This is a genomic window from Tranquillimonas rosea (assembly GCF_900111315.1).
Classification (GTDB): Bacteria; Pseudomonadota; Alphaproteobacteria; order Rhodobacterales; family Rhodobacteraceae; genus Tranquillimonas; species Tranquillimonas rosea.
The window spans coordinates 55,588-111,381 of sequence record NZ_FOGU01000009.1 but is presented as its reverse complement, the minus strand read 5'-3'; the positions used below and the strand labels follow the sequence as shown (position 1 = coordinate 111,381).

At 69.5% G+C, this 55,794-nt stretch carries 52 protein-coding genes and 1 riboswitch (2 of these 53 cut by a window edge); of the genes, 34 read left to right on the top strand and 18 right to left on the bottom strand.

Translation table 11 applies throughout. The annotated features are described in order from the left end of the window. The 4 genes from cobI to BMZ25_RS15155 all read left to right on the top strand — a co-directional run. A protein-coding gene (gene cobI / locus BMZ25_RS15170; RefSeq protein WP_092695100.1) for a precorrin-2 C(20)-methyltransferase crosses the window boundary here: on the top strand, positions 1-182 show its 3' portion. It extends 526 nt beyond the left edge of the window; only the last 182 of its 708 coding nucleotides appear in the window; its start codon lies beyond the left edge, outside the window; it ends in the stop codon at positions 180-182. Between the two features lie 11 nt (positions 183-193). Continuing rightward, positions 194-1,978: a precorrin-3B C(17)-methyltransferase gene (gene cobJ / locus BMZ25_RS15165; RefSeq protein WP_177190484.1), complete on the top strand. Its 1,785-nt coding sequence runs from the start codon at positions 194-196 to the stop codon at positions 1,976-1,978. A gap of 29 nt (positions 1,979-2,007) precedes the next feature. Then, on the top strand, positions 2,008-2,772 hold the full coding sequence (gene cobM / locus BMZ25_RS15160; RefSeq protein ID WP_092695096.1) for a precorrin-4 C(11)-methyltransferase: 765 nt from the start codon (positions 2,008-2,010) through the stop codon (positions 2,770-2,772). An 80-nt stretch (positions 2,773-2,852) separates the two neighbouring features. Further along, positions 2,853-3,221, top strand: coding sequence for a hypothetical protein (locus BMZ25_RS15155; RefSeq protein WP_092695094.1), 369 nt, complete (start codon positions 2,853-2,855; stop codon positions 3,219-3,221). On the opposite strand, the gene smc is transcribed toward BMZ25_RS15155, so the two are convergent. Then, the gene (gene smc / locus BMZ25_RS15150; RefSeq protein WP_092695092.1) at positions 3,218-6,673 is read right to left on the bottom strand and encodes a chromosome segregation protein SMC; all 3,456 of its coding nucleotides are present in this window, start codon (positions 6,671-6,673) and stop codon (positions 3,218-3,220) included. The two genes, BMZ25_RS15155 and smc, sit on opposite strands and share 4 nt — an antisense overlap. Positions 6,674-6,856: 183 nt before the next feature. After that, positions 6,857-7,080: riboswitch (cobalamin riboswitch) on the top strand. A 125-nt stretch (positions 7,081-7,205) separates the two neighbouring features. Between smc and BMZ25_RS15145 the strand changes: the two genes are divergently transcribed. The 6 genes from BMZ25_RS15145 to cobO all read left to right on the top strand — a co-directional run bounded on the left by BMZ25_RS15145 (position 7,206) and on the right by cobO (position 14,474). Then, a complete protein-coding gene (locus BMZ25_RS15145) occupies positions 7,206-7,850 on the top strand; it encodes a HupE/UreJ family protein (protein WP_092695090.1) in 645 nt (214 codons plus the stop codon). 85 nt (positions 7,851-7,935) lie between these two features. Continuing rightward, on the top strand, positions 7,936-9,006 hold the full coding sequence (gene cobW / locus BMZ25_RS15140; RefSeq protein ID WP_092695262.1) for a cobalamin biosynthesis protein CobW: 1,071 nt from the start codon (positions 7,936-7,938) through the stop codon (positions 9,004-9,006). Then, positions 9,003-9,470: a GNAT family N-acetyltransferase gene (locus BMZ25_RS15135; protein WP_092695088.1), complete on the top strand. Its 468-nt coding sequence runs from the start codon at positions 9,003-9,005 to the stop codon at positions 9,468-9,470. Before cobW ends, BMZ25_RS15135 begins: the two co-directional genes overlap by 4 nt. Continuing rightward, complete coding sequence (gene cobN / locus BMZ25_RS15130) at positions 9,470-13,213, top strand: cobaltochelatase subunit CobN (RefSeq protein ID WP_092695086.1); 3,744 nt, start codon at positions 9,470-9,472, stop codon at positions 13,211-13,213. The genes BMZ25_RS15135 and cobN overlap by 1 nt, the downstream gene beginning before the upstream one ends. Positions 13,214-13,383: 170 nt before the next feature. Beyond that, a complete protein-coding gene (locus BMZ25_RS21075) occupies positions 13,384-13,869 on the top strand; it encodes a GNAT family N-acetyltransferase (RefSeq protein ID WP_408033443.1) in 486 nt (161 codons plus the stop codon). After that, positions 13,866-14,474: a cob(I)yrinic acid a,c-diamide adenosyltransferase gene (cobO, locus tag BMZ25_RS15120; RefSeq protein ID WP_092695082.1), complete on the top strand. Its 609-nt coding sequence runs from the start codon at positions 13,866-13,868 to the stop codon at positions 14,472-14,474. Before BMZ25_RS21075 ends, cobO begins: the two co-directional genes overlap by 4 nt. Here cobO and trhA read toward each other — a convergent pair. Beyond that, positions 14,471-15,169: a PAQR family membrane homeostasis protein TrhA gene (trhA, locus tag BMZ25_RS15115; RefSeq protein WP_092695081.1), complete on the bottom strand. Its 699-nt coding sequence runs from the start codon at positions 15,167-15,169 to the stop codon at positions 14,471-14,473. The genes cobO and trhA overlap by 4 nt on opposite strands. 146 nt (positions 15,170-15,315) lie before the next feature. Beyond that, the gene (locus tag BMZ25_RS15110; RefSeq protein WP_092695079.1) at positions 15,316-16,356 is read right to left on the bottom strand and encodes an NAD(P)/FAD-dependent oxidoreductase; all 1,041 of its coding nucleotides are present in this window, start codon (positions 16,354-16,356) and stop codon (positions 15,316-15,318) included. Between the two features lie 29 nt (positions 16,357-16,385). Here BMZ25_RS15110 and mnmD point away from each other — a divergent pair, with 29 nt between their 5' ends. Both mnmD and BMZ25_RS15100 read left to right on the top strand, forming a co-directional pair. Then, complete coding sequence (gene mnmD, locus BMZ25_RS15105) at positions 16,386-17,066, top strand: tRNA (5-methylaminomethyl-2-thiouridine)(34)-methyltransferase MnmC2 (protein ID WP_092695260.1); 681 nt, start codon at positions 16,386-16,388, stop codon at positions 17,064-17,066. 12 nt (positions 17,067-17,078) lie between these two features. Further along, entirely contained in the window at positions 17,079-17,945 is an 867-nt protein-coding gene (locus BMZ25_RS15100; protein ID WP_092695077.1) for a DMT family transporter, read from the top strand. 3 nt (positions 17,946-17,948) lie between these two features. On the opposite strand, the gene BMZ25_RS15095 is transcribed toward BMZ25_RS15100, so the two are convergent. After that, complete coding sequence (locus BMZ25_RS15095; protein WP_092695075.1) at positions 17,949-19,943, bottom strand: lytic transglycosylase domain-containing protein; 1,995 nt, start codon at positions 19,941-19,943, stop codon at positions 17,949-17,951. 114 nt (positions 19,944-20,057) lie between these two features. Here BMZ25_RS15095 and dapA point away from each other — a divergent pair, with 114 nt between their 5' ends. The 5 genes from dapA to BMZ25_RS15070 all read left to right on the top strand — a co-directional run bounded on the left by dapA (position 20,058) and on the right by BMZ25_RS15070 (position 25,345). After that, the gene (dapA, locus tag BMZ25_RS15090; RefSeq protein WP_092695073.1) at positions 20,058-20,930 is read left to right on the top strand and encodes a 4-hydroxy-tetrahydrodipicolinate synthase; all 873 of its coding nucleotides are present in this window, start codon (positions 20,058-20,060) and stop codon (positions 20,928-20,930) included. Between the two features lie 64 nt (positions 20,931-20,994). After that, positions 20,995-21,468, top strand: a complete 474-nt coding sequence (gene smpB / locus BMZ25_RS15085; protein ID WP_092695071.1) for an SsrA-binding protein SmpB — start codon at positions 20,995-20,997, stop codon at positions 21,466-21,468. A gap of 77 nt (positions 21,469-21,545) precedes the next feature. After that, positions 21,546-22,397, top strand: coding sequence for a 3-mercaptopyruvate sulfurtransferase (sseA, locus tag BMZ25_RS15080; protein WP_092695258.1), 852 nt, complete (start codon positions 21,546-21,548; stop codon positions 22,395-22,397). Between the two features lie 5 nt (positions 22,398-22,402). Next, positions 22,403-23,587 carry an amino acid aminotransferase gene (locus tag BMZ25_RS15075; RefSeq protein WP_092695069.1) on the top strand — a complete coding sequence of 395 codons (1,185 nt, stop codon included), beginning with the start codon at positions 22,403-22,405 and terminating at the stop codon, positions 23,585-23,587. Positions 23,588-23,722: 135 nt separating this feature from the next. Beyond that, entirely contained in the window at positions 23,723-25,345 is a 1,623-nt protein-coding gene (locus tag BMZ25_RS15070) for a BCCT family transporter (protein ID WP_092695067.1), read from the top strand. A 65-nt stretch (positions 25,346-25,410) separates the two neighbouring features. Here BMZ25_RS15070 and amt read toward each other — a convergent pair whose 3' ends face one another. Next, complete coding sequence (amt, locus tag BMZ25_RS15065) at positions 25,411-26,751, bottom strand: ammonium transporter (RefSeq protein ID WP_092695256.1); 1,341 nt, start codon at positions 26,749-26,751, stop codon at positions 25,411-25,413. Positions 26,752-26,783: 32 nt separating this feature from the next. Next, positions 26,784-27,122, bottom strand: coding sequence for a P-II family nitrogen regulator (locus BMZ25_RS15060; protein ID WP_092695065.1), 339 nt, complete (start codon positions 27,120-27,122; stop codon positions 26,784-26,786). Positions 27,123-27,389: 267 nt separating this feature from the next. Between BMZ25_RS15060 and BMZ25_RS15055 the strand changes: the two genes are divergently transcribed. After that, positions 27,390-29,600, top strand: coding sequence for a transglycosylase domain-containing protein (locus tag BMZ25_RS15055; protein WP_092695063.1), 2,211 nt, complete (start codon positions 27,390-27,392; stop codon positions 29,598-29,600). Positions 29,601-29,621: 21 nt separating this feature from the next. Here the strand turns inward: BMZ25_RS15055 and BMZ25_RS15050 are convergent, their stop codons facing one another. From BMZ25_RS15050 to BMZ25_RS15040, 3 genes are read right to left on the bottom strand one after another with little or no spacing between them, the layout of a single operon-like run. Further along, positions 29,622-30,035, bottom strand: a complete 414-nt coding sequence (locus BMZ25_RS15050) for a hypothetical protein (RefSeq protein WP_092695061.1) — start codon at positions 30,033-30,035, stop codon at positions 29,622-29,624. Beyond that, positions 30,035-30,640, bottom strand: a complete 606-nt coding sequence (locus BMZ25_RS15045) for an MlaC/ttg2D family ABC transporter substrate-binding protein (RefSeq protein ID WP_092695059.1) — start codon at positions 30,638-30,640, stop codon at positions 30,035-30,037. The genes BMZ25_RS15050 and BMZ25_RS15045 overlap by 1 nt, the downstream gene beginning before the upstream one ends. A 4-nt stretch (positions 30,641-30,644) precedes the next feature. Further along, the gene (locus BMZ25_RS15040) at positions 30,645-31,388 is read right to left on the bottom strand and encodes an MlaA family lipoprotein (protein ID WP_177190480.1); all 744 of its coding nucleotides are present in this window, start codon (positions 31,386-31,388) and stop codon (positions 30,645-30,647) included. Between the two features lie 166 nt (positions 31,389-31,554). Here BMZ25_RS15040 and BMZ25_RS15035 point away from each other — a divergent pair, with 166 nt between their 5' ends. The 7 genes from BMZ25_RS15035 (at position 31,555) to BMZ25_RS15005 (ending at position 38,370) form a co-directional block, all read left to right on the top strand. Next, the gene (locus BMZ25_RS15035) at positions 31,555-33,288 is read left to right on the top strand and encodes a type I secretion system permease/ATPase (protein WP_092695055.1); all 1,734 of its coding nucleotides are present in this window, start codon (positions 31,555-31,557) and stop codon (positions 33,286-33,288) included. Beyond that, entirely contained in the window at positions 33,285-34,592 is a 1,308-nt protein-coding gene (locus tag BMZ25_RS15030; protein WP_092695053.1) for an HlyD family type I secretion periplasmic adaptor subunit, read from the top strand. The genes BMZ25_RS15035 and BMZ25_RS15030 overlap by 4 nt, the downstream gene beginning before the upstream one ends. Positions 34,593-34,664: 72 nt before the next feature. Beyond that, entirely contained in the window at positions 34,665-35,129 is a 465-nt protein-coding gene (locus tag BMZ25_RS15025; protein ID WP_092695051.1) for a RidA family protein, read from the top strand. Further along, positions 35,126-35,884, top strand: coding sequence for a glycerophosphodiester phosphodiesterase family protein (locus BMZ25_RS15020; RefSeq protein ID WP_092695049.1), 759 nt, complete (start codon positions 35,126-35,128; stop codon positions 35,882-35,884). Before BMZ25_RS15025 ends, BMZ25_RS15020 begins: the two co-directional genes overlap by 4 nt. Before the next feature lie 52 nt (positions 35,885-35,936). Then, a complete protein-coding gene (locus BMZ25_RS15015) occupies positions 35,937-37,121 on the top strand; it encodes a GNAT family N-acetyltransferase (protein ID WP_092695047.1) in 1,185 nt (394 codons plus the stop codon). Continuing rightward, the gene (locus BMZ25_RS15010) at positions 37,118-37,411 is read left to right on the top strand and encodes a 4a-hydroxytetrahydrobiopterin dehydratase (protein ID WP_092695045.1); all 294 of its coding nucleotides are present in this window, start codon (positions 37,118-37,120) and stop codon (positions 37,409-37,411) included. Before BMZ25_RS15015 ends, BMZ25_RS15010 begins: the two co-directional genes overlap by 4 nt. After that, positions 37,408-38,370, top strand: coding sequence for a mechanosensitive ion channel family protein (locus tag BMZ25_RS15005; protein WP_092695043.1), 963 nt, complete (start codon positions 37,408-37,410; stop codon positions 38,368-38,370). The genes BMZ25_RS15010 and BMZ25_RS15005 overlap by 4 nt, the downstream gene beginning before the upstream one ends. Before the next feature lie 42 nt (positions 38,371-38,412). Here BMZ25_RS15005 and BMZ25_RS15000 read toward each other — a convergent pair whose 3' ends face one another. Continuing rightward, positions 38,413-38,901, bottom strand: a complete 489-nt coding sequence (locus tag BMZ25_RS15000) for a peroxiredoxin (protein WP_092695041.1) — start codon at positions 38,899-38,901, stop codon at positions 38,413-38,415. 82 nt (positions 38,902-38,983) lie between these two features. Between BMZ25_RS15000 and BMZ25_RS14995 the strand changes: the two genes are divergently transcribed. Then, on the top strand, positions 38,984-40,198 hold the full coding sequence (locus tag BMZ25_RS14995) for an NAD(P)/FAD-dependent oxidoreductase (RefSeq protein ID WP_092695039.1): 1,215 nt from the start codon (positions 38,984-38,986) through the stop codon (positions 40,196-40,198). Then, the gene (gene rsmD, locus BMZ25_RS14990) at positions 40,195-40,758 is read left to right on the top strand and encodes a 16S rRNA (guanine(966)-N(2))-methyltransferase RsmD (protein WP_092695037.1); all 564 of its coding nucleotides are present in this window, start codon (positions 40,195-40,197) and stop codon (positions 40,756-40,758) included. Before BMZ25_RS14995 ends, rsmD begins: the two co-directional genes overlap by 4 nt. A 6-nt stretch (positions 40,759-40,764) precedes the next feature. Here rsmD and map read toward each other — a convergent pair whose 3' ends face one another. Next, on the bottom strand, positions 40,765-41,580 hold the full coding sequence (gene map / locus BMZ25_RS14985) for a type I methionyl aminopeptidase (protein ID WP_092695035.1): 816 nt from the start codon (positions 41,578-41,580) through the stop codon (positions 40,765-40,767). A 39-nt stretch (positions 41,581-41,619) separates the two neighbouring features. Further along, positions 41,620-42,378: a DNA/RNA nuclease SfsA gene (sfsA, locus tag BMZ25_RS14980; RefSeq protein WP_092695033.1), complete on the bottom strand. Its 759-nt coding sequence runs from the start codon at positions 42,376-42,378 to the stop codon at positions 41,620-41,622. 80 nt (positions 42,379-42,458) lie between these two features. Between sfsA and BMZ25_RS14975 the strand changes: the two genes are divergently transcribed. The 3 genes from BMZ25_RS14975 (at position 42,459) to BMZ25_RS14965 (ending at position 45,086) form a co-directional block, all read left to right on the top strand. Further along, positions 42,459-43,190, top strand: a complete 732-nt coding sequence (locus BMZ25_RS14975; protein WP_092695031.1) for a competence/damage-inducible protein A — start codon at positions 42,459-42,461, stop codon at positions 43,188-43,190. Further along, positions 43,187-43,897, top strand: coding sequence for a GNAT family N-acetyltransferase (locus BMZ25_RS14970; protein ID WP_235859892.1), 711 nt, complete (start codon positions 43,187-43,189; stop codon positions 43,895-43,897). Before BMZ25_RS14975 ends, BMZ25_RS14970 begins: the two co-directional genes overlap by 4 nt. A gap of 241 nt (positions 43,898-44,138) precedes the next feature. After that, positions 44,139-45,086 (top strand): OmpA family protein, encoded by a 948-nt coding sequence (locus BMZ25_RS14965; RefSeq protein ID WP_177190479.1) that lies wholly within the window; start codon positions 44,139-44,141, stop codon positions 45,084-45,086. 60 nt (positions 45,087-45,146) lie between these two features. Here the strand turns inward: BMZ25_RS14965 and BMZ25_RS14960 are convergent, their stop codons facing one another. Then, on the bottom strand, positions 45,147-46,052 hold the full coding sequence (locus BMZ25_RS14960; protein ID WP_092695027.1) for a LysR family transcriptional regulator: 906 nt from the start codon (positions 46,050-46,052) through the stop codon (positions 45,147-45,149). Positions 46,053-46,230: 178 nt separating this feature from the next. Then, entirely contained in the window at positions 46,231-48,252 is a 2,022-nt protein-coding gene (locus tag BMZ25_RS14955) for an NADPH-dependent 2,4-dienoyl-CoA reductase (protein ID WP_092695025.1), read from the bottom strand. A 137-nt stretch (positions 48,253-48,389) separates the two neighbouring features. Between BMZ25_RS14955 and BMZ25_RS14950 the strand changes: the two genes are divergently transcribed. Then, a complete protein-coding gene (locus tag BMZ25_RS14950) occupies positions 48,390-49,208 on the top strand; it encodes a GNAT family N-acetyltransferase (RefSeq protein ID WP_092695023.1) in 819 nt (272 codons plus the stop codon). A gap of 2 nt (positions 49,209-49,210) precedes the next feature. Here BMZ25_RS14950 and BMZ25_RS14945 read toward each other — a convergent pair whose 3' ends face one another. The 3 genes from BMZ25_RS14945 to ilvD are packed head-to-tail and all read right to left on the bottom strand — an operon-like array spanning position 49,211 to position 52,203. Further along, complete coding sequence (locus BMZ25_RS14945; protein ID WP_328586867.1) at positions 49,211-49,588, bottom strand: hypothetical protein; 378 nt, start codon at positions 49,586-49,588, stop codon at positions 49,211-49,213. Positions 49,589-49,608: 20 nt separating this feature from the next. After that, on the bottom strand, positions 49,609-50,382 hold the full coding sequence (locus tag BMZ25_RS14940) for a DUF6478 family protein (protein WP_235859891.1): 774 nt from the start codon (positions 50,380-50,382) through the stop codon (positions 49,609-49,611). Positions 50,383-50,439: 57 nt separating this feature from the next. Then, complete coding sequence (gene ilvD / locus BMZ25_RS14935) at positions 50,440-52,203, bottom strand: dihydroxy-acid dehydratase (RefSeq protein WP_092695017.1); 1,764 nt, start codon at positions 52,201-52,203, stop codon at positions 50,440-50,442. A 131-nt stretch (positions 52,204-52,334) separates the two neighbouring features. On the opposite strand from ilvD, the gene BMZ25_RS14930 reads away from it, so the two are divergent. The 3 genes from BMZ25_RS14930 to BMZ25_RS14920 all read left to right on the top strand — a co-directional run bounded on the left by BMZ25_RS14930 (position 52,335) and on the right by BMZ25_RS14920 (position 55,561). Beyond that, positions 52,335-53,222, top strand: a complete 888-nt coding sequence (locus BMZ25_RS14930; RefSeq protein WP_092695015.1) for a CPBP family intramembrane glutamic endopeptidase — start codon at positions 52,335-52,337, stop codon at positions 53,220-53,222. Between the two features lie 64 nt (positions 53,223-53,286). After that, a complete protein-coding gene (accD, locus tag BMZ25_RS14925; RefSeq protein ID WP_092695014.1) occupies positions 53,287-54,261 on the top strand; it encodes an acetyl-CoA carboxylase, carboxyltransferase subunit beta in 975 nt (324 codons plus the stop codon). 25 nt (positions 54,262-54,286) lie between these two features. Further along, positions 54,287-55,561 (top strand): bifunctional folylpolyglutamate synthase/dihydrofolate synthase, encoded by a 1,275-nt coding sequence (locus BMZ25_RS14920; RefSeq protein WP_092695012.1) that lies wholly within the window; start codon positions 54,287-54,289, stop codon positions 55,559-55,561. A 110-nt stretch (positions 55,562-55,671) separates the two neighbouring features. On the opposite strand, the gene zapE is transcribed toward BMZ25_RS14920, so the two are convergent. Beyond that, positions 55,672-55,794, bottom strand: partial view of a cell division protein ZapE gene (zapE, locus tag BMZ25_RS14915; RefSeq protein ID WP_092695010.1) — the 3' portion only. It continues 954 nt past the right edge of the window; only the last 123 of its 1,077 coding nucleotides appear in the window; its start codon lies beyond the right edge, outside the window; the stop codon is at positions 55,672-55,674.

Below are 55,794 nucleotides of genomic sequence, written 5' to 3'. Positions count from 1 at the left end.
TCGGACGCCACCTTCCCAAGATCCGCGCGGTGATCGACGCGCTCGGGCTGACCGACGGCGCCGTCTATGTCGAGCGCGCCACGCTGGGCGACGAGCGGGTGTGCCCGCTGGCCGAGGCGCCCGAGACCGCCCCCTATTTCTCGACGATCCTGGTGATGAAGGAGACCGACCCGTGGCTGTGACCCCGATCGTGATGGCCCTGTCCGCGTCCGGCACCGAGACCGCCCGGCGCGTGGCGGACCTGCTGGCCGCGCCGCTGCATGGCCGCGCGGGGCGGGTGACGGGGGCCGACGCGACGTTCCCCGACGCGCTGGACCATGCCCGGCAGGCCTTCGCCGCAGGCACGCCGATCGTCGGGGTCTGCGCCGCCGGCATCCTGATCCGCGCCGTCGCGCCGCTCTTGGCCGACAAGCGGTCCGAGCCGCCCGTCGTCGCCGTCAGCGAGGACGGATCGGTCGTCGTGCCGCTGCTCGGCGGCCATCGCGGCGCCAACCGCCTGGCCCGCGACATCGCCGCGGCGCTCGGCGCGCGGGCGGCGGTGACGACCGCGGGGGACGTGGCGCTCGGCATCGCGCTGGACGAACCGCCCGCCGGCTGGAGCCTCGCCAATCCCGAGGCCGCGAAGGGCGCGATGGCCGCCCTTCTCGCCGGCGAGGGCGCGCGCATCGACGGCGACGCGGCCGACGCCGCCACGTGGCTCGCCGGGCTGCCCGAGGGCGACGGCGTGCGCCTGACCTGCTCCGAGGCGCCGGTCTCCGGCGGCGACCGGCACCTGGTGTTCCACCCCCGCCGGCACGTGCTGGGCGTGGGCTGCGCCCGCGACTGTCCGCCCGACGAGCTGGCCGCGCTGGTCACCGACACCCTCGCCGCCAGCGGGGTCGCGCCCGGCGCGCTGGCCGGCATCGCCACCGTCGACATCAAGGCCGACGAGGCGGCGGTGCTGGCGCTCTCCACCGCGCTCGACGTGCCCCTGCGGCTCTTCACCCCTGCCGAGCTCGAGGCCGAGATGCCGCGGCTCGAGACGCCCTCGGACGTGGTCTATGCCGAGGTCGGCTGCCACGGCGTCGCCGAGGGCGCGGCGCTGGCCGCCGCCGGCGCCGATGCCGCCCTGCGCACGCCCAAGCGCAAGACCGCCAACGCCACCTGCGCCCTCGCCTGCGCGCCCGCGTCCCTCGCCGAGCCCGCGGGCCGCCCGCGCGGAACGCTGTCGATCGTCGGCATCGGGCCGGGACAGGCCGACTGGCGCACCCCCGAGGCCAGCCGCCTGATCGCCGCCGCGGACGAGCTGGTGGGCTACGGGCTCTATATCGACCTGCTGGGCCCCCTCGCCGCGGGCAAGCCCCGCGCCGACTTCCCCCTCGGCGGCGAGGAGGACCGCTGCCGGCACGCGCTGGAACGCGCCGGCGAGGGCCACAACGTCGCGCTGATCTGTTCGGGCGACGCGGGGATCTACGCGATGGGCGCGCTGGTGTTCGAGCTCTTGGACCGGACCGAGAACGGCGTCTCGGACGCCGCCCGCCGGGTCGAGGTCACCTGCGCCCCCGGCGTCTCGGCGCTGCAGGGCGCGGCGGCGCGGGCGGGGGCGCCGCTGGGCCACGATTTCTGCGCCATCTCGCTGTCCGACCTGCTGACCCCGCGCGACGACATCCTGCGCCGCCTCTCCGCCGCGGCCGAGGGCGACTTCGTCGTCGCGCTCTACAACCCGGTGTCGCGCAAGCGGCGCGAGCTTCTGGGCATCGCCCGCGACACCCTGCTGCGCCACCGCCCCGCGGACACGCCGGTGATGCTGGCGACCTCGCTCGGCCGGCCGGAAGAGCGGATCGTCTACCGCCGGCTCGACGCGCTGAGCGCCGACGAGGTCGACATGCTGACGGTGGTGCTGATCGGCTCGTCCCAGTCACGGCTGCTCGACCGGGGCGAGGGGCAGCGCATGTACACGCCGCGCGGCTACGCGCGAAAGGTCGCGGCCGCAGGCTGACGCGGCCCGTCACCAGGAAAGGAGGGCACATGAAGGTGCATTTCATCGGCGCCGGTCCCGGCGACCCCGAACTTCTCACGCTCAAGGCGCAGCGTCTGATCGCGGGCTGTTCCGTCTGTCTCTATGCCGGATCGCTGGTCCCGGCCGAGGTCGTCGCCCATGCCCCGCCCGGCGCGCGGGTGATGGACACCGCGCCGATGACGCTGGACCAGACCCACGCCGAGATCCTGGCCGCCCGCGACCGGGGCCAGGACGTCGCCCGCGTCCATTCCGGCGACCCCTCGCTCTACGGTGCGATCGCCGAGCAGATCCGCCGGCTCAAGGCCGACGGGATCGACTACGACATCGTGCCCGGCGTGCCCGCCTTTGCCGCCGCCGCCGCCGCGCTGGGGCGCGAGCTGACGGTGCCCGAGGTGGCGCAGTCGGTCGTCCTGACCCGGATGGCGATGAAATCCTCGTCGATGCCCGAGGGCGAGACACTCGAGACCTTCGCGAAAAGCGGCGCGACGCTGGCGATTCACCTGGGCGTCCGCGCCCTGCGCGAGATCGAACGTCAGCTCATCCCCTATTACGGCGAGGACTGCCCCGCGGTCATCGCCTATCGCGTCGGCTGGCCGGACGAGGCGATCCTGTCGGGCACCCTGACGGACATCCGCGAAAAGGCCCGCGCGGCGAAGATCACGCGGACGGCACTGATTCTCGTCGGACCGGCGCTGGCCGAGGGCGTATCGTTTCGCGACTCGGCCCTATACGACCCCAAACACCCCCATCTGTTGCGCCCGCGAACGAGTTGACCGCCGGGCGTCGCAAACGGACTTGAAGGAATCGATGGTTGCCCCATCCTTCGAGATGCGAGTCGGGAGGCACGGGTCACATGACGGATTTTCTTTCCAGGGAACTGCGCGAGGCGCTGCGGGGCGCGGACCCGTCCAATCGCACCAGGCGCACAACGCTCACGGTCCATGCGGGGCGGCACGTGGTGCCGATCCGGCGCCTCTGGCAGCGCGGCCTCGCCGTCGATGCCGACTCGGCGCCGCACCTGCGCGGGCTGGTCGACATCTATGACGGACCGACGCATCTGGGCCAGTGCCTGATCGTCGCCGTCGGCGAAGAGGGCGGAGAGCTGATCTGCGAGTTCAAGCGGGCGTTGTCCCGGCCGGTCGACGCGCCGCCGCGCGACTTCGCCCCGGAGGAGGACGTGCCGCAGCCGATCCTGACGGGACCGACCCGCGCCGGGCTCTAGGCCACCATTGCCTCGGCCCGCCGCAGGTCGACCGACACCAGCTGCGAGACGCCCCTCTCGCCCATCGTGACGCCGAACAGCCGGTCCATCCGCGCCATCGTCACCGCATGGTGCGTGATGATCAGGAACCGCGTGTCGGTGCGACGGGTCATCTCGTCCAGCAGGTCGCAGAATCGGGTCACGTTGGCGTCGTCCAGCGGCGCGTCGACCTCGTCGAGCACACAGATCGGCGCCGGGTTCGCCATGAACACGCCAAAGATCAGCGCCAGCGCGGTCAGCGTCTGCTCGCCGCCCGACAGAAGGCTCAGGGTCGACAGCTTCTTGCCCGGCGGCGAACACAGGATCTCCAGCCCCGCATCCAGCGGATCGTCGGATTCCACCAGTTCCAGCCGCGCGTGGCCGCCGCCGAACAGGTGGGTGAAGAGCTGGGCGAAGTTCTCGTTCACCTGCTCGAACGCCGCCAGCAGCCGCTCGCGGCCCTCCTTGTTCAGCCCGGCGATGCCCTGCCGCAGGGTGGCGATCGCCTCTTCCAGGTCGGTCTTTTCCGCGCTCAGCTGATCGTGCTCGACGCGCACCTCCTCGGCGTCCTCCTCGGCGCGCAGGTTCACCGCGCCCAGCGAATCGCGGGCGCGGCGCAGGCGGGCGATCTCGGCCTCGATCTTGTCGACCGGCGGCAGCGCGTCGGCATCCGCCTCCAGCGCCTCGGCCAGGGCCTCGGGCGTGGTGTCGAGCTCTTCCGAGATCCGCTCCCGCGCGGTCCGCGTCGCCTCGCGGGCGGCCTCGGCGGTGGCCTCGGCGCGGGCACGGGCCTCGCGCGCCTCCCCGGCGGTCGCGGTCGCCTCGCGCTCGCCCTGCGCGGCCGCGCGCAGCGCCTCCTCGGCCGAGGACAGGGCCGCCACGGCGGCATCGCGGCGCTCTTCGGCCTGCGAGATGTCGCGCGCCAGCGTATCGCCCCGTTCGGCCAGTTCCACCGGACGGTCCTGCGCCGCTTCCAGCTGACGCGCTGCCTCGTCCCGGCGGCGCGACAGGTCCGCCAGCCGCTGCCCCGCGCTCTCGCGGCGGCGCTGCCAGCCGGCCAGCTCGCTCTCGACGGTGCGCAGCCGCTTCGATCGGGCCTCGCCGTCGCGGGCCAGCTCGTCATGGGCGGCGCGGGCCGACATCATGGTGATGCGGGCGGCCTCGACGCTGGTCTTGGCCTCTTCCACCCGCTCGCGCAGGTCGTCCAGGTTGTCCAGCTGCCGCTGGGCCATCTCGGCCTCTTCCACGGCGGCGCGGGCGGCCCGTGCCTCTTCCGCGTGGCGGTCGATCGCCGCGCGCTGCGTCTCCAGCTTGCCGGCGGCCATGTCCCGGTCGGCCTCGGCGCGGTTCTGAGCGCGGGTCGTCTCGGTGACACGGGCATCCGCCGCGCGGCGAGCCTCGCGCGCGGTCCTGTCGGCCTCGGTCAGGTCCTTCAGCCGCGCCGACAGGTCGGAATGGGCCTCGGTCGCGCTCTCGACCCGCGCGTCCAGCACCTCGCCCTGCTGCCGCAGCTCGGCCAGCCGGTTCATCTGCTGCAGGCGCAGGGCGGCGGCGCTGGGGGCGTCTTCGGCCCCGGCGCGGAACCCGTCCCAGCGCCACAGGTCGCCCTCTGCGCTGACCAGCCGCTGACCGGGGCGCAGCGCGGCCTGCGACCGGGCGCCATCGGCCCGCGCGACCAGGCCCACATGATCGATGCGCCGCGCCAGCACCTCTGGCACGCGCACCACATCGGACAGCGGCGTGGCGCCCTCGGGCAGCGGTTCGGACGTGCCGTAGGGAGCCAGCCGCGCCCAACCCGACACGCCCTCGGGGCCGATCTCGGGCGCTCGCAGATCGTCGGCCAGCGCCGCGCCCAGCGCCGCCTCGTAACCGGGATCGGCCGCCACGCTGTCGAGGATCTGCGCCTCGTCCGAATCGTCCCGCGCGACCAGCCGCTCCAGCGCGCCGATCTCGGCGGCCAGGGCCTTGGCCTCGCCCTCGGCCTCGGACCGGGCGGCGCGCGCGTCGGCTTCCGAGGCCTGCGCCTCGGACCGCGCGGCATCCGCCTCGGTCAGCGTCTCCTCGGCCCGCTCGGCTAGCTCGACCGCCGCCTCCTGCGCCTCGGCCGCGGTTTCGGCGGCGCGGGTCTTTTCGGCCAGCGTCTCCTCCGCTGCGGCCGCCGCCTCCTCGGCCTGACGCGCGGCGGCGTCGGCCTTGTCGCGGTCACGATGGGCATCGTCCACCCGCCGCCGGGCCGACTGGTGCCGGGCCGACAGCCGCGCCGCGTCCTCGGTCAGCTGGCCCAGGTCCGACTCACGCTGGCCCAGGATGTCCGCCGCCTCGGCCGATCGGTCCGCCGCCTCGGCCACGCGGTCGTCATGCCCCTCGCCCGCCGCCCGAAGTTCCGCCGCCTCGGTCTCGAGCGCGCCGATCGACTCGCCCGCGTCACCGTCCAGCGCGCTCTCCCGCGCGGCGTCCTTGTCGAGCTGCGCGATCCGGCTCTCGAGCGACGCGATCTCGGCCCGCGCCCGCTCGATCTCGGCCTCCAGCCCCTCGCGCTCGACCTGCAGGCGCTGCAGCACGGCGGCGGCGATGGAGTCCTCCTCGCGCAGCGGCGGCAGGGCGCCCTCCGCGGCCTCGCGCGCCGCCTCGGCGTCGCGCACGGCACGCTCGGCGGCGGCGGTCTCGTCCGCGCGGGCCGCCAGCGCGCCCTCCGCGGTGGTCTCGGCCGTCACCGCCTCGCACCAGCGGCGATAGAGCAGCAGCCCCTCGGCGCGACGCAGCTCGCCCCCGATCTCGCGGTACCGCTTCGCCTGCCGCGCCTGCCGGGTCAGCGTCGACAACTGCTGCGCCAGCTGCTCGATCGTGTCCGATACCCGTTCGAGGTTGGTCTCGGCGCCCTTCAGCTTCAGCTCGGCCTCGTGCCGCCGCTGGTAGAGCCCGGCGATCCCCGCGGCATCCTCCAGGATGCGGCGCCGCGCCTTGGGCTTGGCGTTGATCAGCTCGCTGATCTGCCCCTGCCGCACCAGCGCCGGCGACTGCGCCCCGGTCGAGGCGTCGGCGAACAGCATCTGCACGTCGCGCGCCCGCACGTCCTTTGCGTTCACCTTGAAGGCCGAGCCCGCGTCCCGCGTGATCCGCCGCACGATGTCCAGCGTGTCGCTGTCGTTGAACCCGGCGGGCGCCAGCCGCTGGCCGTTGTCGATCGCCAGGGACACCTCGGCAAAGTTCTTCGCCCCCCGCGTCGCGGTCCCGGCAAAGATCACGTCCTCCATGCCGCCGCCGCGCATTGCGGTGGGACGGTTCTCGCCCATCACCCAGCGCAGGGCCTCCAGCAGGTTCGACTTGCCGCAGCCGTTCGGACCGACCACGCCGGTCAGCCCGTCCGCGATCACCAGGTCGGTCGGATCGACGAAGCTCTTGAAGCCGGTCAGTCTGAGGCGGGTGAAGCGCAAGGCCGGGCCCTTTTGCAGGCAATGGCGGGATTGACGCGCAGGATGCCGCCGCGCCGGGCGCGGAGTCAACAACAACCCACCCGATTTAGACGAACCTCGGCGCTTTTCCACAAGATATCGCAGGCGCAGGTCGGCACCGCCCCCGCCGCCGGTGAACCGGCTTGACCCGCCGCCCCCCGGCGCGCATGACTAGGGCCGCACGGTGCCCCGGCGGTCCGCCAAGCGGTCCAGGGGCTGAAATGGGAATGCGGTGCCAGGCGACCCATATCGGGGCCTCACTCCGCAGCCGCCCCCGCGACTGTAAGCGGCGAGCGGGCGTCGAACATGCCACTGGAGCGATCCGGGAAGGCCGACGCCACCGCGACGACCCGCGAAGCCAGGAGACCAGCCGCGCGACGGGTTCCGGAAGGCGCCCGGCCTGAGCAACGGACGGGGTGTTCCGTGAAGGGTCTGCGCACGCGGCACGACGATCCCGGCGCACACCTTCGACGTGACCCCCCTGTCGGACACGAACCGATAAAGGGGACAGACCATGAAGAAACTTCTCACCGCGACATTCGCACTGACCGCGACGCCCGCCCTCGCCCACCACCCGCTGGGCGGCGCCGCGATGACCACCTTCTCCGACGGGCTGCTGTCGGGCGTGGGCCACCCGGTCCTCGGCTTCGACCACCTGTTCTTCGTGGCGCTCACGGGCATCGCGGCGGCGTTCACCGCGCACCGCGCGACCGCGCCGCTGGCCTATCTCGCCGCGATGATCGCCGGGGTGCTGATCGCCACCTTCGGCCCCGCCCTGCCGCTGGCCGAGGCGGTGATCGCGGTCTCGCTTCTGGCGCTCGGCGGCGTCGTGCTATCGGGCCGCGCCCTGTCGACGCCCGCAGCGCTGGCGCTCTTCGCCGGGTTCGGCCTGTTCCACGGCTCGGCCTTCGGCGGCGCCATGGCCACGGCCGAAGCCGGCGCGACGAGCGCCGTCCTGGCGGGCTACCTGATCGCCCTCGCGGCGGTGCAGTACGCCATCGCCCTCGCCGCCGGTCTGGTCGCCACCCGCTTCTGGAACGCCACCGACGCCGCGGCCCTGCAACCCCGGCTCGCCGGCGCCATCGTGGCCGGCATGGGCCTGTTCCTGACGCTCGAGACCGTCGAAGGCGCCGCCGTCTCGGCACTCGGCTGGGGCTGACGCGCCGCCCGCATCCGACACCGGGGCCGTCCGTCCGCGCGGGCGGCCCCCTTTCATGAAGATTCCGCGCAGACAGGTGCCCGACATGCCCGCCAAGATCCCCGCAACCATCGTCACCGGCTTCCTCGGCTCCGGCAAGACGACGCTGATCCGCCACCTTCTCGGGCAGGCCGACGGCCGCCGGATCGCGCTCATCATCAACGAGTTCGGCGATCTCGGCGTCGACGGCGGCATCCTCAAGGGCTGCGGCATCGAGAACTGCGACGACGACGACGTGATGGAGCTGTCGAACGGCTGCATCTGCTGCACCGTGGCCGAGGATTTCGTGCCGACAATGCAGAAGCTCCTCGCGCGCGAGGACAAGCCCGACCACATCGTGATCGAGACGAGCGGCCTCGCCCTGCCGCAGCCGCTGGTCCGCGCGTTCAACTGGCCCGACATCGCCTCGAAGGTCACCGTCGACGGCGTCGTCGCGATGGTCGACGGCAAGGCGCTGTCCGAGGGCCGCTTCGCCCACGACGAATCCAGCGTCGACGCCCAGCGCGCGATGGACGACAACCTCGACCACGAGACCCCGCTGAGCGAGCTGTTCGAAGACCAGGTCGCCTGCGCCGACATGATCGTGGTGAACAAGTCCGACCTTCTCGAAAAGGCCGAGCTGGACCAGATTCTGCACCGGCTCCGCGATGACAGCCGCGAGGGCGTGCAGGTCGTCAACGCCGCGATGGGCCAGCTGCCGCTCGACATCGTGCTGGGCCTCGGCGCCGGTGCCGAATTCAGCCTCGAGGGCCGCGACGAGGTGCATCACCACCACCATCACGACGACGAGGACGGCGCGGACGGCGACGGTCACCACCACCATCACGATCACGACGATTTCGAGAGCTTCGTCGTCACCCGCCCCGAGATCACCGATCAGGGCGCCTTCGCCGAGCAGGTGGCCGAGACGATCCGCACCCACGACATCCTGCGGCTCAAGGGCTTCGCCGCCGTCGCGGGCAAGCCGATGCGCCTGACGCTCCAGGCCGTCGGCCCGCGCATCGAATCCTATTTCGACCGCCCCATCGCCAATGACGAACCGCGCGAGACGCGCCTCGTGGTGATCGGCCAGGCCGGTCTCGACCGCGCCGCGATCGAGAAGGCGCTGTCGGCATGACGGCGACCCTCGTCGCGCCCGCGATCCATGTCTGCGACCCGCTCTCGCCCGAGGGCCGCGCGCTGATCGACGCCAGCCAGGCCGCCCTGAACGAGATCGACCCGCCGGAAGAGAACTTCTCGGTCTCCGCCGAAGAGCTCGCCGTGCCCGGCGTCACCTTCCTCGCCGCCCGCGTCGACGGCCGCCCCGCGGGCTGCGTCGCGCTGGTCGCCCGCGGCGGCTACGGCGAGATCAAGCGCTTCTACGTCGATCCCGCGCTGCGCGGCCGCGGCGTCGGCCGGGCGCTGATGGACGCCGCCGAGGACCGCGCCCGCCGGCAGGGCCTGCCCTGCCTCCGGCTCGAGACGAGCGTGCGGATGGACGCCGCGCGCGCCGTCTACGAACGACGCGGCTATGCCGAATGCCCCGCCTTCGGCGGCTATCCCGACATCCCCTCGAACCTGTTCCTGGAAAAGCGTCTCTGATGCATCTCCTCGCCGCAACGCCCGGCGCCATCGACGACGGCAGCGATGCCGTCGATCCCGGCCAGACGCCGTCCGATGTCGTGTTCCTCTCCGCCGCCGACACCGAACTCGCCGCCCTCTCCGAGGCCCGCGCCGAGATGGAGGCGCCGCCGGGCCTGCGGCTCACCAACCTGGGCTACCTGCGCCACCCGATGTCGGTGGACCTGCACCTCGAGAATTGCGCCTCGAAGTCCCGGCTGGTGGTCGCGCGCTGCCTCGGCGGGGCGGGGTACTGGCGGTATTTCGTAGGCCAGTTTGTGCACGTCCTGTGCACGCGCGGTGTACACCTTGTGCTCCTGCCCGGCGACGACCAGCCGGACCCGGAACTGCGCGAATTCTCCAACGTGTCCGACGCCGACTACGACGCGCTCTGGGCCTACATGGTCGAGGGCGGCCCCGAGAACGCGGCCGGTTTTCTCAAGTATTGCAAGGCCTTGCTCGACGATGCCCCCCGCCCCGCGCCGGCCCGCCCGCTGCTGCGCGCCGGCCTCTACTGGCCCGGCGCCGGCCTCGTCGACCTGCCCGACATCCGCCGCCACTGGACCCCCGACGCCCCCGTAATCCCCCTGATATTCTACCGCGCCCTCGTCCAGGGCGCCGGCCTCAACCCCTTGAACAGGCTGACGAAATCCCTGCTGCGCCGTGGCCTCAACCCGCTGCCCGTGTTCGTCGCCTCGCTCAAGGATCCGCTCTCGGCCGCCACGCTCGAGCACCTCTTCACCCAGGCCCCGCCCTCGGTCATCCTCAACTGCACCGCCTTCGCCACCGGCACCCCGCACGAAGGCGCCGACACCACCCCCAACCCCCTCGCCACGCCCGCCGCCGACGCCGCCCCGGTCTTCCAGGTCGTCCTCGCCGGCACCTCCGAGGAAACCTGGGCCGAGGGCCTGACCGGCCTCTCCGCCCGCGACATCGCCATGAACGTCGCCCTCCCCGAGGTCGACGGCCGCGTCCTCTCGCGCGCCATCTCGTTCAAGGGAGAGGCCTTTTTCGACCCGGCGACTGAGTGCCCCGTCGCCGCCTATCGCGCCGTGGGCGACCGGGTCGACTTCGTCGCCGACCTCGCCGCCAACTGGGCCCGATTGCGCCACACGCCTGCGCCGCAGCGCCGGGTCGCGCTGGTCCTCGCGAACTATCCCAACAAGGACGGCCGCCTCGCCAACGGTGTCGGCCTCGACACCCCCGCCGCGACGGTCGACACGCTCGCGACCCTCCGCGGCGCCGGCTACGACATCACGGACGCGCCCGCCGACAGCGCCGCGCTGATGGAGCGGCTCACCTCCGGGCCGACGAACTGGCTCACCGACCGGGCCGACCGCGCCGGCGGCGAAGGCCTGCCGCTCGACACCTACCTCGCGCATTACAAGGCCCTCCCCTTGGAGGTCCGGCAGAGGATCGAGGACCGCTGGGGACAGCCGCAGGACGATCCCTTCTTCTGCCTGGAAATATCCCCGCCGGAGGCGGATCCGGCGGGCCCGCCCGCGCAGGGGTTCAAGCTGTCGATCCACCGCTTCGGCAACGCCGTCGTCGGCCTGCAACCCGCGCGCGGCTACAATGTCGACCCGACCGAGACCTACCATGCGCCGGATCTCGTCCCACCGCACAACTATCTCGCCTTCTACATCTGGCTGCGGCACCACTGGGGGGCGCAGGCGGTGGTCCACATGGGCAAGCACGGCAACCTGGAATGGCTTCCGGGCAAGGCTCTGGCGCTGAGCAGCGAGTGCCTGCCCGAAGCGGTGCTCGGGCCCATGCCGCACGTCTATCCCTTCATCGTCAACGACCCGGGCGAGGGCACGCAGGCCAAGCGGCGGGCACAGGCGGTGATCGTCGATCACCTGACCCCGCCCCTGACCCGGGCCGAGACCTACGGCCCGCTGCGCGATCTCGAGGCGCTGGTTGACGAATATTACGAGGCGGCGGGGCTCGACCCCCGGCGGATCGACCATCTGCGGCGCGAGATCCTGTCGCTGACCTCGGCAACCGGGCTCGACGCGGATGCGGGCCTCGCCGGCGACGACGAAGAGGCGGACCTGGCCAAGCTCGACGCCTATCTCTGCGAGTTGAAGGAGGCGCAGATCCGCGACGGGCTGCACGTCTTCGGCACTTCGCCCGCGGGCCGGCTGGAACGGGACCTGACCCAGGCGCTGATCCGCGTGCCCCGGCGCGACGGCAAGGGCGGCGACGCCTCGATCCTTCGCGCGCTGGCCGCGGATTTCGGGCTGCCGTTCGACCCGCTCGATTGCGACATGGCCGCGCCCTGGAGTGGCCGCCGCCCCGACGCGCTGGCCCTCTTGGAGGGCGCATGGCGCAGCCACGGCGACACGGTCGAGCGGTTGGAAGACCTCGCGGCGCGACTGCTGGACGGCATCGCGACAGCCCCCGGCCCGGCCAGCGCCGCGGTCCTGGCCGAGGCGACGGAAAACGTCCGCCCCGCCGTCGTCGCCTGCGGTCCTGGCGAGCGCGACGGGCTGCTCGCCGTGCTCGACGGCCGCTTCCTACCGCCGGGCCCGTCGGGGGCGCCGACGCGCGGGCGGCTCGACGTGCTGCCCACAGGCCGAAACTTCTATTCCGTCGACAGCCGCGCGGTGCCCACGCCGACGGCCTGGGCGCTGGGGTGGAAATCGGCTGACCTCCTGATCGAGAAGCACCTGCAGGATCACGGTGACTGGCCGCGCGCGATGCTGGTCACCGCCTGGGGCACGGCGAACATGCGCACGGGCGGCGACGACATCGCCCAGGCGCTGGCGCTGATGGGGGTGCGGCCGCAATGGGACGAGGCCCGCCGCCGCGTGACCGGCTTCGAGATCATCCCGCACACCGCGCTCGGCCGGCCCCGCGTGGACGTGACCCTGCGGGTCTCGGGCTTCTTCCGCGACGCCTTCCCCCAACAGATGGACCTGATCGACAGCGCCGCCCGCGCGGTGATGGAGTTGGACGAGCCCGACGACGCCAATCCCGCCGCCGCCCGCGCCCGGACCGAGGGCACGGAGGGGCGCTTCCGGGTCTTCGGATCGAAACCGGGCGCCTATGGCGCGGGGCTGCAGGCGCTGATCGACGAGCGCGCCTGGGACGACACGGCGGATCTCGCCGAGGCGTACCTGACCTGGGGCAGCTATGCCTATGGCGGCGGCACTGAGGGCGCCCCGGCCCGCGACGCCTTCGCGGCGCGTCTGGGCGAGACCGAGGCGATCGTCCAGAACCAGGACAACCGCGAGCACGACCTGCTGGATTCCGACGATTACTACCAGTTCGAGGGCGGCGCGGCGGCAGCGGTGCGCAGCCTGCAGGGCCGCGACCGGCCGATCTATCACAACGACCATTCCCGCCCCGAACGGCCCGTGATCCGCACGCTGGAGGACGAGATCGGCCGGGTCGTCCGCAGCCGCGTTGTGAACCCGAAGTGGATCGAGGGCGTGAAGCGCCACGGCTACAAGGGCGCGTTCGAGATCGCGGCGACCGTGGATTACCTCTTTGCCTTCGCTGCCACCACGGGGGCGGTCCGGGGCCACCACTTCGATCTCGTCCATGCGGCCTTTCTCGACGATGACGACACCCGCGCGTTCCTTGCCGAGGCGAACCCCGCCGCGCTGCGCGAGATCGCGGAGCGTTTGGAGGAGGCGATCGACCGCGAGCTTTGGCAGCCCCGGTCGAACCGCGCGCGCGAGCGGCTGGCCGCCCTTCGGGCCGGAGCGGTGACCTGATGGCGCGCCTGCGGCGCACGCGACCACTCGAGGGGGCTCTGCCCCCGCCCGGCGGCCTGCCGGCCGCCGGACTCCCCCGGGATATTTCGGGACAGGAGAACCCTAAGGAGATTGCCCGTTCCCGTCAGGGATCACTCTGGCTACAGTCCCGGAAAGACCAGGGAGCCCGCGTGTCCGAACCGCACCCACGCCGCCTTTCCGCCGAGGACCCCGCCATACCCGGAGTCCTGCTGCTGTTGCGCACCGCGTTCGCCTACATGGAGGGGCGTATCGACCCGCCCTCGTCACTGACACGGTTGACCGGGGTGGGCGTCTCGCGGCACGCGGCGCAGGGCATGGTCTGGGTCGTCGAGGATGCCGGCCGCCCGGTCGCCTGCCTGTTCGGGATGCCGCAGCCCGAGGCGCTCTATCTCGGCAAGCTGGCCGTGGCCGCGCCCCATCGCGGATTGGGTCTGTCGCGCCGGCTGATCGACGCGGCGGCGGACGAGGCGCGGCGGCTGGGGCTGCCGGCGCTGGAGCTGGAGAGCCGCATCGAGCTGACCGAGACCCACGCCGCGCTGGCTGCGCTGGGATTTGCCAAGGTGGCCGAAACCGCGCACCAGGGCTTCGACCGCCCGACAAGCATCACCATGAGACGACCCGCGGAGTACCGATGACAGACGACACCGAGCGCCACGCCGCGAAGATGGCCAAGAAGAAGGCCGCCCGCGACAAGATCATGGCAACCAAGACCGACGAGAAGGGGCTGATCGCCGTCCATACCGGCAAGGGCAAGGGCAAGAGCACCGCCGCCTTCGGGATGATCTTTCGCTGCATCGCCCACGGCATGCCCTGTGCCGTGGTCCAGTTCATCAAGGGTGGCATGTCGACGGGCGAGCGCGACCTGATCCTCGAGCGGTTCCAGGACATCTGCCAGTTCCACACGATGGGCGAGGGCTTTACCTGGGAGACCCAGGACCGGTCGCGCGACACCGAGATGGCGCAGGCGGCCTGGGCGCGTGCCAAGGAGCTGATCCGGGATCCCGCGAACCGGATGGTGCTTCTGGATGAAGTGAACATCGCCCTGCGCTACGAGTATCTCGATATCGCCGAGGTCGTATCCTTTCTCGTCGAGGAGAAGCCGGAGATGACCCACGTTGTGCTGACCGGGCGCAACGCCCATCCCGACCTGATCGAGATCGCGGACCTCGTGACCGAGATGGAGCTGGTGAAGCATCCGTTCCGGTCCGGCGTGAAAGCGCAGATCGGCGTCGAGTTCTAGGGGGCGGTCAGCGCCATCGCCTCGAGCGCGGCTGCGTCCAGCGGCAGCATCCTGAGTTCGAGCAGGATCGCGGTGTAGATCAGCGCGCTCGCCGCCAAAACGAAGACGTGCCAGATGGTCGTGTGGAACGGCAGCGCCTCCCACAGGAAGAAGGCGACGCCGATCGTGTAAAGCGCCCCGGCGGTGACCAGCAGGGCCGTCGCGGCGGGCGAGAGCGCGCCGAGGACTTCGCCGCCCAGCACCGCGCCAGCCCAACCCATCCCGAGGTAGAGCCCCAGCCCGAGCCAGCGCAGCCGGTCGGGGGCCAGCACCTTGAGCGACGTGCCCCCGAGCGCCACGGTCCAGAGGCCGGCGAGAAAATGCGTCGCGGTGCCGCCGGACAGGGCGACGAAGGGCGTGTAGCTGCCGGCGATCTTGAGGTAGATCGCCGAATGGTCGAGGCGGCGCAGAACCCCGCTCCAGGCGCCCGGCCGCGCCATGTTGTAGAGCGCGGAACAGACGAGCATCGCTAGCAGGCATGCCCCGTAGATCGAGATGGCAGTGATCGTGGCCCAGTCGCCGCCCAGGGACACCGACATCACGATCAGGATGGGCACCGCGACCAGCACGACGGCGATGCCGGCGAGGTGCACGATGGCATCCGACCAGTATTCGGCGCGGCTGGGCGCGAGGCGTTGGGCGCGGGGCAGTTTCATGTGAAAAAGATAAACCCCTCGGGGCGCTTCACAAAGCGTTCCGCCCCGTCGCGCCGCGCAACGTGATGGTTCCCTTGCCGAAACTAGCGCTGGGGTGGTGCGGCATGCCTTTCGGCTCGCGCGTCGCGATAGCGCCGTCGGGGGCGCTATCGGAGCGAGGCCTCGACGCGGAAGTCGGCGGGGATGGAATCGCGGCCCTCCAGCAGCAGGTCGGCCAAGACCTCGGCCACCTTCGGGGCCATGCCGAAGCCGATCTTGAAGCCGCCGTTGGCGACGTAGTGGCCGGGGCGGCCGGGCCAGGGGCCGAGCATGGGTGCCCGGCTGCGGGCGCGCGGTCGGAGGCCGGCCCAGCGGCGCAGGACAGGCGCGGCGGCGAGATCGGGCGCCGCGGCGCGGGCGCGCGCCAGAACGTCGTCGAGCGCGGTATCGGTCGCCGCGGGGTCGGTGAAGTCGCGCTCGCTGGTCGACCCGATCGCGACGGTGCCGTCGGCGTGAGGCACGATGTGCAGGCCATCGGCGAAAAGCTGCGGGCGGTCGGGACAGGACAGCCCGAGCAGCGCCGCCTGCCCCTTGACCGCGACGCCGACATCCTGGCCGAGGGCCGCGGACAGGTCGCGCAGGCCCGTGGCACCTGTCGCCCAGACGACCCGGCCCTCGTCGCGCCCCTTGGTCGCGATTTCGCCCCCCGCTGCCGTGATCGCCGCCGCCAGGGCCGCGGTCGCCTGCGCCGGATGCAGGCGGGCGGTCAGCGTGTCGTGCACGGCGAGGCCAGTGGCCGAGGTGACGGTCCAGCCGGTGTCGTGCACCGGCACGACGCACCAGGTTGCCCGGCCCTGCCACAGATCGGCGGCCTGATCCGCACGGTCGCGCGCCAGATCGACGGCGCGCAGGTCGGCCAGCGGCTGCACCCGGCCCGACCGGGCATAGCCGGGGTCGCGGCCGCCAGTTTCAGCCACGCCCCGCCAGAACCCCTCGGCGGCGATCAGGCTGTCGAACTGGAAGGCCTTCTTGGGATTCCAGCGCTCGGGCGTATGCGGGGCGAGCGCGCCCACGATGCCGCCCGAGGCGCCGGCGCCGGGACCGTGGGGGTCGATCACCCGCACCGAGGCGCCGCGCGACAGGCAGGCCCACGCCACCGACAGGCCAAAGATCCCGGCGCCGCGCACTGTCACGTCCCGTGTTGCCATTCCGTCAGTCGCCCCCCATGGTCGCGGCCATGGGACTAGGGCAAATCGAGCGGGCTGGCCAGACGGCCGGGATAGAATGGCGTGACGGCGTTCCCGTCTCGACCCTGTTCGGGGACCCGTATTTCTCGCTGAGCGACGGCCTGGCCGAGACGCGGCATGTCTTTCTGGACGGAAACGACCTGCCGGGGCGGTTCCGGGACGGGTTTCACATCGCCGAGTTGGGCTTCGGGACGGGCCTGAACATCCTGGCCGCCGCCGCGCTCTGGGCCGACAGCGGGCAGTCCGGAACGCTGACCGTCACCTCGTTCGAGGCCTACCCGATGAGCGTGGACGACATGGCACGGGCGCATGCGGCGTTCGACCTGCCGCCGCTGGCCGCCGACCTACGGGCCGCCTGGGCCGGGGGGGCGCGGGACATCGCGCTCGGCCCCGTGCGGCTGCGGGTGATCGAGGGGAATGCGCGAGCGACCCTTCCAGCCTGGGACGGCGCGGCCGACGCCTGGTTCCTCGACGGTTTCGCACCGGCGCGAAACCCGGACCTGTGGGCGGCCGACCTGCTGGCCGAGGTCGGGCGGCACACGCGACCTGGCGGCACATGCGCGACCTACACCGCCGCCGGGCATGTCCGCCGCGCCCTGGCCGCGGCGGGGTTCGAGGTGACGCGAGCGCCGGGACACGGCCGCAAGCGCCACATGACCCGAGGCAGATGACAGGGCTGAGACATGCGCAACGACACGCGGCTGGGCATCATGCTGATGGTGCTGACCACCTTCATCTTTGCCGCGCAGGACGGGATCTCGCGCCATCTGGCCGGCGAATACAACACGCTGATGGTGGTGATGATCCGCTACTGGTTCTTCGCGGCCTTCGTGGTGACGGTGGCGTCGCGGCAGGCCGGGGGAGTGCGGGCCGCCGCCGCGACCGCGCAGCCCGTGGTGCAGGGGCTGCGGAGCCTGATCCTGGTGATCGAGGTCTGCGTGATGATCGTGGGCTTCGTCTATCTCGGGCTGGTGGCCAGTCATGCCGTCTTTGCCGCCTATCCGCTGCTGATCGCGGCGCTGTCCGGGCCTGTTCTGGGCGAATATGTCGGCTGGCGGCGCTGGACGGCGATCGCGGTGGGGTTCCTGGGGGTGCTGGTCGTGCTCCGCCCGGGGGTGGCGGTGTTCTCTCCGGCAGCGCTGATCCCGCTGGCCGCGGCGCTGATGTTCGCGCTCTACGGGCTGTTGAACCGCTTCGTCGCCCGAAAGGACGATGCGGCGACGACGTTCTTCTGGACGGGAACAGTCGGGGCCGTGGCGATCACGCCCGTGGGCCTGCTGACATGGGAGGCGATGAGCCTGCCGGATTGGGGCTGGATGGCGATACTCTGCGTGACGGGGGCGCTCGGCCACTACACCCTGATCAAGACCTACGAGGTCGCCGAGGCCGGCAGCGTGCAGCCCTTCGCCTATTTCCAGCTGGTCTTCGCGTCGACGATCGGGGTCGTGGTGTTCGGCGAGACGATCGAGGCGCCGGTCGCGATCGGCGCGGCGATCATCGTGGCCGCCGGGCTGTTCACGCTGTTCCGCAGCCGTGCGACAGCGCGCTGACGGTCAACGGCCCTTCAGTTCTTCGGTCAGGCGGATCGGCCCGGTCTCTCCGGTCAGGCGCGCGCGATAGACGGGGATCGATTCGGCCACCCGCATGACGTAGTTGCGCGTCTCCGAGAACGGGATCGCCTCGATCCAGTCGATCACGTCGATGGCGGGGCTGCGGGGATCGCCCCGCTCTTCCATCCAGCGCAGTGGCCGGCCCGGCCCGGCATTGTAGCCCGAGGAGACCAGCACGACGTTCTCGCCGAACCGCCGGATCAGTCCGGCGAGATAGGCGCTGCCGAGCGTCGCGTTGTAGGACGGGTCCGAAAACAGCCGCTGCCGCGAGTACGAGACGTTCAGCGCGCGGGCCACGTCCTGTGCCGTGCCCGGCATCAGCTGCATCAGTCCGCTGGCGCCGACGCCGCTGGCGACGCCGGGATCGAACTCGCTCTCCCGACGGGCGATGGACAGCGCGAGTTCACGCGACACAGGCAGGTCGGCCACGCCGAGCTCCACCACCGGGAAATAGGGACGCGGCAGGGTGAGACCCTGGCGCGCGGCCTCTTTCGCCACCAGCAGCGCGATATGCGGCTCCCCCAGCGACAGCGCGACATCGGTGAGGCTTCCAAGCTCGGTCTCGTCGAGGCTTTCGCCCAGATGCACCATGAAGCGCTCGGCCAGGTCGCGCTCGCCCGCAGCCTGAAGCAGCAGCGCGGCCTCGAGCACGGTGGACCCGGCGAAATCGCTTTCCTCGACCGGCGGATAGATCTGATCGCCCACCAGTTCGGGGTCGAGGGGGATGCCCGCCCGCTCGGCGGCAAGCAGACCGTAGAAGCTGGTCTGATACTCGGCCCCGAAGGCGTAGGCCTCGGCGGCGCCGTCGTCATCGCCCTGCGCTTCGAGCGCCCGGCCCAGCCAGTATCCCGCACGGCCCAGGCTGATCGGCGTCTCGACGGCCGAGCGGAAGCGGCGGAAATGGCGTTCGGCGGCCGCCGCGTCGTCGCGGAAGCGCAGCGCGACATAACCCGCCAGCCATTCCAGCGCCGCGAAGTCGGATCCGTCCCGGCTGAGCCAGTGGGTGCCGGCCAGGGCATAGGCGGTGTCGTGGGCCCCCTCGCGCATCTTTTCCCGCGCGAGGTCGAGCCGTGCCCCGGACCAGATGTCGGGCCGGCCGAGCGTCTCGGCGCTGACGCTGCGTTCCAGGATCAGCTGGATCGCCTCGTCGTCGCGCCCCTTGTCGATCCGCCACCGGAACCGTTCGTAGGCGAGGCCGGGATGCGTCTGCAGCCGGCCCGGCACCGCCTCGATCAGCGTGTCGACGTTGCCCGCCTCGGCCCGCAGCGCGCGGCGGGCCCGCGCCAGCGCACGCCAGCCGTCGTCGTCCAGCCGCTCGATCGCGCGCTCGGCCGCCGGCCAGTAACCGTTCCAGAGCGCCATGTCCGCGCGCTCTTCGTCGAACGCGTCCAGCATGTCGGGATAAAGGTTCAGCAGCGCCGCCTCGGCCGTGCGGCTGAGCGGCAGGCTGTGCCAGGCCAGCACCGCCTGCGCCTGCGCGTCACCGGTGCGGCCGGTGTCGATATAGGCCCGCACGAGCGCGACGGTGCCGTGGCCCGTGGCCGGCTGTTCGGGGCCGAAGAACTCGATCACGTCCTCGGACCGACCGGCCCAGGGTACGCCATCCTCGTTGACCCGGCGCAGATAGGGCAGCCCCGGCCAGTCGGGATAGCGGCGCAGGAAGGTCAGTGCCTCGTCGAAGTTTCCCTGGTTCGCGCGCAGCCGGTGCCATTCGACGATCGCGCGGCCGATCGGGCCCGCCTCGTCCCCGGCCCAGCCCGCGTCGAGCCACGCGCCACGCCGCACCTCGTCCATCGCCTCGGACAACGCGGTCGCCGGCGCCGCGCCGACCTCGGGCGCGGGCATGTTGGCGGCTGCCGCGACAGGCTGAAAAAGGCCCGTGGCCGCCGCGAAGATCAGAGTTCCGAAGATCCGCATGAGCGAAGCGTATCTCACCATTTTCACGGCACCATTCACAAACTTGGCAACGCTGGCCGGGGGCTATAGGGTCCGCCGCGCAAAGCAAGGGGCAGTTTGCCCGGACTGAAATCAAGACAAAAAGGACGACGCGTGATGTTCAAGGGCTCAATGCCGGCGCTGGTGACCCCATTCAAGGACGGCGAGCTGGACATCAAGACGCTCAAGAACCTTGTCGAGTGGCATATCGATCAGGGCAGCCACGGAATCGTGCCCGTCGGCACGACCGGCGAGTCGCCCACGCTCAGCCACGAAGAGCACGATCTGGTCGTCGAGGAAGTCGTCCGCGCCGTGAACGGCCGAGTCCCCGTCATCGCGGGCTCCGGCTCGAATTCCACGCGCGAGGGCATCCGCCTGATCCGCCACGCCGAAGAGGCGGGCGCCGATGGCGCGCTTGTGGTGACGCCGTATTACAACAAGCCAACGCAAGACGGTCTGATCGCGCATTACACGGCGATGCACGACGCCTGCAATCTGCCGATCATCATCTACAACATCCCGCCGCGTTCGGTCGTCGACATGACGCCGGACACGATGGGGGTGCTGGCCCGGCTGCCGCGAATCGTCGGCGTCAAGGACGCGACGGCCGACATCAGCCGCGTCAGCAAGCAGCGCCTCACCTGCGGCCCCGATTTCATCCAGCTCTCGGCCGAGGACGCGACCGCGCTCGGCTTCAACGCCCATGGCGGGGTCGGCTGCATCTCGGTCACCGCCAACGTGGCGCCGAAGCTGTGCTCGCAGCTGCAGGAGGCGACGCTGAACGGCGACTTCCGCAAGGCGCTCGAGATCCAGGACAAGCTGATGCCGCTGCACATGGCGGTGTTCACCGAGCCGGGCCTTGTCGGGGTGAAATATGCGATGTCGCTGCTGGGGTTGTGCACCGACGAGGTGCGCCTGCCGCTGACGCCGCTGTCGGACGGGACGCGAATTCTCGTCAAGGACGCGATGAAGCACGCCGGTCTGCTGTAATCCGGCACGACGCCCCGCCGCGCGTTTGCTTGAAGCGGCGGGGCGCTGCGTCTATCTGAGGCGGATGGCCAAGGACACGCAGAACAAGAACTACAAGGTGATCTCGGAGAACCGGCGCGCCCGGCACGACTACGCGATCCAGGACGACCTGGAATGCGGCATCGTGCTGACCGGTTCTGAGGTGAAGAGCCTGCGTCAGCGGTCGGCCAACATCGCCGAATCCTACGCCTCCGTCGAGAACGGCGAGCTTTGGCTGGTTAACAGCTATATCGCGCCCTACGAGCCCGCTATGTTCGGGCACGAGGACCGGCGCCGGCGCAAGCTTCTGGCCAACAAGAAGGAACTGGCGAAGCTGTGGAACGAGACGCAGCGCAAGGGCATGACGCTTGTCCCGCTGGTGCTGTACTTCAACCATCGCGGCACGGCCAAGGTGAAGATCGGCATTGCCAAGGGCAAACGGGCGCCCGACAAGCGCGCGACCGAAGCCAAGCGCGACTGGCAGCGGCAGAAGCGGCGGCTGCTGAAACAGGAGCACTGAACGGCGGCTCGGCGCTTGCCATGCCGCGGACCGGGCTTTAGGCAAGGTGTCTGAAGCAAAGGCGAGGAGATGCGATGCTGCCGGAGGATCCGACCACGCTGGTCTCGACCGATTGGCTGTCGCAGCACCTTAACGATCCCGATCTTCGGATCATCGACGGAAGCTGGTACCTGCCCGACGCCGGCCGTGATCCGCGCGTGGAATACGAGGCCGCGCACATTCCCGGCGCCCGCTTCGTCGATCTGGACGAACTGTCCGACAATCGCTCGGACCTGCCTCACATGGCCCCGCCCCCCGAGAAGTTCATGAGCCGCATGCGCGCGCTGGGGATCGGCGACGGTCACCAGGTCGTCATCTACGACGGTGCAGGCATGTTCTCGGCTGCGCGGTTCTGGTGGCTGTTCCGGCTGATGGGCAAGACGGACGTCGCGGTGCTGGACGGCGGATTGCCGAAATGGCGGGCCGAGGATCGCCCGGTCGAGGACCTGCCCCCGGTCGTGCGCGACCGCCACATGACCGCCGTGCGTCAGAATCACCTCGTCCGCGACGTCACCCAGGTCGCCGCCGCGGCCAAGCTGGGCGAGCCGCAGATCGTCGACGCCCGCTCGCCCGCCCGCTTCCGCGGCGACGAGCCCGAGCCGCGCCCCGGCATGCGGGCCGGACACATCCCCGGCTCGGCCAACCTGCACTACGCCGTCCTTCTGAACGGGGACGGCACGATGAAATCCCCCGACGACCTGCGCGCCGCGTTCAAGACGGCCGGCATCGACCTTGAACGGCCGGTCGTCACGACCTGTGGCTCGGGCGTCACGGCCGCGATCCTGAGCCTCGCGCTGGAACGTCTCGGCCACCGCGACCACGCGCTCTACGACGGGTCCTGGTCCGAGTGGGGCATGTATTCCGACCTCGAGGTCGCTACCGGAGACTGATCATCATGCTGAACGACCTGCCAGAACAGGCGCCCGACAAGATCCTCATGCTGATGCAGATGTATCGCGAGGATCCGCGCGAGCAGAAGATCGACCTGGGCGTTGGCGTCTATCGCGATGCCGAGGGAAAGACGCCGGTGATGCGCGCGGTGAAGGCGGCAGAAGAGCGCATCTGGAAGACGCAGGAGACCAAGGCCTATACCGGGCTGGCCGGCGATCCGGCCTATGCCGCCGCGCTGTCGCGGATGATCCTGGGCGAGGCCCATGACGAGGGCCGCATCGCCGCGGTCGCGACGCCGGGCGGCACCGGCGCGATCCGGCAGGCGTTCGAGATGATCGGCCGCGCGTCGCCCGAGGCGACGATCTGGCTGTCGGCGCCCACCTGGCCGAACCATCCCTCGATCCTCAAGCACCTGGGCCGGCCGATGGCCGAGTACCGCTATTTCGACGCCAAGACCGGGCTGGTCGATTTCGACGGCATGATGGCCGACCTCGCCGGCATCAAGGAAGGCGATGTCGTCCTGCTGCACGGCTGCTGCCACAACCCGACCGGCGCGAACCTGTCGCTGGAGCAATGGCAGCAGGTGGCCGACCACCTGAAGGCCAAGGGCGCGCTGGCGATGATCGACATCGCCTACCAGGGCTTCGGCGACGGGCTCGACGCGGATGCCGCCGGGACGCGGCTGATTGTCAAAACACTGCCCGAGGTGCTGGTCGCGGCGAGCTGCTCGAAGAACTTCGGCATCTATCGCGAGCGGACCGGTCTTCTGATGGCGATCGGCGAGGGCCCGGACGCCAAGAAGAAGGCGCAGGGCACGCTGAACTACCTCAACCGCCAGAACTTCTCGTTCCCGCCGGACCACGGCGCGCGAATCGTCACGACGATCCTTGACGACGAGGCGTTGAAGGCGGACTGGATGGCCGAGCTCGAGGACGTGCGCAACGGCATGCTCGCGCTGCGGCAGCAGCTGGCCGACGAGCTGCGCCAGCGGTCGAACTCGGACCGGTTCGACTTCATCGCGCGTCACCGGGGCATGTTCTCGCGCCTCGGCGCCACGCCCGAGCAGGTCGATCACATGCGCGACGAGAACGGCATCTACATGGTGGGCGACAGCCGCATCAACATTGCCGGGCTCAACGCGAACACGGTGCCGATCCTCGCGCAGGCGCTGGTGGACGCCGGAGTCTGATTCCGCCTCACACTGCCGAACGAATGGGCCCGCGCAGGACGACCTGCGCGGGATTGTCGCGTTTTTGTCGTGTTTCGCCTCGCCGCGTTCTCTCGCCCGGCTAGGTGACATCGGGTCACCGCAAGGAGATCCGAAATGGAGAAGCTCGCTAAGCGCCTCGGCCTCAGGACAGATCCCACCATCTTCTTCGTCTCGGCGGGGTTCATGGTTGTCTTTGTCATCGCACTGGTCGTGGCCCCCGGCCCGATCGGCGACGCCTTCGCCGCCGGCCGCGCCTGGATCACCGCCAAGCTGGGATGGTTCTTCATCCTGGGCGTGAGCGGCTGGTTCCTGTTCCTGCTGTGGGCGGCAATGTCGTCCCACGGCAACATCCGACTTGGCGGCCAGGACGCCAAACCCGACTTTTCGAACATTTCATGGTTCACCATGCTGTTCGCCGGCGGCATCGGCACCGTGCTGATGTTCTGGGGTGTGGCGGAACCGATTTCTCACTTTTCCGATCCGCCGTTCGACACGGTGGAACCCTACTCCGTGGCCGCGGCCGAGGACGGCATCGGCATCGCAGTCTATCACCTCGGATTGCACACCTGGACGATCTTCGCGCTGCCGGGGCTCGCCTTTGCCTATTTCATCTATCGCTACGACCTGCCGGTCCGGGTGTCTTCGGTGTTCTACCCGATGCTGGGCGAAGGCATCCACGGCCCCATCGGCAAGACGATCGACATCTTTGCAGTGCTCGGGACGCTCTTCGGTGTCGCCGTGTCTCTCGGGCTCGGGTCGTCGCAAATTGCGGCGGGCCTCGACGAGTTGTTGGGCACGGGCACGGGCGTCCTTGTCCAGGTCTGCATCCTCGCCGTCCTCACAGCGGTCGCCGTGGGGTCTATCGTGGCCGGGCTCGACAGCGGCGTTAAGCTCTTGTCGAACATCAATATCGGCTTGGCGGTACTGCTGATGATCTTCGTGCTGATCTTCGGCTCGACGCTGTTCCTGCTGCGCGGGATCGTGCAGACGGCCGGCATCTATGCCGAGATGCTGCCGCAGATGGCCTTCTGGAACGACCTGCTCGCTGACTACAAGGGCAGCGGCGATGACGGCTGGGGCTGGCAAGCGGACTGGACGGTGTTCTACTGGACCTGGACGGTGACGTGGTCGCCCTTCATCGGCCTGTTCGTGGCGCGGATCTCGCGCGGGCGCACGATCCGGGAATTCGTGCTTGGTGTCCTGTTCGCACCCAGCATGTTCACGTTGGTCTGGTTCGCCATCTTCGGCTGGTCCGCGATGGAGATCGACGGCATCGGAGCCGAGGCCCGCAACGCGCTTGGCGACCAGGCGGGACAGATCTCGGAGGCGGTGTCGAACAGCATTCCGCTCGCGATGTTCGCCTTCTTCGAGAACTTCCCGATGACCACCTTCGTGCAGGGCTTTGCGGTGGTGATCGTGGCGATCTTCTTCGCCACCTCGTCCGACTCGGCGTCACTGGTGGTGGACATGCTGTGCACCGGCAACGCCGAGCCGGGCCCTACACGTCAGCGGGTCTTCTGGGGGGTGGCCGAAGGGCTTGTGGCGGCGATGCTGATCGTGCTGGCGGGCGACGCCGGCCTGACGGCGCTGCAGCAGGTCATCACCGTCATCGGCTTGCCGATCTTCATCCTCGTCTGCGGCATGGCGGTGTCCCTGGCGATGGGCTTCAACTCCGAGACGGTCGACAAGGTCACGGTCGCCGATGCCCCGGATGTCGAGGAACTGACGCGCGACTGAACGAAAAAGGGCCCGGGCGCGCGATCCGCGCCCGGGCCCCTCAGGCTGACACTAGGGAGGAGACGTCAGCCTTTGGTGAAGTCCGGATAGGCCTCCATGCCAAGCTCGGTCACGTCGAGCCCCGCGACTTCGGCCTCTTCGCTCACCCGCAGGCCCATCAGGCCCTTCAGGATGATCCAGACGACCAGGCTCACCACGAAGACGAACACACCGATGGCGAGGAAGCCGATGATCTGCGTCACGAAGCTCGTGCCCGAGGTATAGACCGGGACGACCAGCGTACCCCAGAAGCCGGCGATCAGGTGGACCGGAATGGCACCGACGACGTCGTCGATCTTCATCTTGTCCAGCATCGGCACGGTCAGCACCACGATCACGCCACCGACGGCACCGATCCAGAGCGCACCGAACAGGGTCGGGTCGAGCGGACCGGCGGTGATCGACACCAGGCCGGCCAGCGCACCGTTCAGGACCATGGTGAGGTCGACCTTGCCGTACATGACCTGCGTCAGGATCAGCGCAGCGACGGCACCGGCGGCGGCGGCCATGTTGGTGTTGGCGAAGATGCGGCTCACGTCGGTGATGTCACCGACGGTGCCCGCGGCCAGCTGCGACCCGCCGTTGAAGCCGAACCAGCCGATCCACAGGATGAAGGTACCCAGCGTGGCGAGGGCCAGGTTCGAGCCGGGGAAGGGATGCACCTTGCCGTCGGGAAGGAACTTGCCCATCCGCGGCCCGAGGACGATCGCACCCGCCAGCGCGGCAAAGCCACCCGCCGCGTGCACCAGGGTCGAACCGGCGAAGTCGGAGAAGCCCATCTCGGACAGCCAACCGCCGCCCCACTGCCAGGACGCTTCGATCGGATAGATGAAGCCCGTCAGGATCACGACGAAGATCAGGAACGGCCACAGCTTGATCCGCTCGGCCAGGGTGCCCGACACGATCGAGGCGGTGGTGGCGCAGAACATCAGCTGGAAGAAGAAGTCCGAGCCGACCGACGCATAGTCGAGCGCGGCGTCTCCGGCACCCAGGCCGACAGGTTCGAGCACGGTGGGCGCGATCAGGATGCCGAGATAGCCGGGGATGATCCAGCCGTCGCCGGGATACATCAGGTTGAACCCGACGAACCAGTACATGATCGACGCGATCGAGAAGAGGGCGATGTTCTTGGTCAGCTGGGTCGTCACGTTCTTTGAGCGGACGAGGCCTGCCTCGAGCATGGCGAAACCGGCAGCCATCCAGAAGACGAGGAAGCCGCCCACCAGGAACAGCAGCGTCGTCATGATGTAGGGGCCGATCTCGTCGAAGCCCGGCGCCGCTGCGGCGCCCTCGGCGGCCTCCTGCGCCAGGGCCCCGGTCGGCAGAGCCGCCAGGGCGAGGAGTGGGAGGTACTTCATTGGTTTCATCGTCATCATTTCCTTTTGGCGGGAGGCTCTGATCAGATCGCGTCTTCGTTCGTCTCGCCGGTGCGCACGCGGGTGGCGCTTTCGACGTCGAGGACGAAGATCTTGCCGTCGCCGATTTTCTCGGTCTTCGCGGTGGTAGCGATCGTCGAGACGACCTGGTCGGCCATCGAGGCGGACACGACGATCTCGAGCTTGACCTTCGGAACGAAATTCACAGCGTATTCGGCGCCGCGATAGATTTCGGTGTGACCGGATTGGGAGCCGAACCCCTTGATCTCCGTCACCATCATGCCGCGCACGCCGATGGAGGTCAGAGCTTCTCGAACCTCCTCCAGCTTGAACGGCTTGATCGCTGCAATGATGAGTTTCACGTCTATCCCCTTCCATTGCCCGGAGGGCTGCCACCCCCCGCGGTTTTCTCACGCCCGCAGAAAGCCGAGACTCGGGCCCGTCTCACAAGGCGCGAGGGCGCTGCCGGCGCCATCGAAGCGGGCATCAATGCACATTTTTTGCACAAACTGGGCGGGATGCTTATTTTTTAGCCGCTCAATTAACCGTGCGGCTCGCGCCCGGCCGCCCTGACATTTGCAGGAACGTTCTGTATTCTCCGCCCCGAGCAGTCAGCATAAGGAAGCGGCATGAACCGTTCCGGCCGAGGCAAGCCGCCCCTCACCGCGCCCAAGCGCCAGAAGAAGGCGCCGGCGAAACAGGCGCCGCAGCACAGCAGAAAGAGAACCCGCAAGTCGGCCCCCCGCCGTCGGCGCGGGCCGATCGGTCTGTTGCTGGCCCCGTTCCGCTGGATCGCGTCGCTCGCCTGGCGCCTGGCATGGCGCGGCGCCGTCGTCGTGGCGCTGATCATCGGCGTGGCGGTGTTCTATGTCTACACGACCCTGCCGCCCGTCAGCTCGATGCTGGACGGACGCTCACGCGGGTCCGTCACCTTCCTCGACCGCGACGGCGAGGTATTCGCCTGGCGCGGCGAGCAGTTCGGCGGCCAGATCACGGCCGAGACCGTCTCTCCGCACCTGCGCAACGCCGTCGTCGCCACCGAGGACCGCCGATTCTACATGCATCCCGGCGTCGATCCCGTCGGTATCGCCAGCGCGATCCGCATCAACCTGCGCGAAGGGCGCGGCCCCCTGTCGGGGCACGGCGGCTCGACCATCACGCAGCAGACGGCCAAGCTTCTTTGCCTCGGGCGCCCCTACGAAAAAGAGGAATGGGAGAGCGAGGCCGCCTACGAGGCCGATTGCCGCGAGACGTCGCTCTGGCGCAAGGCCAAGGAAGCGATCTACGCGATGGCGATGGAGGCGAAGTACTCCAAGAACGAGATTCTGACGATCTACCTCAACCGCGCGTATCTGGGCGCGGGCGCCCGTGGCTTCGAGGCGGCGGCGCAGCGCTATTTCGGCACCTCGGCCAGCGATCTGCGGCCGGCCGAGGCGGCGATGCTGGCGGGGCTTCTGAAGGCGCCGACGCGGTATGCACCGACGAACAACATGTCGCTCAGCCGCGACCGGGCGGCGGTGATCGTCAACCTCATGGAAGGCCAGGACTATCTCACCGAGGCCGAGGCCGAGACCGCGCTGGCCCAACCCGCCGAACTGAGCCCGGCGGCGGCGGCCCGTGCCGGCGGCTACTTTGCCGACTGGGTGATGGAACAGGGCCCCAACTTCCTGACCAGCGACACCACCGAGGACGTGACGATCCGCACGACCTTCGATCCGGGCATCCAGAAGTCCGCGGAAGACGCGCTGCGCCATGTGTTCGACACGAAGGTTCGCGAAGGCTCGGACGCGCAGGCGGCGATCGTCGTGATGTCGGCCGACGGGGCCGTGCGCGCGATGGTCGGCGGGCGTCAGTTCACGGGCGTGGCCGGGCAGTTCAACCGTGCTGTCATGGCGAAGCGCCAGACAGGCTCGGCGTTCAAGCCCTTCGTCTATGCCACCGCGCTGGAACTTGGCTTCAACGCCAACTCGACGGTCGAGGACTCGCCGCTGACGCTCAACGTGCCCGGCTCGGGCACGTGGTCGCCCAAGAACTACACCCGCAACTACCGTGGCACGATCACCCTGACCGAAGCGCTGACCCACTCGGTCAACACCGCCGCCGTGCGGGTGAGCGAGGCCGTGGGCCGCGACAATGTCCGCAAGGTCGCGGCGGATTTCGGCATCCAGAGCGATCTCGACTCGGGCCCCGCCATCGCGCTCGGCACCTCCGAATCGACGCTGATCGAGATGACGGGCGCCTATGCCGGCATCCTCAACGGCGGCTCGTCGGTCGAGCCCTACGGCATGATCGAGCTTCGGCTGGCGGGCGACCGCACGGCGCTGATCGGTCAGGAGGGCGGCATGGGAGAGCGCGTGATCTCGCAGAACGCCGCGCAGCAGCTCGTCTACATGATGAACCAGGTTGTCGAGCGCGGCACCGGACAGCGCGCCAAGCTGGAGGGACGGCAGGCCGCCGGCAAGACCGGCACCACCCAGGCGGCCCGTGACGCGTGGTTCCTGGGCTTCACCGCCGACTACGTCGCTGGCATCTGGATGGGCTACGACGACAACACGCCGCTGACCGGCGTCACCGGCGGCGGACTGCCGGCCGAGATCTGGCACGAGACGATGTTGCGGGTGCACGAGAACCTGCCCGCCTCGCCGCTGCCGATGGCCCGCCCGCCCGAAGCGCCGGCGCAGGTCGCGGATTCCCGCGGGGCGACCGCGGATTCGCGCAATGCCGCCGGTCAGGGTCAGGCCGCGCAGCGCCAGCAGCCCCGTCAGGCCCAGCCGCAGGGCGGGCAGAGCCTGGGTGAGCGCGTGGTACGCGAGCTGTTCGGATTGTTCGGAGGAAACTGACGGCAGGCCAAGGGGCCGTCGTCACTCTTCCTCGATGATGCCGATATCCTCGGCGCGGGTCACGGTGCCCTGCGCCGGGGCGCTTTCGCAGGCGTCGTACTTGAAGGCATAGCCGTCCCAGACCATGATCAGCCCGCCCTCGGGCGCGCGCATCAGCATCGCCCGGTCGGTCCAGCTGTCGTCGCCGCTTTCGCACTGCATGTCATAGAGCACCGCCTCCATGTCGCGCACGTTGACGGGCCGCGTCATGTCGCAGCGGGCCTCGACGCCGGTAAAGACGTTGTCCTCGACCGTGACGACCTCGCCCTCTCCAGCCGCGCCGTTGCAATCCTCGGTCGGGCCGGGACGGTAGCGTCCGTCGAAATCGGTCAACTCCTGCGCCGCCGCCGGTAGGGCGACCAGCGCCGTCACCGCTATCGCCGCCGCCCTGCGCATCAGCCGGCCCGGCGCAGGTCGGCGGTCAGGGCCGCGATGTCGCCGCGGTTGCGGTCCAGCATGGCGCCGATCTCGGTCCGCTCGGATTTCAGCAGGCTCACCCCCTCGACCAGCATGTCGAAGAAGCGGGGGCTGCCCGACCGGTCCGAGACCAGGAAGGTCACGTCGAACGGCGCCTCGCCCCGCAGGTCCGCGGACGAGCGCACCTCGTAGAAGCTCTTGACCGGGCGTGCCGACTGCACGGTGATCTTGCCGCCCACGAACTCGCGGAAACGGGCGCCGTATTTCCGAGCGATATAGCCCTGGAACGCCTCGGTGAAGGCGCTCATCTGCGCGGCCGAGGCGCTGCGCGCCGGCGGGCCCAGCGTGCTGCGTGCGATGGTGGGCACGTCGGCGTAGCGGACGAAGATGCGCTCGAACTGGTCGTACATGGCCGACTCGGAGCGGCCGGAATTGATGACGCCGTTGATCTCGTTCACGAGGTTGCCGACCAGCGTCGCCGCCTGCTGCGTGCTCAGGGCCCGGGCCGCCGCCGGGATCATGGGCGCCAGTCCAAGGGCGGCCAGGCCGGTGATGAAGGCGCGGCGCGTCAGCGGTCGGGTCATCGGCTCACTCTCCGTAAAGATCTTCGTAGGGGTCAATATACGCATCCTCGACCGGCGATGCACCAAGCTCGAACGCGCGGTTCTGCAGGTAGGCGGAGCGGGCCTGTGCATAGGGATCGGCGCTGTCGTAGAGCACGGAATCGTAGGTGTCGCCAAAGCGCAGACGCTCGGCCCCCTCGGCGGCGACCTTGACACCGAACGTATACAGCCGCTCGCGTCGCGGCAGAACCGCCCCCAGCGGGTTGATGACCGTGTCGACGACCATCCCGGCGGTGTCACGCTCGGTCGAGGGGCCAAGCACGGGCAGCACGACATAGGCGCCCTGCGGCGCCCCCCAGGTGTGCAGCGTACGGCCGAAATCGTTGTCGCGCTCTTCGAGCCCCAGCTCGCGCGCGGGGTCGAGAAGCCCGGCCAGACCGATCGTGGAGTTGATGGCGAACCGCCAGCTCATGTGCGCGGCGTCCTCGACCCGTCCCTGGAGCAGGTGGTTGAGCGCGGCGACCGGAGCGTCCAGGTTCGTGCCGGCGTTCGACATCGCGATCAGCACCGGCTCGGGCACATCGGGACCATCGCCGTCGGGTCCGCCGCCGACCAGGCTGTCGAACCGGGTGTTGGCCTGGAAGGTCTGCCGGTTCTTCTCCTCGTAGGGATCGTTCACGGCGTCGCCTTGCGGCGCGGGGGCGCAGGCAGAGACGGTCAGCGACAAGAGCGCCATGGTGACAAGCGGACGCAGCGGCAGGCGCATCATGGCCGATATTCTTTCCTTCGTTTCCCACAGCTTTGCGGGCACACACGAGAACATATACTGACGCGCCATCCGAGCGCAGGTATGCTAGCGCACGATAGGGATGCGGTCCCGTCACCGCAACCGCTCCGCGGCGCCGCGATGCGCCAGAGAAAGGCCGAAACGAAAGATGCAGAACGACACCGCCAAGGGAAGCCGCGAACTGAAGAAGGTCCGCGCGGAAAGCCGACACCTGTTCCTTTTCGTCGGACTTTTCAGTGTCTTCGTGAACCTGCTGATGCTGACCGGCCCGCTCTTCATGCTGCAGGTCTACGATCGCGTGCTGGGAAGCCGCTCCGAGGAGACGCTTCTGGCGCTGTTCGTGCTGATGGCGTTCCTGTTCCTGATGATGGGGATTCTCGATTTCACGCGGGGCCGAATCCTTGCGCGTGTCGGGGCGCGGTTTCAGACGCGGCTGGACCGGCGCGTGTTCTCGGCGATGGTTCGCAAGGCTGCTACGCAACCGGATCGGGGCGCCACGCAGAACAACCTGCGCGATCTCGAAGCGGTGCAGCGCCTATTGTCCTCGCCAGTCTTGACGGCCCTGTTCGACATACCCTGGACGCCCGTTTTTCTGGCCGCGATCGCGATCTTCCATCCCTGGCTCGGCGGGCTGGCCCTGATCGGCGGCAGCATCCTCATCGTCTTTGCCCTGCTGAACCAGATGACGACGCGGCAGCCCGTGCTCGACGCGAATGGCGCGACCATGCAGTCCGAGCGGATGGCCGAGCAGATCCGGGTCGAGGCCGAGATGGTGCGCTCGCTCGGGATGCAGGATGCCAGCTTCTCGCGCTGGCAGAAGGCGCGCGACAGGTCACTGGAGGCGACGATCAAGTCGAGCGACCTTGGCGGCGGATTCACGTCTCTGACCAAGACGTTCCGCCTGTTCCTCCAGTCGGCGATGCTGGGCCTCGGCGCCTATCTCGTGCTGCAGAACGAATTGACGCCGGGCGCGATGATCGCCGCGTCGATCCTGCTGGGCCGGGCACTGGCGCCGATCGACATGGCGCTGGGACAATGGCCGCTCGTCCAGCGGGCGCAGGAGGGGTGGAAGAACCTCGCGCAGCTTCTGTCGGCCGTCGGGGAAGAGCCGCCGCGCACCCCCCTGCCCCGGCCCCGCGCGCAGCTCGACGTGATCCAGGCGACGGTGATCCCCCCGGGCGAGCAGCAGGCAGCGCTGCGGATGATCTCATTCGAGGTCGCGCCGGGCGAGGCGCTCGGCGTGATCGGCCCCTCGGGCGCGGGCAAGTCGACGCTGGCCCGTGCGCTGACCGGCGTATGGCGGCCGGCGGGCGGCAAGATCCGGCTCGATGGCGCGGCGCTGGATCAGTACGAACCGGACGTGCTGGGTCAGCACATCGGCTACCTGCCCCAGCGCGTGCAACTCTTCGACGGCACGATCGCCGAGAACATCGCACGGCTGGCGCTGGAGCCGGACGCCGAAAAGGTCGTCGAGGCGGCGAAGACGGCCGACGCCCACGAGATGATCCTGAAGCTGCCCGACGGCTACGACACGCGCGTCACCGCCGCCGGCGGCCGCCTGTCAGGCGGACAGATCCAGCGGATCGGTCTGGCGCGCGCCATGTACGGCGACCCCGTTCTGCTCGTCCTCGACGAGCCGAACTCGAACCTCGACAACGAGGGGTCCGAGGCGCTGAACAAGGCGATCCGCGCGATGAAGGAAGAGGGCAAGTCGGCGCTCATCATGGCGCACCGGCCCGCCGCGATTCGCGAATGCGAGAAGCTCCTGATGCTCGAGGGCGGGATGCGCCGGGCATTCGGGCCGCGTGACGAGGTGCTGCGCCAGATGGTGTCGAACCACAACGATATCGCCGGCAAGGTCGGCGGCGGAGGCGTTACATGACAGAAGGAACCCGCACCTGGTCGGCCATGCGTTACACGGTGTTCGGCCTGCTCGCACTGGTCGTGCTCGTGGGTGGTTTCGGAACCTGGGCGGCCACGTCCCAGATCTCGGGCGCGGTGATCGCGCCGGGGCAGATCGTCGTCGAGCGGAACCGGCAGATCGTCCAGCACCCCGATGGCGGCGTGGTGGACGAGATCCTCGTGGACGAGGGGGACGAGGTCGAGGCCGGCGAGGTCCTGATCCGTCTCGATCCGACGCTGCTGCGCTCCGAGCTCTCGACGGTCGAGAATCAGTTCTTCGAGGTCCTGGCCCGCGCCGGCCGCCTCGAGGCCGAGCGCGAGGGCGCCGACGAGATCGAGTTCGATCCCCGCCTCGCGGAAGCCGCCGAGAACGTCCCCTCGATCGCCGAACTCATCGAGGGCCAGACCCGCCTGTTCGAGGCGCGGCAGGCCTCGCGCGAGCGCGAGATCGAACAGCTGGGCCAGCGACGGCAGCAGATCGTCAGCCAGATCAACGGGATCGAGTCGCAGCAGGAGTCGCTGGAGGACCAACTGGACCTCATCGACGCCGAGTTGTCCGACCAGCAATCGCTGCTGGACCGGGGGCTGGCTCAATCCAGCCGCGTCCTTTCCCTGCGCCGCGAGGCCGCGCGCCTGGGCGGCGAGGTCGGCGAGTTGACCGCCTCGGCCGCCGAAGCGCGCGAGCGCGCGACGGAAATCGAGATCGAGATCCTCAAGCTCGACACCAGCCAGCGCGAAGAGGCGATCACCACGCTGCGTGACCTCGAGGCCCGCCTGTTCGAGCTGTCCGAGCGGCGCTCGTCGCTCAAGGAGCAACTGGCCCGGATGGAGATCACCGCGCCGGTGAGCGGCATCGTGTACGACATGCAGATCTTCGCCGAGCGCTCGGTGATCCAGGCGGCGGAACCCGTGCTCTACCTCGTGCCGCAGGACCGCCCGCTGGTGATCACGGCGCAGGTGCCGCCGATCCACATCGACCAGGTCTATGTCGGGCAGGAAGTGACCCTGCGCTTCTCGGCGCTGGATGCGCGCACGACGCCCGAACTGTTCGGCGACGTCATGCAGGTCTCGGCCGACGCCTTCGTCGACGAGAACTCGGGCGAGGCCTATTACCGGGCCGAGATCATCCTGCGCGATGACCAGACCGAGCGGCTGCCGGAAGGCGCGACGCTGATTCCGGGCATGCCGGTCGAGACCTTCATCCGGACCGAGGATCGGACCCCCCTCGCCTATCTGGTCAAGCCCTTCACGGACTACTTCGCCAAGGCCTTCCGCGAAACCTGAACGGGCGCCTTTCCGCGGCGCGGCGGCTGCGATAGCGTCGCCGCGACCGCAACCCGCGAAAGGACCTACCCGATGGCCGGAACGATCGACGCCCGCCTTGCCGAGCTTGGCATCACCCTGCCCGACGCGCCGGCCCCCGCCGCGAATTACGTGCCCTACGCCATCGTCGGCGACATGGTTCACGTCTCAGGCCAAGTCAGCCAGGGGCCTGACGGCCTGATCCTCGGCAAGCTGGGGCAGGACATGGACGTCGCCGCCGGGGCAGACGCCGCCCGCGCCTGCGCGATGAGCCTTCTCGCCCAGGTCCGCGCGGCCTGCGGCGGCGACCTCGACAGGCTGGTGCGGGTGGTCAAGCTGACCGGGTTCGTCAATTCGACGCCGGACTTTACGGACCAGCCCAAGGTGATCAACGGCGCCTCCGACTTCATGGGCGAGGCCCTGGGCGAGACCGGGCGGCATGCCAGGTCGGCCGTCGGCGTCGCTGCCCTGCCGATGGGTGTGGCGGTCGAGATCGAGGGCATCTTCCAGATCAAATGATCCTCGCGCCCGCGTTCCTGACCCGGCCCATCGCGCACCGCGCCCTGCATGGGCCGGGGCGGCCCGAGAACAGCCGCGCGGCCGTCGCCGCCGCGGTCGATCACGGCTATGGCATCGAGATTGACGTACAGCTCAGCCGGGATGGTTCCGCGATGGTCTTTCACGACGACACGCTCGACCGCCTGACGCCCGAGACCGGCGCGATCCGTCAGCGCGACGCGGCCGCGCTGACGCGCATCCCGCTGAAGGGCAGTGACGAGACAATCCCGATGCTGGCCGACCTCCTGGACCTCGTCGCGGGCCGCGTCCCACTGCTGATCGAGGTGAAGGACCAGGATGGCGCCCTCGGCCCCGACGTCGGCGCGCTGGAGCGCGCGGTGGCCGAGACCGTAGCGGGGTACGACGGGCCCCTGGCGGTGATGTCCTTCAACCCGCACGCCATCGCGGCGATGGCCCGGTTGCTGCCGGATGTGCCACGTGGGCTGACGACCTGCAGCTTCGCGGCGGGCGACTGGCCGCTGGACTCCGAGCGCCGCGCACAGCTGGCCACCATCCCCGATTACGACCGCGTCGGCGCGTCGTTCATCAGCCACGAGCACCGCGACCTGTCGAATCCCCGCCTGCCCGAGCTGAGGCGGCAGGGCGCGGGGCTGCTCTGCTGGACGATCCGGTCGGTCGAGGAAGAGGCCGTGGCCCGGCAGGTCGCCGACAACGTGACCTTCGAGGGCTATCTACCATCGTTTTCCACGTCTTGACGGCGGACCGTGCAGGGCCATGTCGCGGCGTGATCCCGCAAGGCAGTCTGCAATGACCGAGACACAGGTGGAAATCGAGGCGCTCGCCTCGCTGGGCGATGTCGCGGCGGCGGACTGGGACGCCTGCGCGTGTCCCGAGGCGGCGGATGGCGGCCGGCCCGAGGATCCGTTCACGACCCACCGCTTCCTCAAGGCGCTGGAAGACAGCGGCTCGGTCGGGACCGGCACGGGCTGGCAGCCCCGCTATCTCGTCGCGCGGGCGGACGGTCAGGTGATCGCCTGCGCGCCGCTCTATGCCAAGGGTCACAGCCAGGGCGAGTACATCTTCGACTTCGCCTGGGCGCATGCCTACGAGCGGGCCGGCGGGCGCTATTATCCGAAACTGCAGATGGCCGTGCCGTTCACGCCCGCCACGGGCCGCCGTTTCCTGACGCGGCCCGGATGGGAGGAAACGGGCGCCGCGGCGCTGGTCCAGGGCGCGGTCCAGGTCGCCGCGGACAACCGGCTGAGCAGCCTGCACATCACCTTCTGCACCGAGCACGAAGCCGGGATGGGCGAGCGCATGGGCCTGCTGCGCCGCTACACGCAGCAGTATCACTGGTACAATCGCGGCTATGCCGATTTCGACGCGTTCCTCGGCGACCTGTCGTCGCGCAAGCGAAAGAACATCCGCAAGGAACGCCGCACCGCGCAAGAATTCGGCGGCGACATCGTTCAACTGACAGGAGACGATCTGACGCCCGCTCACTGGGACGCGTTCTGGCGGTTCTACCAGGATACCGGCGCCCGCAAGTGGGGCACGCCCTACCTGACGCGGGATTTCTTCGACATCGCCCACGAAACGATGCGCGACGACATCCTTCTGGCGCTCGCAATGGACGATGGACGGCCGATCGCGGGGGCGCTGAACTTCATCGGGCGCGACGTGCTGTATGGCCGCTACTGGGGCTGCGTCGAGGACCATCCCTGCCTGCATTTCGAGCTGTGCTATTATCAGGCCATCGATTTCGCCATCGCCCACGGGCAGAGCCGCGTCGAGGCCGGAGCGCAGGGGGAACACAAGCTCGCGCGCGGGTATTTACCCGTGACGACACATTCGCTGCACTGGATCGCGGACGAGGGCTTTGCCCAGGCGGTTCAGCAATTTCTCACCGCCGAGCGGGCCGCCGTTGACGAGGATATCGAGATCCTCACCAGCTATGGCCCGTTCAAGAAGACCAGATCGGAGGACGAATGACCGAGAAACTCAGCGACGCAGAGCGCGACGGAGAGCTGAAGGAGCTGCTCTCGAATGGATGGTCGATGGTCGAGGATCGTGACGCGATCGCCAAGACCTTCGAGTTCAAGAACTTCGTCGAGGCGTTCGGTTTCATGTCGCGCTGCGCGCTCCATGCCGAAAAGCTCGATCACCATCCCGAATGGTTCAACGTCTTCAAGACCGTGAAGGTGACGTTGTCGACGCATGACGTCGGCGGCCTGTCGCCGCTGGACGTGAAGCTCGCCAAGAAGATGGACGCGCTTGCATGAACCTCTTCGGCGTCGACCTGAACGCGTTGATGTCGACCGAGATCGTCGCTGGCACCAGTGTCAGCGACATCCTCACAGTCGAATTCCTGGCAATGCTCCTGGGCAACGTGGTGGCCGCGATCCTCATCCTGATCGCAGGCTACATCATCGGCGGCTGGATCAAGCGGCGCATCCGCCGGGTCGCCGAGCGGCACGAGACGCTGGACACCACGCTGTTCAACTTCCTCGGCAACCTCGCGCGGTATGCCGTTCTGGTGTTCGCGTTCCTCTTCGTGCTCAACACCTTCGGCATCCGGACGACCTCTCTCGTCGCCGTCATCGGTGCTGCCGGCCTGGCCGTGGGCCTGGCCTTGCAGGGCACCCTGTCGAACATCGCGGCGGGCGTGATGATCATCTTCTTCCGCCCGATCAAGACCGGCGACTTCGTCGAGGTGAACGGTCAGATGGGAACCGTGAAGGAGGTGTCGCTGAACTTCACCGAGCTGGCGACCATCGGCAACGTGCAGGTGATCATCCCCAACTCAGAGGTCTGGGGAAACACCATCGTCAACTATTCGAGCTATCCCAAGCGGCGGGCCGAGTGGACGTTCGGCGTCGGTTACGGGTCGAACCTGGCCACCGCCGAGAAGGTGATCCACGACACTATCATGGCCGACGAGCGCAGCCTCACCGAGCCCGACGAGCCGTTCATCAAGGTGAACAACCTCAACGACTCGTCCGTGGATTTCCTGGTGCGGGTCTGGTGCACCGCCGACGACTATTTCGCCTATCAGGCGGACATGAAGCGGGCGGTGAAAGAGGCGCTCGACAACGCCGACGTGACCATCCCCTTCCCCACGCGCACACTCGTGATGGAGGGCGACGACCGTGAGACCGCGGCCGCGGGCCGACCGGGCGCCAGCAGCCGCCGGCACGACGACGGCGTCCGCGCGGACGAAGAGATCACCGACGAAGCGTAGAGCTGGCCGAGGGGCACGGACCCGCGCCCCTCGGCCACGATCTCACAGCGTTTCGAGCAGCGACTCGCCGGCCGACACGTCGCAGACGCCGGGATTATCCTCTTCGCGAAGCGTCTTCACGACGCCGTCCTCGACGACCATCGCATACCGCTTGGAGCGGTCGATGAGGCCCACGGGCGGTGCGGTGAAATCCATGCCGATCGCCTTGGTGAACGCGCTTTCCGCGTCACCGAGCAGCGTGATGCCCGCGTCCGTGGCGCCGGTCTCCTTGCCCCAGGCGGCCAGCACGAACGGATCGTTGACCGACACGCAGATGATCTCGTCCACGCCCTTTTCCGCGAAGGCATCGCTGGTGCGGACGAAGCTCGGCACGTGGGCCGTGGTGCAGGTGCCGGTGAACGCGCCCGGAAGGCCGAAGATCACGACCTTGCGTCCCTTCAGCTTGTCGCCCAGGTCGACCTGCTCGGGCCCCTCGGCGCTCATGCCCACCAATGTCGCACCGGGCAGCGTCTGCCCTTCCTCGATCGCCATATTTCGTCCCTCTCGTACTTTGATCCGGTTCGCCCGCGGGATATAGACCGCAAAGGGCGGCCGGACCAGCAGGAGGACGCGCGTGACTGACATCGTGGTGATCGGAGCGGGGCAGGCAGGGGCCTCTTTGGTGGCAAAGCTGCGCACCGAGGGCTTCGATGGTAACATCACCCTGATCGGCGCCGAGGACGTTCCACCCTATCAGCGGCCGCCATTGTCCAAGGCCTATCTCCTTGGCGAGATGGAGGAATCCCGGCTCTACCTGCGGCCGCACAGCTTCTACGACGACAAGAGGATCACACTGAAGCTCGGCGCTTCGGTTGAAGCCATCGACACCGATGCGCGGACGGTCGCGCTCGAGACGGGCGAGACGGTGCCCTACGACCAGCTGGCATTGACGACCGGCTCGACCCCGCGGCGCCTGCCGGACGAGATCGGCGGCGGCCTGAAGGGCGTCTACGAGATGCGCACCCTGCGGGACGCCGACGGCATGGCGCCCGACTTTGCCGAGGGCAAGCGGGCGCTGATCGTCGGCGGCGGTTATATCGGGCTCGAAGCGGCGGCGGTCGCCGCCAAGCGCGGCGTCCAAGTCACGCTGGTCGAGACGGCGGACCGCATCCTGCAACGCGTGGCCTGCCCCGAGACCTCGGACTTCTTCCGCAAGCTGCACCACGGGCACGGCGTCGAGATCCGCGAAGGCACCGGGCTTGCGCGACTGACCGGCACCGACGGCGTGCTGACGGGCGCGGTGCTGTCCGACGGGCAGGAACTGGAGCTCGACTTCGCGATCGTCGGGATCGGCATCGCGCCGGCCACGACGCTTGCCGAAGCGTCGGGGCTGGAGGTCGACAACGGGATCCGCGTGGACGCGCAGGGCCGGACCTCGGCGCCGGGCGTCTGGGCCGCCGGCGACTGCGCCTCGTTCCCCCGACGGGGTCAGTGGATCCGGCTGGAATCCGTCCAGAACGCCATCGACCAGGCCGAGGCCGTCGCCGCGAACATGTTGGGCGCCGGGACGGACTATGATCCGAAACCGTGGTTCTGGTCCGACCAGTACGACGTGAAGCTGCAGATCGCCGGCCTCAACGTCGGATACGACCGCGTCGTGGTCCGACCCGGCGAGGGGGGCAGCGTCAGTCACTGGTACTATGCCGGCGACACGCTGCTGGCGGTGGACGCGATGAACGCGGCCCGCGACTACATGGTCGGCAAGCGCCTGATCGACGGGGGAAGGACGGCGGACCCGGCACTCGTCGCCGACCCAGAGGCCGATCTGAAACAGTTGCTCAAGGGATGAGGATCGTCGGCGGATCGCTGGGCGGGCTGACGCTTGCCGGTCTGGGCAAGGGCGATCCGGCGGCACATCTGCGTCCGACCACCGACCGGGTGCGCGAGTCGCTGTTCAACCTGCTGGCCCACGGCGCCGGAGACCCGGTGCCGGACGCGCGGGTGCTCGACCTATTCGCGGGAACCGGCGCGCTGGGGCTCGAAGCGCTGTCGCGAGGGGCGGCGCATGTCTGTTTCGTCGAAAGCGGGCGCAAGGCGCAGGGGCTGATCCGCACGAACATCGCCAAGGCACGGGCCGAGGCGGTCTGCCACCTCGTCCGCCGCGATGCCCGCCGACCGGGACCGGTGCCGGACGCGCCGTTCGATCTTGTCTTCCTGGACCCGCCCTATGGCACGACCCTGGGCGGAGAGGCGCTGGGCGCCGCGCTCAAGGGGGGCTGGCTGGCACAGGGGGCGTTGATCGTATGGGAGGACAGCGGACCGGTCACACTGCCGCCCGACCTGCTTAGGACGGATGAGCGGCGCTATGGCGATACCACCATCACGCTCGCCCGCTACCAGCCGGGGTGAGGCGCGTCAGCCGCGCTTGGTGGGATGATAGAGGCCCTTGGGCGAGGTGGTGAAGACCTCGACACCGTCAGACGTCACGCCGACCGAGTGCTCGAACTGCGCCGACAGCGACTTGTCCCGCGTGACCGCCGTCCAGTCGTCGCCCAGCACCTTTGTCTCGGGCCGGCCGAGATTCACCATCGGCTCGATGGTGAAGAACATGCCCTCTTCCAGCTCGGGTCCCGTCCCCGGACGGCCGTAGTGCAGGACATTCGGCGGCGCGTGGAACACGCGGCCGAGGCCGTGCCCGCAGAAATCGCGCACCACGCTCATCCGCTGCGCCTCGACAAAGCTCTGGATGGCGTGCCCGATGTCGCCGAAGGTGTTGCCCGGCTTGACCACGTCGATACCGCGCATGAGCGAATCGTGCGTCACCTCGACCAGCCGCTCGGCCTTGCGGCCCAGCTTGCCCGCCACGTACATCCGGCTGTTGTCCCCGAACCAGCCGTCGACGATGACGGTGACGTCGATGTTCAGGATGTCGCCGTCCTTCAGCTTCTTGTCGCCCGGAATACCGTGGCAGACGACGTGGTTCACGCTGATGCAGCTGGCGTGCTGATAGCCCTTGTAGCCGATCGTCGCGGACGTCGCGCCCGCCTCGTCGATCCATTTCGTGATCAGGCGGTCGAGTTCCCCGGTGGTCTGCCCCGGCTCGATATGGGGGCCGATATCGTCGAGCAACTGCGCGGCCAGCTGTCCGGCCCGGCGCATGCCGTCGAAGTCGGCGGGATCGTAGATGCGGATGCCGTCCTTCGTCAGCCGGCCACGATTCGTCTCGTCCAAGGGGGACTCCTGTCGTTGAAGCAAGACATACCTAAGCAATCAGGCCGGATTCCGCCAGCCCGCACCGCCGCTGCCATGCACCGCGCGAAGGTCTGATGCCAGCGGCAAAGGGTTCCGCAGAGTCACTTTGTCGCGCGCGATGGCACAATCGTAACAGACAACCTCGACGCCAGCGGCCCGCGCGGCGTCGAATGCCTCCGCATAGCGCGGATCGAGGTCGCCCGCCATGGCCAGGCGGGCGCAATCGGTTCTCTGTACGACATAGAACATCACCGCCCGATGTCCCGCCGCCACCATCGAGGCGAGCTCTGCCAGGTGCTTGGCGCCGCGCGCGGTCACGCAGTCGGGGAACTCGGCCAGATCGCCCTCGCGCCGCAGGTGCACGTTCTTCACCTCGACATAGGCGTCCGGCAGGCCGGGCTCGGTCAGCAGGAAATCGACACGACTCGCAGCGCCGTACTTCACCTCGGGCCGGACGCCGGAATAGGTTGCCAGCCCGGGCACGGCGCGGGCGGTCAGCGCCTCTTTCACCACGCGGTTCGGCACCGACGTGTCGATCCCGGCCAGATGGCCGCCCTCCAGTTCCACCAGCCGCCATGCAAAGCGAAGCTTGCGGCGGGGATCGTCGTTCGGCTCCAGCCAGATACGCACGCCCTCGTCCTTCAGGCCCAGCATCGCGCCGGGATTCGGGCAATGCGCGGTCACCTCGCGCCCGTCCGCCTCCAGCACCGCGTCGGCGAGGAAGCGGTTGTAGCGGCGGATCAGGCGGGCGGGGACGAGTTCGGTTTGAAAGCGCATGGGGCCAGCCCTATACCCTCCGGGGAAGCCGGCGGAAAGCGCAAGCGGCGCGCGGCCACGATGTGACGAGGAGCGCGGTGATGACGAACCCAACGGCGGCGATGCTGGTGATCGGAGACGAAATCCTGTCGGGGCGCACCCGCGACTCGAACATGCATCACCTGGCGCAGCGTCTGACAGCGCACGGCATCGACATGACCGAGATGCGCGTGGTGCGCGACGAGCGCGCGGCGATCACCGACGCGGTCACCGCATTGTCGGCCGCCCATACCCACGTCTTCACGTCGGGCGGCATCGGGCCGACCCATGACGACATCACCGCCGACTGCGTCGCGGCCGCGTTCGGCAAGGCCATCGACGTGCGCGACGATGCAAGGGCCGTGCTGCAGGCGCATTACGACGCCAAGGGTATCGAGATGAACGAGTCCCGCCTGCGCATGGCGCGGATCCCCGAGGGCGCGACATTGATCGACAACCCGGTCTCGGCCGCGCCGGGCTTTACCCTCGGCAACGTGCACGTCATGGCCGGTGTCCCGCGCATCTTCGAGGCGATGGTCGACGGCCTGTTGGCACGGCTGGAGGGAGGCACGCCCCCGGTTAGCCGCAACCTGACGATCCGCCGCGGCGAGGGCGACGTTGCCGGCCCCCTGCGCACCCTGGCCGGGGAGAATCCCGCGCTGTCCTTCGGCTCGTACCCGTTCGCCGATGACCGCGGCGGGGCGGTGAACGTCGTCGTGCGCGGCGCCGAGCCCAAAGCGGTGGACGCCGCCATCGCGCACCTGGCCGAGGTCTTTCCGGACGCCGAATTGTGAGCGCCGCGCTGTTGCAGGCGATGACCGCGACATGGCCGGCGGCGCAGACCAGGCGCGTGGGACCGTGGATCCTGCGCGAGGGAGAGGGCGGCGGCAACCGGGTCAGCGCGGCGACCGCGGAGGCGCCGGTCTCAACCGATGACCTGCGGGACGCCGAACGCGGGATGCGGGACCTCGGGCAGACACCGCTGTTCATGGTGCGCGCGGGCGAGGACACGCTGGATGCCCTTCTCGACGCGGCGGGGTATGCCGTGCGGGATCCCGTCGTCGTCTACGAGACGGACGTCTCGGCGCTGGCCGAGCGGGACCTGCCCCGTCTTTCCGCCTTCACCCACTGGCCGCCGCTGGCGATCGTCGACGAGATCTGGCGCGATGGCGGCATCGCCGGACCGCGGCGCGCGGTGATCGACCGGGCACCCGCCCCGAAGATCGCCGTGCTCGCCCGCGCCGACAACCGGCCCGCGGGCGCCCTGTTCGCCGCGACGCACGGCAGGATCGCCATGGTGCATGCGGTGGAAACCCTCCCCGCCCTGCGGCGCCGCGGGGCGGGCCGGCACATGATGATCGCGGCCGCCCGGTGGGCGCGGGATCGCGGCGCGTCGGTTCTGGCGCTGGCCGTCACGCGCGAAAATGCCCCGGCCGTTGCACTGTATGAAAGCCTCGGGATGCGGGTCGCGACCTCGTATCACTACCGCGTCGGGGCCTGACCGGCCCCTGTGGCGCGGCTGCGACATCCCGCCCGGCCGTGCGGCCGATGACCCAAAAAAGACCGAATCGGCCTCAAGTCTGGCATAATCCGAGACGCCCGCAGGAATCGGTTGGAAAAACCGGCAGGTACGGGACGACACGAGCAGCAATCCTTGCGACAGGCCGGCAACGCTTTGCCGATCCATGGCCCGATGCGCAAACCGGAATGAAACAGAATCGCCGCTAGGACGCTATGCGACCATGAAACGTTTCGCGTGCCTCATCTCTCTCTCGCTCGCAGCGCCGCATGCGGCCGCGGCGCTGAGCCTCGATCTGCCGATCGACGGGCGCCTGACGGCACAGCAGAGCGACAGCGGCACGCGCCATGCCCTTCCCGTCGCCGCGTGGCGGGACGGCACCCTGCCCACCCGCAGCATCGAGGGCGACGTCACGCAGAGCGCCTATCGCCTCGGCGCGTCGGACCTCACCACGGGTCAGATGACTGAACGCCTGCGCGACCAGCTCGCGCAGGACGGATACGAAGTCGTCTTTTCCTGCAGCGCGGCGCAGTGCGGCGGGTACGATTTCCGGTTCGCGGCCGACATCCTGCCCGCGCCGGCGATGCAGGTGGACCTTGGCGATTTCACCTACCTCTCCGCCGTGAAGGACGGTGAGGACGGGCCGCAGGCCATCGGCCTCGTGGTCAGCCGCACGGTGCATGCGGGCTACGTCCAGGTGACCGAGATCGGCCCCGCGGGCGAGGCCGAGCCCGCCGTCGTGACGACGACCAAATCGTCGCCCACAACCGAAACGGCGGCCCCGGCCGAGGACACGCCCCTGACCGAGCGGCTGGTGGCCCAAGGCCGCGTGCCGCTGGACGATCTGACCTTCGCCACCGGCTCCACTGCGCTGAACCAGGGCAGCTACGGCTCGCTCGACGCCCTAGCCGCCTTCCTTGATGACAACCCCGAGCGCGACGTGGTGCTGGTGGGCCATACCGACACCGAAGGCAGTCTGAGCGCGAATATCGACCTTTCCCGCCGCCGCGCCGAGGCCGTCCGCACGCGCTTGACGGACAGCTACGGCATCGACGCCGACAGAATCCGGGCCGAGGGGGTCGGATACCTCGCCCCGCGCACCACGAACGATACCGAATCCGGCCGCCTCGCCAACCGGCGCGTCGAGATCGTGCTGGGCGATAGCGGATAAAAAAGCGGGCGACCCGAAGGCCGCCCAGTACACCTCTGCAGGGAACTCGTTACGCTTTGGCTACCATCGGTCGGGCCCCTTCTCGGCGAAGGCGTCGACCAGGAAATCGATGAAGGCGCGGACCTTGGGCTGCGTGAAGCGGCCCGGCGGGTACACGGCGTAGATGCCCTGGCTCTCGACCGGCAGGTCGGGAATAGCTTCCTCGACCTCGCCGCGGGCCATGGCATCTGCGAACAGGAAGCTCGGAAGGTAGGCGATCCCGAGCCCGCTGACGGCGGCGTTCAGAAGGGATTGCCCGTCATTCACGCTCAGCCAGCCGGCGGTGCGCACCTGCCGCTTTTCGCCCGAGGGCGCGGTCAGCTTCCAGACGGCGCCGTTCGACTGGCTGGAATAGTGCAGCAGCTTGTGATCGTTCAGATCGTCGATCTTCGTGGGCCGACCGTATTTCTCGAAATACTTGGGCGCCCCGACCATCCGGCGCGTCGTCTCGGTCAGCTTGCGGGCGCGCAGTGTGCTGTCCTCGAGTTCACCGATCCGAATCGCCATGTCGAAGCCTTCGCTGATGAGTTCGACGTAGCGGTTGTTGAGCACCATGTTCACGGTGATATCGGGATATTCCGTCAGGAACGCCCCAAGGATCGGCGACAGGTGGTTCACACCGAAATCGGTCGCCACGCTGATCCGCAGCAGGCCCGAGGGCGCGGATTGCATCGAGGTCACCAGACTGTCGGCCTCTCCGGCGTCGTTCAGGACGCGGCGGGCGCGGTCGTAATAGGCCAAGCCGATCTCGGTGGGACTGACGCGGCGCGTCGTGCGGTTCAGCAGGCGCGCGCCCAGCCGCGCCTCGAGGCTGGAGACATGCTTGGACACGGCGGACTTGGAGATACCCATCTTCTTGGCGGCGTCCGTGAACCCACCCTGGTCCACCACGGTCGCAAAGGCCTCCATCTCCGTCAGTCTGTCCATAATTCACTCATATGCACTCGTTGCCGCCTTCACTGCCGAAACAATCGGGCAGGATTGCGTTCGTTCTCGGACAATATCCGGGAAAGCGAAAAACCGTCCTGACCGCCGAAACGTTCCTGCGATAAGAATTCTTTAATTTCAATGGCTTCGGCCCGTCGTGTGCCCACACAATTTTCGTCTACAATGTAGAAGCCAATCGCGCGCCCTGGTCAATTGCCCGTTTCGCGTCCAGCTCCGCCGCCACGTCTGCCCCGCCGATGACATGCAGATCGACTCCACGCGCAGCCAGGTCGTCGGCCAGCGCGCGGGCCGATACCTGCCCCGCGCACAGCACGATCGTGTCCGCCGGAATCGTCCTGATCTCACCCTCGTCGCCCACCGACACGTGCAGCCCCTCGGCGTCGATGTGGTGATAGGCGACGCCCTGCATCATCTCGACCCCCTTCATCCTGAGCGTCGCGCGGTGAATCCAGCCGGTCGTCTTGCCCAGGCGCTTGCCCGGCTTCTCGGCCTTGCGCTGCAACAGGACGACCTGCCGGACCGGCGGCTCGGGGGCCGGTCCCTCGGACGACAGGCCCGCCCGCTCGGCCTCGGGATCGACGACACCCCATTCCCGGCGCCATTCCTCGGGCTCTTCCGTCGGCGAGGGGCGGTCCTGCACGAGGAACTCCGCCACGTCGAAGCCGATTCCGCCCGCGCCGACGATGGCCACCCGCGACCCCGCCGTCACGGCGCCGGACAGGATGTCGGCGTATCCGGCCACGTTCGGGCCGTCCTGCCCCGGAATACCGGGATCGCGCGGCGACACGCCGGTCGCCACGATGACCGAGTCGAAGCCGGCAAGCGCGTCGGCATCGGCGGTCGTGTCCAGCCGGACCTCCACGCCGCGCACCTCCAGCATGCGCGTGTACCAGTCGACCAGGCCCTCGAACTCTTCCTTTCCCGGAATCGTCCGCGCCAGGTTCAGCTGTCCGCCGATCCGCCCGGAGCGCTCGAACAGGGTCACGCCATGACCCCGCTCCGCCGCGGTCAGGGCGGCCGACAGCCCCGCCGGCCCGGCCCCGACGACCGCGATCCGGCGCCGCGTTTCCGCCGGTTCGATGGTCAGGTCGGTCTCGTGGCAGGCCCGCGGGTTCACCAGGCACGAGCTGATCTTGCCGCTGAACGTGTGGTCCAGGCAGGCCTGGTTGCAGGCGATGCAGGGCGCGATCTCGTCCGCGCGGCCAGCCTTGGCCTTGGCCACGAAATGCCCGTCGGCCAGGAACGGCCGCGCCATCGAGACCATGTCGGCGCAGCCTTCGGCCAGCACCCGCTCGGCGACTTCGGGGGTGTTGATGCGGTTCGACGTGATCAGCGGCACCGACACCTCGCCCATCAGCTTCTGCGTCACCCAGGCGAAGGCGGCACGCGGCACGCTGGTGGCGATCGTCGGCACCCGCGCCTCATGCCACCCGATGCCGGTGTTCAGGATCGTCGCGCCCGCCGCCTCGACCGCCTTGGCCAGCGTGACGACCTCGTCCCAGCTCGACCCCTCGGGGACCAGGTCGATCAGGCTGATACGGTAGATCAGGATGAAATCCTCGCCCACGGCCGCGCGGACGCGGCGGACGACCTCCAGCGGCAGGCGCATGCGGTTCTCGTACGCGCCGCCCCAACGGTCGGTGCGCCTGTTGGTCCGCGTCACCAGGAACTGGTTCAGGAAATAGCCCTCGGACCCCATGATCTCGACGCCGTCATAGCCGGCCTCGCGGGCCCGCACCGCGCTGGTGACGATGTCGGCGATCTGCTTTTCGATCCCCTCCTCGTCCAGTTCCCGCGGCGGGAACGGCGAGATCGGGGATTTCAGGGCCGAGGGCGCGACACAGTCCTGCGAATAGGCGTAGCGGCCGGCATGCAGGATCTGCATCGCGATCTTGCCGCCCGCGTCGTGCACACGGTCGGTCACGCCGCGGTGGTTCGCGATGTCCCGGTCCGAGAACAGCCCCGCCGCCCCCGGAAACACGCCGCCCTCGCGGTTCGGGGCCATGCCGCCCGTGACCATCAGCCCGACGCCGCCCTCGGCCCGCTCGGCATAGAAGGCCGCCACCCGCTCCCAGTCGCCCGTCTCTTCGAGGCCGGTATGCATCGACCCCATCAGCACGCGGTTGGGCAGGCTGGTGAAGCCGAGGTCGAGCGGTTCGAGTAGGTGCGGATAGGTCATGTGGCTCCCCCGGCTGTGCTGCGCCGCCATCCTTTCCCGCCCCGCACCGCGTGTCACGTTCAACGCGGCGTCATGCCCCGCCTTGCGGCACGACGCCGACGCGGGCAAGGAGCACCGGCACAGACGGAAAAGGCCCGATGACGACGATCCGCCCCTACCGACCCGACGACCTGCCCGCCGCCCTGCGCCTGTCGGGTGCGGTCGGCTGGCCCCACGGCGCGGCAGAATGGCGGCTGGTCACGTCCCTGTCGGATGGCGTGGTGGCCGAGCGCGACGGCGCCGTGATCGGCACCGCCTTCTGCACGCCCTTCGGCGCCGACGCGGCGGCGATCAACATGGTGGTGGTCGATTCCGCGGCTCGTGGCGCGGGTCTCGGGCGGCGTCTTGTCGAGGCGGCGATCGGCATCGCCGGCCCCCGCCGGCTGAGGTTGGTCGCGACCGAGATGGGTCTGCCGCTCTATCGCCGACTCGGGTTCGAGACTGTGGGCCACGTGGCCAAGCACGAAGGAATCGCCGCGCCCCTCACCGTGCCGCACGGGATCGAGACGACGCCACCGGACCTCGACGATCTTGTCGCGCTCGACCGTGCGGCGACGGGCGCGGACCGCGGCGATCTGTTGCGGCACCTGCTGGCGGTGGCCGACTGCGCCACGCTGCGCGACGGCGGGCGCCTGACGGGGGTCGCCCTGAGCCGGCCCTTTGCCGGCGGGCACGTCATCGGGCCGGTGCTCGCGCCCAAAAGCCCGAGCGCATGGCAGCTGATACGCCACCACCTTGCAATGCGTCCCGGTGAGCATGTCCGGATCGACTGCGTCGCGACGGCACCGTTCCGGGGCGAGCTTGAGTGCGCCGGGCTGGCGCATACGGGCGGCGGCGTCGAGATGGCGAAGCCGGTTCCGCCCACCCCGGCATCGCCCGCCACGCGGCACGCGCTGGTCGCGCAGGCCTTCGGCTGAGGTCAGGCGCCGCCCTCGTGCGCCTCGACGCAGTGGCGGCGGAAGGCCCGCTTCAGCATGTCGAGCTCGGCGCGCAGCAGCGAGACCTCGGCGCGGAGGTCCTGGTCGAGCCCCTCGCCCATCGCGATCGCGCACGAGGCAAGGACCTCTCCACTGGCGGCCTCGGTGATGATGACGCTCTGCAGCCCGTCGTTCAGGACCTCGGGCGGTATCGGAACGCGGACGAGCCACAGAGTGCCGTCTCCGCGATCCGCCGTGACCTCGGGCGAGGGCAGCGGCCGGTCGCCGTGAAAAGCGGCCAGCGCCGGCGCCTCGGCCTGCGGCGTGCGCAGAACGCCCTGCCAAACGCCATCGGCGATCCGCGTCTCGGTCAGCGTCACTTCGGACAAGGGCAGCTCCGTCACAGGGGCGCGCGGGGACGGCGGCTCACCGTCACGTCGCGCAGGGTGATCTGGTTCATCCAGGGACGGTCGAGGATCAGGTCGATCCACATCCCCTCGATCCGCCTGTCGTCCAGCCCGGTATAGGCCAGGTCGAACTCGGCCACGAATGACCCGGTCCCCTCGCCCAGCGGCTGAACCATCTGCTCGGTGTTAGGCCCGTGCCGGACGTTCAGGCGCGCGGTCAGGCCTACGGGCCGTTCGGCCTCGGCCATCACGTTCAGCTGCACGATGCTATCGCGCCGAAGCCCCGCGAGCGCCTCGTCCGGCAGGTCCACCACGGCCGACAGGAACGTGCCATCGAAGTCGAAGACCTCCATCCGCAGACCGTACGGCGCGAGATCATCGGCACGGCGATTGCGGACGTGACGCACGGCCACCTCGGGGTGCCCGGCATCGTGGAAGATCGTCACCTGTCCGCCAAGCGGCGTCTTGGCCTCGACCGCCGTGCGGCCCGGCACCGGTATGGCCCCGCGCCACATGGCCGGGCGGCAGACCCAATCCGCGCCGATCGGCGCCTCGATCGCGTCGGCCCCGACGCGCGGCAGCGCAAGCCGGCCGTCGGCCACGTGGATCACCCGGTTCAGCTGCTTACGCAGGGCGCTCGCCCGGTTCCGCAGCGCGCGCAGATGGACAAGATCGGCTTTCTCGGCCTCTGCCGCGCGGCGCTGCCACCGGCGGAGCGAGTGCCGCTCGAGGCGTTGCGCCAGTTCCAGCGCCATGCGTCGGACCATCCATCGCTCCCACGGGCGGCGGCCCCGGTCACGCCGGGGCCGCGGCACGGTTTCGACCTAGAGGTCCATGTAGACGTGGGTTTCCGCCGTGGCGCCGGGATGGGTGACGGCGCCCTTGTAGGTCGCGCCGACCAGCTGGGCATATTTCCACAGCGCGCCGCTGGCATAGTTCGTCGGCTTCGGCCCCGGCCAGGCCTGCCGCCGCGCGTCCATCTCCTCGTCCGAGAGGTCGACGCTGATCTCGCCCTTCACGGCATCGATGGTGATCATGTCGCCGTTCTTGAGCAGCGCGATCGGCCCGCCATAGGCCGCCTCGGGGCCGACATGGCCCACGCAGAAGCCGCGCGTCGCGCCCGAGAAGCGGCCGTCGGTGATCAGGGCGACCTTCTTGCCCATGCCCTGTCCGGACAGCGCCGCCGTGGTGGCGAGCATCTCGCGCATGCCGGGGCCGCCCGACGGGCCCTCGTTGCGGATGACGATGACCTCGCCCTCTTCGTAGCCGCGCGCCTTGACCGCCTCGAAGGCCTCTTCCTCGTTCTCGAACACGCGGGCAGGGCCGGTGAAGACCTGGTCCTCGGCCGGCATCCCGGCGACCTTCACGATGGCGCCCTCGGGGGCGAGATTGCCCTTCAGCCCGACGACGCCGCCGGTCTCGGTGATCGGCGTCTCGACCGGATGGATCACCTTTCCGTCCGCCTCGCGGTCGGTCATGTCCAGCTCTTCGCCGATGCTGCGGCCGCTGGAGGTCATGCAATCCTCGTGGACGAGGCCGGCCTTGCGCAGCTCCTTCATCACCACCGGCAGGCCGCCGGCGTGGTAGAGGTCCTTGGCAACGTACTGCCCGCCGGGCTTGAGGTCGACGAAGTACGGGGTGTCGCGGAAGATCTCGCAGACATCCTCGAGGTAGAACTCGATACCCGCCTCGTGCGCGATGGCCGGCAGGTGAAGGCCCGCATTGGTCGAGCCGCCGGTGCACGCCACGACGCGCGCGGCGTTTTCCAGGCTCTTGCGGGTGACGACGTCCCGGGCGCGGATGTTCTGTTCGATCAGGTTCATCACCGCCTGGCCCGACGCCTCGGCGTAATGATCGCGGCTCTCGTAGGGGGCGGGAGCGCCGGACGAGTTGAACAGCGCCAGGCCGATCGCCTCGGACACGCAGGCCATGGTGTTGGCGGTGAACTGCCCGCCGCAGGCCCCGGCCGACGGGCAGGCCGCGCGCTCGAGCACGGCCAGCGCGGCATCCGACAGGTTACCGCTCTGATGCCGGCCGACGGCCTCGAACATGTCCTGGACGGTCAGGTCGCGGGTCGCGAAATCCTCGGGGATGTCCTTGTGCGCGGGCGCCTTGCCCGGAAGGATCGAGCCGCCGTAGATGAACACCGACGGCGTGTTCAGCCGCACCATCGCCATCATCATCCCCGGCAGCGACTTGTCGCAACCCGCCAGACCGACGATCGCGTCGTAGCCGTGGCCGCGCATCGTCAGCTCGACCGTGTCCGCGATCGCCTCGCGGCTGGCCAGCGACGAGCGCATGCCCTCGTGGCCCATGGCGATGCCGTCGGTGACGGTGATGGTCGTGAACTCACGCGGGGTGCCCGAGGCCGCCTTGACGCCCAACTTCACCGCCTGCGCCTGCCGCGACAGGGCGATGTTGCAGGGCGCCGCCTCGTTCCAGCAGGTCGCGACGCCGACGAAGGGCTGATTGATCTCTTCTTCGCTCAAGCCCATCGCAAAGTAGTAGGAGCGGTGCGGCGCCCGCTGCGGCCCCTCTGTCACATGCCGGCTCGGCAGCTTGGATTTGTCGGTCTTGCCCTTGAGCATGACACCCTCCTGGCGTGTTATCTTCCCTTGCGTCCGGGAATAGGCGAGCGGACACCCGCGCACAAGCGCGATTGCCCCGGCGGGCCGGACTGCTAGCTTGGCCGGCGACGCGCCGCTCCGAGAGAGATGCCATGCCCCGCCCCGCCTTCCGGGCCTTCATCGGCCCCGCCACCGCGCGCCCGCAGCTCTGGCGACTGCTGCTCGGGCTGATCGTGGCGGCGCTGATCTATGCCGCGGTCTGCGTCGCTGTGCTCGCCCCCGCGGTGCTGCGCCAGCCCGCGACGGACGCCGGCGACACCCTGGCCTCCCTGGTCGAGGCGCGGACCCCCGGCGCGACGCTGTTGCTGCTGGCGACCTTCGCGGGGATGGCGCTCGGCGTGATGGTGGCGGCGCGGTTCTTGCACGGGCGCCGACCGGGAACGCTGATAGGTCCCGCTTCCCGCGCGCTCCGCGACTTCGTGACGGCCGTGACCGTGGTCGGCGCGGTCTACGCGGTGGCGGTGCTGGTGTGGGCGTGGCGGTACGACAGCCTTCCGGGGCTCGACCTCGGGACATGGCTGCCGCTGCTGCCGCTGGCGGTGGCGGGCCTGCTGATCCAGAGCGGCGCGGAGGAGATGCTGTTCCGCGGCTATCTCGTGCAGCAACTGGCCGCGCGGTTCCGCTCGCCGCTTATCTGGGCGCTGCTTCCGGGCGTCGTCTTCGGACTGCTGCACTTCGACCCCGTGACCGCGGGGGGCAACGCGTGGCTTGCCGTGGGCGCGGCAACGGCCTTCGGCCTGGTCGCGACCGACCTGACCGTGGTGACCGGCAGCCTCGGCGCGGCCTGGGGGTTCCACTTCGCCAAAAACGCGCTTGCCGTCCTCCTGCTGGCCACCAAGGGCACGATCACCGGCCTGGCCCTGCGCCGCACCCCGTACGGCGTCGACGCCGAGGACGGGTCGCGCTGGCTGATCCTGGGCGACATCGGCCTGCTGGTCGTGGCCTGGCTGATCCTGCGGCGCATCCTGACCACACGCTGAATTGCATTTCACCCTCAGGCCGCATAGGTCTGGCCCGCCCGAAGCAGCCCACGGCACGCACCCGATGAACTGGATCTCGAACTACGTCCGCCCGAAGATCAACTCGCTCTTCTCGCGCCGAGAGGTGCCCGAGAACCTCTGGACCAAGTGCGACGAGTGCGGGACGATGCTGTTCCACCGCGAACTGCGGCAGAACCTGAACGTCTGCGGCAATTGCGGCCACCACATGTGGATCAGCCCCCGCGCCCGGTTCGAGGCGCTGTTCGACAACGGCACCTTCTCGGAGGTCGAGGTGCCGATGCCGGTGCAGGACCCACTGCAGTTCCGCGACCAGAAGCGCTATGCCGACCGCCTGCGCGGCGCGCAGAAGGCCTCGGGCGAGAAGGAGGCGATGCTGGTCGTCGAGGGCGAGATCGGCCGCACGCCGATCGTCGCGGCGGCGCAGGATTTCAGCTTCATGGCCGGCTCGATGGGCATGTATGTCGGCAACGCGATCATCGCGGCGGCCGAGCGCGCGGTGCAGACCGGGCGGCCGCTGGTGCTGTTCTCGGCCGCCGGCGGGGCGCGGATGCAGGAAGGCATCCTGTCGCTGATGCAGATGCCGCGCACCACCGTCGCCGTCGACATGGTGAAGGAGGCGGGGCTGCCCTACATCGTCGTCCTGACCCACCCGACCACCGGCGGCGTGACCGCCAGCTACGCGATGCTCGGCGACGTCCAGATCGCCGAGCCCGGCGCGCTGATCTGCTTTGCCGGCCCCCGCGTGATCGAGCAGACGATCCGCGAGAAACTGCCCGAGGGCTTCCAGCGGGCCGAGTACCTTCTGGATCACGGCATGCTCGACCGAGTCACCCACCGCAGTGAGCAGCGCTCGGAGCTGATCACCCTGACACGGATGATGATGGGCATGCCGCCGGCCGTCGCCGGAGAGCTGCCGCCCCCCGCCAACGGACCCGACGCGCCGCAGACCAGCGTGGCCGAGGTGGCCGAGGCGATGCTGGGCGGCGAGGCGTCGACCTCCGGCGGCCAGTCGTCCTGATCCCGGTGGACCGGCGCGACCGCCCATGAGCCCCGACACCTCCGACCGCATCCTGACGCGGATGATGGCGCTGCACCCCAAGGTGATCGACCTCGTGCTCGATCGCGTTTGGAGGCTGCTGGACGCGACAGGCAACCCGCAGGACGCGCTGCCGCCGGTGATCCATGTCGCCGGGACCAACGGCAAGGGATCGACCCTGGCGATGCTGCGAGCCGGGCTCGAGGCCGCGGGCAACCGTGTCCACGCCTATACCTCGCCGCATCTCGTCCGCTTCCACGAGCGTATCCGGCTGGCCGGGGAGCTGATCGGAGAGGACGAACTGGCCGCGATCCTGGATGAATGCGAGGCCGCGAACGAAGGCCATCCGATCACCTATTTCGAGATCACCACCTGCGCCGCGCTTCTCGCCTTCTCGCGCGTGCCGGCCGAGTACTGCCTGCTGGAAGTCGGGCTGGGCGGGCGGCTCGACGCCACCAACGTCGTCGCCCGGCCCAGGCTGACGGCGATCACGCCCGTGGCGCTCGACCACCAACAGTTCCTGGGCGAGACGCTGCCGGAAATCGCCGCGGAGAAGGCGGGCATCCTCAAGCGCGGCGTGCCCTGCGTGGTGGGCCGGCAGGAGAACGCGGCGCTGGAGGTGATCGAGGCGCGGGCGGCGGCGCTCGGCGCGCCGCTGCTGGTGCGCGGGCAACACTGGCATGCCTGGGAAGAGCGCGGGCGCCTCGTCTACCAGGACGAGCGCGGTCTCCTCGACCTGCCGCTGCCGGCGCTGCCGGGCCGTCACCAGATCGACAATGCCGGAATCGCGCTCGCGGCGCTGCGCCACCTGGAAAGCGACGAGACCGCCTGCGAGGCCGCGATGACCGGAGCCGCCTGGCCGGCGCGGATGCAGCGGCTGACGCGCGGGCCCCTGGCCGATGCGGCGCCCGGGGCGCAGATCTGGCTCGACGGCGGCCACAACCCCCATGCGGGCGCCGCGCTCGCCGACAGCCTGGCGGCGATGGACGACCGGCCGCTGCACCTGATCTGCGGCATGCTCAACACCAAGGATGCCGGCGGCTACCTCGCGCCGCTGGCCGGGATGGCGGCCAGCCTGACCGCGGTGCCGATCCCCGGCGAGCACAGCGCGCATCCCCCGGCCGAAGTCGCCGCCGCGGCACGGGCGGCCGGGATCCCCGCCTCGGAGGCGGAAAGCGTCGGCGCGGCGCTGGCGGAGATCGCCGGCACCGCGCCGGGCGCGCGCGTGCTGATCTGCGGCTCGCTCTACCTTGCCGGGCAGGTGCTGGGCGAGAACGGCTGAACCCCGCGGCGCGCCTTCGGCGCACGCGACCTTGCGCCCGCCTCCGGCGGGCGGTTCGCGGGGGCGCTGCCCCCGCACCCCCGGAATATTTCACGGCAGAAGAAGGCGGGTCAGCCGCCCCAGCCCTCGGACTGCATTTCGCGCAGGCGGGAGGCCGTGCGCTCGAACTCGAAGGTGCCTTCGCCCTCGACATAGAGGCTTTCGGGGGTGTCGGCGGCGGAGATGTAGAGCCG

What these genes read in the sequence shown, in the direction of transcription:
- cobJ (WP_177190484.1), top strand. Translation starts at nt 194, where the DNA reads ATGGCCCTGTCCGCGTCCGGCACCGAGACCGCCCGGCGCGTGGCGGAC.
- cobM (WP_092695096.1), top strand. Translation starts at nt 2,008, where the DNA reads ATGAAGGTGCATTTCATCGGCGCCGGTCCCGGCGACCCCGAACTTCTC.
- BMZ25_RS15155 (WP_092695094.1), top strand. Translation starts at nt 2,853, where the DNA reads ATGACGGATTTTCTTTCCAGGGAACTGCGCGAGGCGCTGCGGGGCGCG.
- BMZ25_RS15145 (WP_092695090.1), top strand. Translation starts at nt 7,206, where the DNA reads ATGAAGAAACTTCTCACCGCGACATTCGCACTGACCGCGACGCCCGCC.
- cobW (WP_092695262.1), top strand. Translation starts at nt 7,936, where the DNA reads ATGCCCGCCAAGATCCCCGCAACCATCGTCACCGGCTTCCTCGGCTCC.
- BMZ25_RS15135 (WP_092695088.1), top strand. Translation starts at nt 9,003, where the DNA reads ATGACGGCGACCCTCGTCGCGCCCGCGATCCATGTCTGCGACCCGCTC.
- cobN (WP_092695086.1), top strand. Translation starts at nt 9,470, where the DNA reads ATGCATCTCCTCGCCGCAACGCCCGGCGCCATCGACGACGGCAGCGAT.
- cobO (WP_092695082.1), top strand. Translation starts at nt 13,866, where the DNA reads ATGACAGACGACACCGAGCGCCACGCCGCGAAGATGGCCAAGAAGAAG.
- trhA (WP_092695081.1), bottom strand. Translation starts at nt 15,169, where the DNA reads ATGAAACTGCCCCGCGCCCAACGCCTCGCGCCCAGCCGCGCCGAATAC.
- BMZ25_RS15110 (WP_092695079.1), bottom strand. Translation starts at nt 16,356, where the DNA reads ATGGCAACACGGGACGTGACAGTGCGCGGCGCCGGGATCTTTGGCCTG.
- mnmD (WP_092695260.1), top strand. Translation starts at nt 16,386, where the DNA reads ATGGGACTAGGGCAAATCGAGCGGGCTGGCCAGACGGCCGGGATAGAA.
- BMZ25_RS15100 (WP_092695077.1), top strand. Translation starts at nt 17,079, where the DNA reads ATGCGCAACGACACGCGGCTGGGCATCATGCTGATGGTGCTGACCACC.
- BMZ25_RS15095 (WP_092695075.1), bottom strand. Translation starts at nt 19,943, where the DNA reads ATGGTGAGATACGCTTCGCTCATGCGGATCTTCGGAACTCTGATCTTC.
- dapA (WP_092695073.1), top strand. Translation starts at nt 20,058, where the DNA reads ATGTTCAAGGGCTCAATGCCGGCGCTGGTGACCCCATTCAAGGACGGC.
- smpB (WP_092695071.1), top strand. Translation starts at nt 20,995, where the DNA reads ATGGCCAAGGACACGCAGAACAAGAACTACAAGGTGATCTCGGAGAAC.
- BMZ25_RS15075 (WP_092695069.1), top strand. Translation starts at nt 22,403, where the DNA reads ATGCTGAACGACCTGCCAGAACAGGCGCCCGACAAGATCCTCATGCTG.
- BMZ25_RS15070 (WP_092695067.1), top strand. Translation starts at nt 23,723, where the DNA reads ATGGAGAAGCTCGCTAAGCGCCTCGGCCTCAGGACAGATCCCACCATC.
- amt (WP_092695256.1), bottom strand. Translation starts at nt 26,751, where the DNA reads ATGAAACCAATGAAGTACCTCCCACTCCTCGCCCTGGCGGCTCTGCCG.
- BMZ25_RS15055 (WP_092695063.1), top strand. Translation starts at nt 27,390, where the DNA reads ATGAACCGTTCCGGCCGAGGCAAGCCGCCCCTCACCGCGCCCAAGCGC.
- BMZ25_RS15050 (WP_092695061.1), bottom strand. Translation starts at nt 30,035, where the DNA reads ATGCGCAGGGCGGCGGCGATAGCGGTGACGGCGCTGGTCGCCCTACCG.
- BMZ25_RS15045 (WP_092695059.1), bottom strand. Translation starts at nt 30,640, where the DNA reads ATGACCCGACCGCTGACGCGCCGCGCCTTCATCACCGGCCTGGCCGCC.
- BMZ25_RS15040 (WP_177190480.1), bottom strand. Translation starts at nt 31,388, where the DNA reads ATGATGCGCCTGCCGCTGCGTCCGCTTGTCACCATGGCGCTCTTGTCG.
- BMZ25_RS15035 (WP_092695055.1), top strand. Translation starts at nt 31,555, where the DNA reads ATGCAGAACGACACCGCCAAGGGAAGCCGCGAACTGAAGAAGGTCCGC.
- BMZ25_RS15030 (WP_092695053.1), top strand. Translation starts at nt 33,285, where the DNA reads ATGACAGAAGGAACCCGCACCTGGTCGGCCATGCGTTACACGGTGTTC.
- BMZ25_RS15025 (WP_092695051.1), top strand. Translation starts at nt 34,665, where the DNA reads ATGGCCGGAACGATCGACGCCCGCCTTGCCGAGCTTGGCATCACCCTG.
- BMZ25_RS15020 (WP_092695049.1), top strand. Translation starts at nt 35,126, where the DNA reads ATGATCCTCGCGCCCGCGTTCCTGACCCGGCCCATCGCGCACCGCGCC.
- BMZ25_RS15015 (WP_092695047.1), top strand. Translation starts at nt 35,937, where the DNA reads ATGACCGAGACACAGGTGGAAATCGAGGCGCTCGCCTCGCTGGGCGAT.
- BMZ25_RS15010 (WP_092695045.1), top strand. Translation starts at nt 37,118, where the DNA reads ATGACCGAGAAACTCAGCGACGCAGAGCGCGACGGAGAGCTGAAGGAG.
- BMZ25_RS15005 (WP_092695043.1), top strand. Translation starts at nt 37,408, where the DNA reads ATGAACCTCTTCGGCGTCGACCTGAACGCGTTGATGTCGACCGAGATC.
- BMZ25_RS15000 (WP_092695041.1), bottom strand. Translation starts at nt 38,901, where the DNA reads ATGGCGATCGAGGAAGGGCAGACGCTGCCCGGTGCGACATTGGTGGGC.
- rsmD (WP_092695037.1), top strand. Translation starts at nt 40,195, where the DNA reads ATGAGGATCGTCGGCGGATCGCTGGGCGGGCTGACGCTTGCCGGTCTG.
- sfsA (WP_092695033.1), bottom strand. Translation starts at nt 42,378, where the DNA reads ATGCGCTTTCAAACCGAACTCGTCCCCGCCCGCCTGATCCGCCGCTAC.
- BMZ25_RS14975 (WP_092695031.1), top strand. Translation starts at nt 42,459, where the DNA reads ATGACGAACCCAACGGCGGCGATGCTGGTGATCGGAGACGAAATCCTG.
- BMZ25_RS14965 (WP_177190479.1), top strand. Translation starts at nt 44,139, where the DNA reads ATGAAACGTTTCGCGTGCCTCATCTCTCTCTCGCTCGCAGCGCCGCAT.
- BMZ25_RS14960 (WP_092695027.1), bottom strand. Translation starts at nt 46,052, where the DNA reads ATGGACAGACTGACGGAGATGGAGGCCTTTGCGACCGTGGTGGACCAG.
- BMZ25_RS14955 (WP_092695025.1), bottom strand. Translation starts at nt 48,252, where the DNA reads ATGACCTATCCGCACCTACTCGAACCGCTCGACCTCGGCTTCACCAGC.
- BMZ25_RS14950 (WP_092695023.1), top strand. Translation starts at nt 48,390, where the DNA reads ATGACGACGATCCGCCCCTACCGACCCGACGACCTGCCCGCCGCCCTG.
- BMZ25_RS14940 (WP_235859891.1), bottom strand. Translation starts at nt 50,382, where the DNA reads ATGGTCCGACGCATGGCGCTGGAACTGGCGCAACGCCTCGAGCGGCAC.
- ilvD (WP_092695017.1), bottom strand. Translation starts at nt 52,203, where the DNA reads ATGCTCAAGGGCAAGACCGACAAATCCAAGCTGCCGAGCCGGCATGTG.
- BMZ25_RS14930 (WP_092695015.1), top strand. Translation starts at nt 52,335, where the DNA reads ATGCCCCGCCCCGCCTTCCGGGCCTTCATCGGCCCCGCCACCGCGCGC.
- accD (WP_092695014.1), top strand. Translation starts at nt 53,287, where the DNA reads ATGAACTGGATCTCGAACTACGTCCGCCCGAAGATCAACTCGCTCTTC.
- BMZ25_RS14920 (WP_092695012.1), top strand. Translation starts at nt 54,287, where the DNA reads ATGAGCCCCGACACCTCCGACCGCATCCTGACGCGGATGATGGCGCTG.